Annotated in this window: 53 protein-coding genes and 1 tRNA gene (2 of these 54 running past the window's edge); 50 read left to right on the plus strand and 4 right to left on the minus strand. The window is 71.1% G+C overall.

Features of this window, described 5'->3' with window-relative positions:
* The 3 genes from J8G10_RS04450 to J8G10_RS04460 all read right to left on the minus strand — a co-directional run.
* Positions 1-487 carry the 5' portion of a type IV toxin-antitoxin system AbiEi family antitoxin gene (locus tag J8G10_RS04450; RefSeq protein WP_251439679.1) on the minus strand. The gene continues 68 nt to the left of window position 1, outside the view, so 487 of the gene's 555 nt are visible here — the first part of the coding sequence; its start codon is at positions 485-487; the stop codon falls past the left edge of the window.
* A gap of 83 nt (positions 488-570) precedes the next feature.
* On the minus strand, positions 571-2,190 hold the full coding sequence (locus tag J8G10_RS04455) for a DUF349 domain-containing protein (RefSeq protein ID WP_308220670.1): 1,620 nt from the start codon (positions 2,188-2,190) through the stop codon (positions 571-573).
* Positions 2,191-2,277: 87 nt separating this feature from the next.
* Complete coding sequence (locus J8G10_RS04460) at positions 2,278-2,589, minus strand: hypothetical protein (RefSeq protein WP_251439681.1); 312 nt, start codon at positions 2,587-2,589, stop codon at positions 2,278-2,280.
* A gap of 128 nt (positions 2,590-2,717) precedes the next feature.
* Between J8G10_RS04460 and J8G10_RS04465 the strand changes: the two genes are divergently transcribed.
* The 49 genes from J8G10_RS04465 (at position 2,718) to J8G10_RS04705 (ending at position 55,116) form a co-directional block, all read left to right on the plus strand.
* The gene (locus J8G10_RS04465) at positions 2,718-4,055 is read left to right on the plus strand and encodes a replication-associated recombination protein A (RefSeq protein WP_251439682.1); all 1,338 of its coding nucleotides are present in this window, start codon (positions 2,718-2,720) and stop codon (positions 4,053-4,055) included.
* A 5-nt stretch (positions 4,056-4,060) separates the two neighbouring features.
* Positions 4,061-5,392, plus strand: a complete 1,332-nt coding sequence (locus tag J8G10_RS04470; protein ID WP_251439684.1) for an acyltransferase — start codon at positions 4,061-4,063, stop codon at positions 5,390-5,392.
* Between the two features lie 153 nt (positions 5,393-5,545).
* Positions 5,546-6,175 (plus strand): 30S ribosomal protein S4, encoded by a 630-nt coding sequence (gene rpsD / locus J8G10_RS04475; protein ID WP_251439687.1) that lies wholly within the window; start codon positions 5,546-5,548, stop codon positions 6,173-6,175.
* A 140-nt stretch (positions 6,176-6,315) separates the two neighbouring features.
* Positions 6,316-6,507 (plus strand): hypothetical protein, encoded by a 192-nt coding sequence (locus J8G10_RS04480; protein WP_091734964.1) that lies wholly within the window; start codon positions 6,316-6,318, stop codon positions 6,505-6,507.
* A gap of 67 nt (positions 6,508-6,574) precedes the next feature.
* A complete protein-coding gene (gene alaS, locus J8G10_RS04485; RefSeq protein ID WP_251439689.1) occupies positions 6,575-9,235 on the plus strand; it encodes an alanine--tRNA ligase in 2,661 nt (886 codons plus the stop codon).
* Positions 9,232-9,705 (plus strand): Holliday junction resolvase RuvX, encoded by a 474-nt coding sequence (gene ruvX, locus J8G10_RS04490; protein WP_251439691.1) that lies wholly within the window; start codon positions 9,232-9,234, stop codon positions 9,703-9,705. The genes alaS and ruvX overlap by 4 nt, the downstream gene beginning before the upstream one ends.
* Position 9,706: 1 nt before the next feature.
* Positions 9,707-11,062 (plus strand): endolytic transglycosylase MltG, encoded by a 1,356-nt coding sequence (gene mltG, locus J8G10_RS04495; RefSeq protein WP_251439693.1) that lies wholly within the window; start codon positions 9,707-9,709, stop codon positions 11,060-11,062.
* Position 11,063: 1 nt separating this feature from the next.
* On the plus strand, positions 11,064-11,885 hold the full coding sequence (locus J8G10_RS04500; protein WP_251439694.1) for a shikimate dehydrogenase: 822 nt from the start codon (positions 11,064-11,066) through the stop codon (positions 11,883-11,885).
* Positions 11,886-11,930: 45 nt separating this feature from the next.
* Positions 11,931-13,160, plus strand: coding sequence for a chorismate synthase (gene aroC, locus J8G10_RS04505; protein ID WP_251439696.1), 1,230 nt, complete (start codon positions 11,931-11,933; stop codon positions 13,158-13,160).
* On the plus strand, positions 13,147-13,674 hold the full coding sequence (locus J8G10_RS04510) for a shikimate kinase (protein ID WP_251439698.1): 528 nt from the start codon (positions 13,147-13,149) through the stop codon (positions 13,672-13,674). Before aroC ends, J8G10_RS04510 begins: the two co-directional genes overlap by 14 nt.
* A complete protein-coding gene (gene aroB, locus J8G10_RS04515) occupies positions 13,671-14,789 on the plus strand; it encodes a 3-dehydroquinate synthase (protein WP_251439700.1) in 1,119 nt (372 codons plus the stop codon). Before J8G10_RS04510 ends, aroB begins: the two co-directional genes overlap by 4 nt.
* On the plus strand, positions 14,786-15,301 hold the full coding sequence (locus J8G10_RS04520) for a GNAT family N-acetyltransferase (protein ID WP_251439701.1): 516 nt from the start codon (positions 14,786-14,788) through the stop codon (positions 15,299-15,301). The genes aroB and J8G10_RS04520 overlap by 4 nt, the downstream gene beginning before the upstream one ends.
* Positions 15,302-15,313: 12 nt before the next feature.
* Positions 15,314-15,772, plus strand: coding sequence for a type II 3-dehydroquinate dehydratase (gene aroQ, locus J8G10_RS04525; RefSeq protein ID WP_251439703.1), 459 nt, complete (start codon positions 15,314-15,316; stop codon positions 15,770-15,772).
* 107 nt (positions 15,773-15,879) lie between these two features.
* Positions 15,880-16,443, plus strand: a complete 564-nt coding sequence (efp, locus tag J8G10_RS04530) for an elongation factor P (RefSeq protein ID WP_251439705.1) — start codon at positions 15,880-15,882, stop codon at positions 16,441-16,443.
* Between the two features lie 3 nt (positions 16,444-16,446).
* The gene (gene nusB, locus J8G10_RS04535) at positions 16,447-16,857 is read left to right on the plus strand and encodes a transcription antitermination factor NusB (protein ID WP_233309511.1); all 411 of its coding nucleotides are present in this window, start codon (positions 16,447-16,449) and stop codon (positions 16,855-16,857) included.
* 148 nt (positions 16,858-17,005) lie between these two features.
* Positions 17,006-19,963 carry a DEAD/DEAH box helicase gene (locus J8G10_RS04540; RefSeq protein ID WP_251439706.1) on the plus strand — a complete coding sequence of 986 codons (2,958 nt, stop codon included), beginning with the start codon at positions 17,006-17,008 and terminating at the stop codon, positions 19,961-19,963.
* A gap of 99 nt (positions 19,964-20,062) precedes the next feature.
* Positions 20,063-21,643: a Rieske 2Fe-2S domain-containing protein gene (locus tag J8G10_RS04545; protein WP_251439707.1), complete on the plus strand. Its 1,581-nt coding sequence runs from the start codon at positions 20,063-20,065 to the stop codon at positions 21,641-21,643.
* Between the two features lie 48 nt (positions 21,644-21,691).
* Positions 21,692-21,949, plus strand: a complete 258-nt coding sequence (locus J8G10_RS04550) for a hypothetical protein (RefSeq protein ID WP_251439708.1) — start codon at positions 21,692-21,694, stop codon at positions 21,947-21,949.
* Positions 21,946-22,326, plus strand: coding sequence for a PIN domain-containing protein (locus J8G10_RS04555; protein WP_251439709.1), 381 nt, complete (start codon positions 21,946-21,948; stop codon positions 22,324-22,326). The genes J8G10_RS04550 and J8G10_RS04555 overlap by 4 nt, the downstream gene beginning before the upstream one ends.
* A 78-nt stretch (positions 22,327-22,404) precedes the next feature.
* Positions 22,405-22,944, plus strand: coding sequence for a bifunctional pyr operon transcriptional regulator/uracil phosphoribosyltransferase PyrR (gene pyrR / locus J8G10_RS04560; protein WP_251439710.1), 540 nt, complete (start codon positions 22,405-22,407; stop codon positions 22,942-22,944).
* The gene (locus J8G10_RS04565) at positions 22,941-23,945 is read left to right on the plus strand and encodes an aspartate carbamoyltransferase catalytic subunit (protein WP_251439716.1); all 1,005 of its coding nucleotides are present in this window, start codon (positions 22,941-22,943) and stop codon (positions 23,943-23,945) included. The genes pyrR and J8G10_RS04565 overlap by 4 nt, the downstream gene beginning before the upstream one ends.
* Positions 23,942-25,243 (plus strand): dihydroorotase, encoded by a 1,302-nt coding sequence (locus tag J8G10_RS04570; RefSeq protein WP_251439718.1) that lies wholly within the window; start codon positions 23,942-23,944, stop codon positions 25,241-25,243. The genes J8G10_RS04565 and J8G10_RS04570 overlap by 4 nt, the downstream gene beginning before the upstream one ends.
* Positions 25,240-25,779: a hypothetical protein gene (locus tag J8G10_RS04575; protein WP_251439720.1), complete on the plus strand. Its 540-nt coding sequence runs from the start codon at positions 25,240-25,242 to the stop codon at positions 25,777-25,779. Before J8G10_RS04570 ends, J8G10_RS04575 begins: the two co-directional genes overlap by 4 nt.
* Positions 25,776-26,927 (plus strand): glutamine-hydrolyzing carbamoyl-phosphate synthase small subunit, encoded by a 1,152-nt coding sequence (carA, locus tag J8G10_RS04580; protein ID WP_251439722.1) that lies wholly within the window; start codon positions 25,776-25,778, stop codon positions 26,925-26,927. The genes J8G10_RS04575 and carA overlap by 4 nt, the downstream gene beginning before the upstream one ends.
* Entirely contained in the window at positions 26,927-30,214 is a 3,288-nt protein-coding gene (gene carB, locus J8G10_RS04585; protein WP_251439724.1) for a carbamoyl-phosphate synthase large subunit, read from the plus strand. The genes carA and carB overlap by 1 nt, the downstream gene beginning before the upstream one ends.
* Positions 30,211-31,053, plus strand: a complete 843-nt coding sequence (gene pyrF, locus J8G10_RS04590; RefSeq protein WP_251439728.1) for an orotidine-5'-phosphate decarboxylase — start codon at positions 30,211-30,213, stop codon at positions 31,051-31,053. Before carB ends, pyrF begins: the two co-directional genes overlap by 4 nt.
* The gene (gene gmk, locus J8G10_RS04595; RefSeq protein ID WP_251439733.1) at positions 31,046-31,960 is read left to right on the plus strand and encodes a guanylate kinase; all 915 of its coding nucleotides are present in this window, start codon (positions 31,046-31,048) and stop codon (positions 31,958-31,960) included. The genes pyrF and gmk overlap by 8 nt, the downstream gene beginning before the upstream one ends.
* Positions 31,961-32,054: 94 nt before the next feature.
* Positions 32,055-32,309 carry a DNA-directed RNA polymerase subunit omega gene (gene rpoZ / locus J8G10_RS04600; protein WP_251439735.1) on the plus strand — a complete coding sequence of 85 codons (255 nt, stop codon included), beginning with the start codon at positions 32,055-32,057 and terminating at the stop codon, positions 32,307-32,309.
* Positions 32,310-32,454: 145 nt separating this feature from the next.
* Positions 32,455-33,648, plus strand: a complete 1,194-nt coding sequence (gene metK, locus J8G10_RS04605) for a methionine adenosyltransferase (protein WP_251439737.1) — start codon at positions 32,455-32,457, stop codon at positions 33,646-33,648.
* Positions 33,649-33,677: 29 nt separating this feature from the next.
* Entirely contained in the window at positions 33,678-35,693 is a 2,016-nt protein-coding gene (locus tag J8G10_RS04610; RefSeq protein ID WP_251439739.1) for a primosomal protein N', read from the plus strand.
* 55 nt (positions 35,694-35,748) lie between these two features.
* Positions 35,749-36,699 (plus strand): methionyl-tRNA formyltransferase, encoded by a 951-nt coding sequence (gene fmt, locus J8G10_RS04615; RefSeq protein WP_251439742.1) that lies wholly within the window; start codon positions 35,749-35,751, stop codon positions 36,697-36,699.
* Positions 36,700-36,791: 92 nt separating this feature from the next.
* On the plus strand, positions 36,792-38,147 hold the full coding sequence (locus tag J8G10_RS04620) for a transcription antitermination factor NusB (RefSeq protein ID WP_251442336.1): 1,356 nt from the start codon (positions 36,792-36,794) through the stop codon (positions 38,145-38,147).
* A gap of 61 nt (positions 38,148-38,208) precedes the next feature.
* A complete protein-coding gene (gene rpe / locus J8G10_RS04625) occupies positions 38,209-38,904 on the plus strand; it encodes a ribulose-phosphate 3-epimerase (protein ID WP_251439743.1) in 696 nt (231 codons plus the stop codon).
* Positions 38,901-39,164 carry a phosphoribosyl-ATP diphosphatase gene (locus tag J8G10_RS04630; protein ID WP_045252002.1) on the plus strand — a complete coding sequence of 88 codons (264 nt, stop codon included), beginning with the start codon at positions 38,901-38,903 and terminating at the stop codon, positions 39,162-39,164. The genes rpe and J8G10_RS04630 overlap by 4 nt, the downstream gene beginning before the upstream one ends.
* Positions 39,165-39,204: 40 nt before the next feature.
* The gene (gene hisG, locus J8G10_RS04635) at positions 39,205-40,047 is read left to right on the plus strand and encodes an ATP phosphoribosyltransferase (protein ID WP_251439744.1); all 843 of its coding nucleotides are present in this window, start codon (positions 39,205-39,207) and stop codon (positions 40,045-40,047) included.
* Entirely contained in the window at positions 40,047-40,808 is a 762-nt protein-coding gene (gene hisF / locus J8G10_RS04640) for an imidazole glycerol phosphate synthase subunit HisF (protein WP_251439745.1), read from the plus strand. Before hisG ends, hisF begins: the two co-directional genes overlap by 1 nt.
* A complete protein-coding gene (gene hisI / locus J8G10_RS04645) occupies positions 40,805-41,179 on the plus strand; it encodes a phosphoribosyl-AMP cyclohydrolase (RefSeq protein ID WP_251439746.1) in 375 nt (124 codons plus the stop codon). The genes hisF and hisI overlap by 4 nt, the downstream gene beginning before the upstream one ends.
* A complete protein-coding gene (locus J8G10_RS04650; protein WP_251439747.1) occupies positions 41,179-41,757 on the plus strand; it encodes a Trp biosynthesis-associated membrane protein in 579 nt (192 codons plus the stop codon). Before hisI ends, J8G10_RS04650 begins: the two co-directional genes overlap by 1 nt.
* A 91-nt stretch (positions 41,758-41,848) precedes the next feature.
* Positions 41,849-42,079, plus strand: coding sequence for a DUF6704 family protein (locus J8G10_RS04655; RefSeq protein ID WP_251439750.1), 231 nt, complete (start codon positions 41,849-41,851; stop codon positions 42,077-42,079).
* A 2-nt stretch (positions 42,080-42,081) separates the two neighbouring features.
* Complete coding sequence (trpC, locus tag J8G10_RS04660) at positions 42,082-42,858, plus strand: indole-3-glycerol phosphate synthase TrpC (RefSeq protein ID WP_251442338.1); 777 nt, start codon at positions 42,082-42,084, stop codon at positions 42,856-42,858.
* Positions 42,855-44,105, plus strand: a complete 1,251-nt coding sequence (gene trpB, locus J8G10_RS04665; RefSeq protein ID WP_251439753.1) for a tryptophan synthase subunit beta — start codon at positions 42,855-42,857, stop codon at positions 44,103-44,105. Before trpC ends, trpB begins: the two co-directional genes overlap by 4 nt.
* A complete protein-coding gene (gene trpA, locus J8G10_RS04670; RefSeq protein WP_251439755.1) occupies positions 44,102-44,890 on the plus strand; it encodes a tryptophan synthase subunit alpha in 789 nt (262 codons plus the stop codon). Before trpB ends, trpA begins: the two co-directional genes overlap by 4 nt.
* A gap of 29 nt (positions 44,891-44,919) precedes the next feature.
* Entirely contained in the window at positions 44,920-45,933 is a 1,014-nt protein-coding gene (gene lgt, locus J8G10_RS04675; protein WP_251439757.1) for a prolipoprotein diacylglyceryl transferase, read from the plus strand.
* Between the two features lie 169 nt (positions 45,934-46,102).
* Positions 46,103-50,620 carry a glutamate synthase large subunit gene (gene gltB, locus J8G10_RS04680; RefSeq protein ID WP_251439761.1) on the plus strand — a complete coding sequence of 1,506 codons (4,518 nt, stop codon included), beginning with the start codon at positions 46,103-46,105 and terminating at the stop codon, positions 50,618-50,620.
* On the plus strand, positions 50,613-52,076 hold the full coding sequence (locus J8G10_RS04685) for a glutamate synthase subunit beta (RefSeq protein WP_251439765.1): 1,464 nt from the start codon (positions 50,613-50,615) through the stop codon (positions 52,074-52,076). The genes gltB and J8G10_RS04685 overlap by 8 nt, the downstream gene beginning before the upstream one ends.
* Positions 52,077-52,134: 58 nt before the next feature.
* Complete coding sequence (gene pyk / locus J8G10_RS04690; RefSeq protein ID WP_251439768.1) at positions 52,135-53,580, plus strand: pyruvate kinase; 1,446 nt, start codon at positions 52,135-52,137, stop codon at positions 53,578-53,580.
* A gap of 75 nt (positions 53,581-53,655) precedes the next feature.
* Positions 53,656-53,741, plus strand: a tRNA-Leu gene (locus J8G10_RS04695).
* Positions 53,742-53,942: 201 nt separating this feature from the next.
* Entirely contained in the window at positions 53,943-54,560 is a 618-nt protein-coding gene (locus J8G10_RS04700; RefSeq protein WP_045252013.1) for an ANTAR domain-containing response regulator, read from the plus strand.
* Positions 54,561-54,564: 4 nt separating this feature from the next.
* The gene (locus J8G10_RS04705) at positions 54,565-55,116 is read left to right on the plus strand and encodes a GNAT family N-acetyltransferase (RefSeq protein WP_251439771.1); all 552 of its coding nucleotides are present in this window, start codon (positions 54,565-54,567) and stop codon (positions 55,114-55,116) included.
* 4 nt (positions 55,117-55,120) lie between these two features.
* Here the strand turns inward: J8G10_RS04705 and J8G10_RS04710 are convergent, their stop codons facing one another.
* On the minus strand, positions 55,121-55,495 hold the full coding sequence (locus J8G10_RS04710) for a hotdog fold thioesterase (RefSeq protein ID WP_251442348.1): 375 nt from the start codon (positions 55,493-55,495) through the stop codon (positions 55,121-55,123).
* 117 nt (positions 55,496-55,612) lie between these two features.
* On the opposite strand from J8G10_RS04710, the gene polA reads away from it, so the two are divergent.
* A protein-coding gene (gene polA, locus J8G10_RS04715; RefSeq protein WP_251439774.1) for a DNA polymerase I crosses the window boundary here: on the plus strand, positions 55,613-57,671 show its 5' portion. 572 nt of this gene lie beyond the right edge of the window; only the first 2,059 of its 2,631 coding nucleotides appear in the window; its start codon is at positions 55,613-55,615; its stop codon lies beyond the right edge, outside the window.

Genomic DNA, 57,671 nt, shown 5'->3' on the forward strand with positions numbered 1-57,671 from the left:
CGGCCAGACGGCGTGCCGTGCGCTGCAGGACCGACGGCTCGGCTTCGGCGAGCAGCCGTGCCCACGCCCGTCGTCCCGGCTGCGTCGCCGGCCAGCGCAGCAGGTCGATGAGGGTGCGCTCCGGCGTCGTCACGGCGACACCGCCGAGATCCTGCAGGTCGACAGGCTCCAGCACCGGATCGTGCACGATGAGCCTGCGGTTCGCCGGGGCGCGGAGGCGGCGACCCGTGGCGCTCTGCACCTCGTGCACCTCGGGCGGCGCATTCCCGGCGCCGTGGATCCAGGCCGCACTCATCCCGGCGAAGGCGGCTCCGCGGATTGTCTCGATCAGGGGAGCGAGGGAGGCGGCCCGCAGGGCCGGGGTCTCCACGAGATCGGCAGGGGCGTACACCTCGCCGAGCTCCACGACGTCACCGTCGAGGCGTGCGGCGGACAGCTCCGTCAGGGAGAGCCGCCGGCCGGGGTGGTGCAGGAGAGCGCCGAGCATGCCTCCAGTGTGCGCCAGACGACACAGGGCGGGGATCCGAGGATCCCCGCCCTGTGGACAATGCGGACTCGTGCCCGTCGCGGTCAGCCGTCGAGCGCGCTGAGCCAGGCGCGACGCGCCTCGAGCGCCTCGGTCGCCTCCTTGAGCGCCCGTGCGTTCCCCGACTTCTCGGCCGCGTCGCGCTCGGCCTCGAGCTTGGCGATGGCCTGCAGGAGCTGCTCGCTCATCGCGCCGGCACGCGCCTTCGTCTCGGGGTTGTTGTGCTTCCAGTCGACGTCCTCGCGCGACTTGAGCTCCTGCTCGATCACGCGGAGGCGGTCGTCCAGAGCACGCTCCTTCTCCCGGGGGAAGATCCGCCCGACCTCGTCCCAGTCGCGCTGGATCCGGGTGAGCAGGGCGCGTGCCTTCGCGAGGTTCGCCTCGTCGCGCACGGCCTTGGCCTCCTCGAGCAGCGCGGTCCGCGCCTCGATACGGGGCGCGGACTCCGCCTCGGTCGCGGCCGCCTGCTCGGCGCGCGCGGAGTACAGCGCGTCCCCGGCGGCCTTGAAACGGGCCCAGAGCGCGTCGTCCGCCTTGCGGCCGGCACGCCCGGCCGCCTTCCACTCGTCGAGCAGGCCGCGATAGGCGGGGATGCCGTCGACGCCCTTCGGGGCGAGGGCCTCGGCACGCTCCACCAGGCGCGACTTGCGGTCGCGTGCGGCCTTGTGGGTCTCGTCGAGCTCGGCGTAGAAGGCGCGGCGCTGGCGGTCGACGGTCGCGCGCGCGTCGCGGAACCGCTTCCAGAGCTGGTTCGCGGTGCCCTTCGGCAGCCGCGGGCCGTTCTGCTGGTGGCTCTGCCACGCGTCGAAGAGCGCGCCCATCTCCTCCGTGACCTTCTTCCACTGCACGGAGGACAGGTCCTGCGCAGCGATGGCCTCGGAGCGCTCCACGAGCGCGGTGCGCTCGGCGATCGCGGCGTCGACGGCGGCCTTCGCCTCCTGCGCCTCGGCGGCCGAGGCGTCGGCGAGGGAGCCGGTGAGCGCGTCGAGGCGCGCGCGGAGCGCGGCGAGATCGCCGACCGCCGCGGCATCCGTCACCTCGACGACGAGGTGCTGGGCCTGCTTGGCGAGATCGCCGGCGCCGGAGCCGCCGGCCTGGACGCGCTGCTCGAGCGTGTTCACCTTGAACGCCAGATCCTCGAACTTGCGCACGAAATAGGCCAGCGCCTCGGCGGGAGTGCCGTCGGGGTACTGCCCGACCTCGCGCCAGGCGTCGTCCTCGCGGACCGAGACGGTGCCGTCCTCGGTGACCCGGCCCCACTCCGCGGCGTCGGCCGCCCCGCGCGGCACGGCCACGGCGGGAGCCGCGGGAGCCGCGGGACGGATCGACGATGCGGGCGGCCGCGGCATGGCCGGAGGCCGGGGCAGCGCCGTCGGGCGAGGCGCGGGGGCCGCAGCGGCGGGGGTCTCGACGGCATCGGTCGCAGGAGCCTCGGCGGCATCGGCTGCGGGACCCTCGGCGGGGGCTTCTGCGCCGTCGGCTGCGGAGTCGCCGGCGGGCGCTTCGGGGTCGTCGGCCTCGGGCGTCTCGGCGGCATCGGCCGCTGCGGTCTCGGCCGGGCCTTCGGCCGGCGCCTCGCCGGCGGCAGCCGGGCTTTCGACGGCGTTCGGCTCGGCCTGCTCGGCGGCGGCGGGGTCTTCGGGGATGTGCTCTTCGGTGGACACGGTGAACTCCTTGCGCGGCGGACCGCGGGAGGCGGAAAGGACAGCCTCAGCCTAGTACGCCGGAGGTCTCCGCGAGAGGGAGCGCGATCAGCCGGCGGGGTTCTCCGTGGGCGCCGGCGTGACACTCGGCACGGGCGAGACACTCGGCGCGGGCGTGGACGTCGGGGCGGCCGACGGGGACGGCTTCGGCGCGGGGGCGGTCGCCTCGGCGTGCACCACCTGGCTCACGACCGCGCCGACGACCACGAGAGCGCCGATGACGACGGCGATCGTGTTGTCGCGCACGCGGCGGCGCACGCTGCCCTCATGCAGGTCCTGCCGCGCCGCATGGAGGCGGGCACGCTCCTGCTGTACGCGCGCCTGCTGCGCACGGGCGTTCGTCGAGCGGCGAGCGGCCATGGATCCTCCCGGGATGTCGAGGACCGAGCCTATCGCGCGCGGCTCTGCCGAGCCGTGCGCTGCGGGTCCTGATCGGCGACGGCCGGCCGAGAAGCGGAGTGTCCCACGGCGCGGATAGCCTGGAGCGCATGACTCCTGCAGCCCCGCTAATGAGCGGCCAGACGCCGCTCGCCGTGCGGATGCGCCCGATCTCCCTCGACGAGGTGGCGGGTCAGCAGCATCTGCTGCGTCCCGGATCGCCCATCGTGACGCTCGCGGACCCCTCGGCGAAGACCGCGTCCAGCGTGTCGATGATCCTCTGGGGGCCGCCCGGGACCGGCAAGACCACGCTCGCCCAGGCGATCGCCCGGTCGTCCGGCCGGCGCTTCGTCGAGCTGTCCGCGATCACCGCCGGGGTGAAGGACGTACGAGAGGTGATGCAGGAGGCCCTGAACCAGCGCGACCTGTACGGACAGTCGACGATCCTCTTCCTGGACGAGATCCACCGCTTCACGAAGGCTCAGCAGGACGCGCTGCTGCCCGGCGTGGAGAACGGCTGGGTGATCCTCATCGCGGCGACCACGGAGAATCCGTCGTTCTCGGTGATCTCGCCGCTATTGTCCCGCTCGCTCCTGCTCACCCTGCAGCCGCTCACCGACGACGACATCGGAGTCCTGATCGACCGGGCCGTCGCGGATCCGCGCGGGCTGAACGGCGGGGTCTCGGTCGACGACACCGCGCGCGCCGCCCTCGTGCGTCTCGCCTCGGGCGACGCACGCCGGGCGCTCACGGGCCTGGAGGCGGCGGCCGCGGTCGCCGCCTCACCGGATCGCCTCACTGAGGACGAGACGCCCGTCGTGACCGACGACGACGTCGCGCAGGCCGTGGACCGTGCACTGCTGCGCTACGACCGGCAAGGCGACGAGCACTACGACGTGATCAGCGCCTTCATCAACTCGATCCGCGGGTCCGACGTCGATGCCGCGGTGCATTACCTCGCACGCATGATCGAGGCGGGGGAGGACCCGCGGTTCATCGCACGGCGCCTCGTGATCTCGGCGGCGGAGGACATCGGCATCGCCGATCCGCAGGCGCTCGTGATCGCCACGGCCGCGGCCGACGCCGTCGCCTTCATCGGCATGCCCGAGGGGCGCATCCCGCTCGCCGAGGCGACCGTCTATCTCGCGACCACGGCCAAGTCCAACGCCGCGTATCTGGCGATCGACGCGGCCATCGCCGACGTCCGCGCCGGCGGGTTCGGGCGAGTGCCCCTGCACCTCCGCGACGCCCACTATCCCGGAGCCAAGCGCCTCGGCCACGGCAAGGGCTACCGGTATCCGCATGACAACGACGCGGGCATCGTGCCGCAGCAGTACCTTCCCGACGAGCTGCGCGGGCGCCGCTACTATCAGCCCAAGGCGCTCGGCGCGGAACGCGAGGTGCAGGCGCGGCTGGAGCGGATCCGCCGCATCCTGGGGGAGGAGTAGGCCGCATGGCGCGTGTCGTTGCGCGGATCCCGCCGGACCGCGACCTCTCGATCGATTTCGTCCGGGCGATCTGCCTTCCCGTGGTCGTCCTCCTGCACGCGCTGCAGATGGGCATCGCCGGCGACCCGCTGCGCGCGTTCAACGCCCTGGCGGAATGGAAGCCGCTGACGGCGATCACCTGGGTCGGGATGATCATGCCGACCTTCTTCATCGCGGGCGGCTTCGCGGGGATCACGACCTGGCGGCGCGTGCACGGCGCGGGTGGCACGGCGGCCGAGTACATCCGCGGCAGGATGCTGCGCCTGGCCCGCCCGGTGCTGCTCGCGATGCTCGGCGTCCTGGCGGCGATCGGGATCCTCGCGATGTGCGGGGCGGATCCGGGATTCCTCCGGACGTTCGCCTTCCGGCTCGCGGAGCCGCTGTGGTTCATCGCGGTGTACGCGATCTGCACCTCGTTCGTGCCGCTCATGGCGGTCCTGCACCGTCGGGCCGCCTGGGCGACGTACTTCGGCCTGGCGGCGGCCGCCGTGGAGGTCGATCTCGTCGATCGCTATCTGCACGTGCCGATCGGAGCGCTGAACTGGCTCTTCGTCTGGCTGTTCGTGCAGCAGCTCGGTTTCGGCGTGCGGGACCAGTGGTACTCCCGGCGCCCGCGTTGGCTGCTCCTCCTCCTCGCGGTGATGGCGTACGCCCTCATGGCCGTCGCCGTCTTCGGTATGGACTACGACCCCGACATGATCGCGAACCTGAACCCGCCGACCGTGCTGCTGCTCCTGCTCGGCCTGGCCCAGGTTTACCTGTTCACGCTGCTGCAGCCCGCGATCCGCGCCGCCATGCGGAACCGCGGCGTGCTGCTGACGATCGGCGCCCTCGGCACCTTCGGGATGGTGATCTACCTCTGGCACACCGTGGCGATGGCGGTGGTCGTCGGCGTGCAGCTCGCCCTCGGTCTGCCGTTCCCTCCCGTGCTCACCCCGACCTGGTGGGTCACCCGGATCCCCTGGGTGCTGGCGATCGTCGCCGTGATCGCGGTGCTGTGCCTGATCGTGCCGCGTATCGAAGTCCTGTGGCCGCAGGAGCGCGCCCGCCGCATGCCGCTGACCGCGGCTCTGGCCTGCACCGCGGCGCTGGTCGTGTGCGTCGGTTGGGTGTTGACGCAGGGGTACCTGACTCCCGGGACGGGCGTCGCCGTCGGGCTGCTGGCCGCGGCGATCGTCTGGCTGACGCTGGGCGGCCCCGGCCCGGGATCGGCGCCGGCCCCCGGTGCGCCCGCGGCGGCGGGCGAGGGCGCTCCTCGCGCGCAGCCCGCGGCGAACGGCCGACGAGACCTGATCTGATAGCATGGATCGGCTCGAAACCGTGTTTTCGGGCATCTCTCCACTCCTGCACCACCCTCTCGTCCGCCCCGGCGTGCGCTCGTGAGGGGCGGAATCGAGACGATACGTCCGCGAGCCGTGACCGACACGGCCGCGTATCGAAAGGAACACTTCGTGGTTACGAAGTCCCAGGACCGCCGCAAGGTCCGTCTTTCCCGTGCACTCGGCATCCCGCTGACCCCGAAGGCTGCCAAGTACCTCGAGAAGCGTCCCTACGCTCCCGGTGAGCACGGCCGCACCAAGCGCAAGCAGGACAGCGACTACGCGGTCCGTCTGCGCGAGAAGCAGCGTCTTCGCGAGCAGTACGGCATCCGCGAGAAGCAGCTGGTCATCCAGTTCAACGAGGCCCGCCGCAAGGACGGGCTGACCGGTGAGAACCTCGTCGAGCAGCTCGAGATGCGTCTGGACGCGCTCGTCGTGCGCGCCGGTTTCGCGCGTACCACCGCGCAGGCGCGTCAGCTCGTCGTGCACCGTCACATCCTCGTCGACGGCCAGCTCGTCGACCGCCCGTCCTTCCGCGTGAAGCCGGGTCAGCTCATCCACGTCAAGCCCAAGAGCGAGGGCCTCGAGCCCTTCCAGGTGGCGGCTGCCGGCGGTCACGCCGACGTGCTGCCCCCCGTTCCGGGCTACCTCGAGGTCGAGCTTGACAAGCTGGAGGCCCGTCTGGTCCGTCGCCCGAAGCGCGCCGAGGTCCCCGTGACCTGCGACGTGCAGCTGGTCGTCGAGTACTACGCCGCGCGCTGAGTCCAGCGACACCGCTGTCGGAGTTCAGCGAACTCTGCACACACGCCGAGGAGGCGTCGGGGGAGTCCCCGGCGCCTCCTCGTCGTTTGCGCATACGATGGAGACCGTTGTGACAAGCGGCCCGACCCGGAGGTGGTGACATGAAGAGCCTGCTGTGGTTCCTCATCGGCGTGATCGGCGGCTTCGTCGCCGCGCACTTCCTGAACAAGGACCCCCGCGGACACGACGTGCTGGCGGCGGTCGACGACAGGATCAACGAGTTCACGGGGATCCTCGCCGACGCGTTCCACGCGCAGGAGGCGCGCCTCACCCAGGACAGCACCGCGGACTGACGCGGATCCCTCCCTCTCCCGAAACCGCGCTCCGGCGCGCCCTGACAGCAAGGACCCCTCGACGAGCATGAAGACCGCGGAGATCGCGCAGCGCTACCTGAGCTACTTCGAGAAGAACGACCACCTCATCGTGCCCTCGGCCTCTCTCGTCAGCGACGACCCCTCGCTCCTGTTCACGGTGGCGGGGATGGTCCCGATGATCCCGTACCTCACCGGAGTGGTCCCGGCGCCGCACCCCCGCATCGCCGATCTGCAGAAGTGCATCCGCACCAACGACATCGAAGAGGTCGGCCGCACCGCCCGCCACGGCACCTTCTTCCAGATGCTCGGGAACTGGTCGTTCGGGGACTACTTCAAGGAAGGCGCGATCCGCTACGCCTGGGAGCTGCTGACCAGCTCCGAGAGCGACGGCGGGCTCGGCTTCGACGAGAAGGACCTCTGGGTCACGGTGTTCGAGACCGATGACGAGGCGGAGGCCATCTGGCGCGACATCATCGGCCTCAAGCCGGAGCGCATCCAGCGGCTGGGCCGCGCGGACAACTACTGGAACACCGGCCAGCCGGGCCCCGGCGGGCCGGACAGCGAGATCTTCTTCGACCGCGGCCCGGCCTACGGCAAGGACGGGGGCCCCGCGGCCGACGACACCCGCTTCCTGGAGATCTGGAACCTCGTGTTCATGCAGGACTTCATCGAGAACATCCAGGGCAAGACCGAGTTCGACATCGTGGGCGAGCTCCCGATGAAGAACATCGACACCGGCATGGGGCTCGAGCGCGTCGCCTTCCTCAAGCAGGGCGTCGAGAACATGTACGAGACGGACCAGGTCCGCCCGGTCCTCGACCGCGCCGTCGAGCTGTCCGGACGCACCTATGGTGCCGAGCACGCCGACGACGTGCGCTTCCGCGTCGTGGCCGACCACGTGCGCTCCTCGCTGATGCTGCTCTCCGACGGCGTGCGCCCCTCCAACGAGGGCCGCGGGTACATCCTGCGCCGTCTCATGCGCCGCACGGTGCGCTCGATGCGCCTGCTGGGCGTGGACGAGCCGGTCTTCGGCGAGCTGTTCCTCACGTCGAAGGACGCCATGAAGTCGGCCTACCCGATCCTCGAGCAGGACTGGGCTCAGCTGTCGGCAGCCGCGACCGCGGAGGAGGAGACCTTCCGTCGCACGCTCGACGCGGGATCCACGATCCTCGACCTGGCTCTGGCCGACACCAAGAAGGCCGGGGCGACGACGCTCGACGGCTCCGAGGCGTTCCTGCTGCACGACACCTACGGCTTCCCGATCGACCTGACGCTGGAGATCGCCGAGGAAGCGGGACTGAACGTCGACCGCGCCGCCTTCGACACGCTCATGCAGGAGCAGCGCGCCAGGGCGAAGGCGGACGCCCGCAGCCGCAAGCGCCAGATCGCCGACGTCTCCGTGTACGGCGACCTGCGCGCCAAGGGCGAGACCGCCTTCCTCGGCTACGACGAGCTGGAGACCGCGACGACCGTGCTCGGGATCCTCGTCGACGGCGCATCGGTCACGAGCGCCGTCGAGGGCCAGGTGGCCGAGATCGTCCTGGCCGAGACCACGCTGTACGCCGAGTCCGGCGGGCAGGTCGCGGACAAGGGCACCATCACCGGCGCCGGGTACGCGCTCGAGGTGCTGGACGTGCAGCGTCCGGTGCCGGGGCTGATCAGCCACACCGTCGAGGTCACCAGCGGTGTGGTGTCGGTCGACGCTCCCGCGACCACCACGGTCGACGCGGCCAACCGCCGTGCCGCGCGTCAGGCGCACTCGGCCACGCACCTCGTGCACGCGGCGCTGCGCGACACCCTGGGCAAGACCGCCACGCAGGCCGGATCCCTGAACAGAGCGGGCTATCTGCGTTTCGACTTCTCCTGGGGCCAGGCGCTGTCGGGGGAGACGAAGTCCGAGATCGAGGAGATCGCGAACCGGGCCGTGCAGGACGGCCTCGAGGTCACCACGCGGATCATGTCGCTCGACGACGCGAAGGCGGCGGGCGCCATGGCGCTCTTCGGCGAGAAGTACGGATCCACCGTGCGCATGGTCGACATCGGCGGGCCGTGGTCGCGGGAGCTCTGCGCCGGCACGCACGTCTCCTCGAGCGCCGAGATCGGTCTCATCAACCTCGTGGGCGAGTCGTCGGTCGGTGCGTCCAACCGCCGTGTCGAAGCGCTGGTCGGTCAGGACGCCTTCCGCGAGTTCGCGGCCGAGCGCGCCCTCGTCTCGCAGCTCAGCACGGCGTTGAAGACTCCGCGGGATCAGCTCACCGAGCGCGTCGCCGACCTCGCGACACAGCTCAAGGCGGCCGAGAAGCGCATCTCCCAGTTCGAAGCGGCCGAGCGCGCCGGCCGGGTGCCCGCGATCGCGCAGACCGCGACGTCTCTCGGCGCCCTGCAGTTCGTCGCGCACGACCTCGGCTCCGTGGCCGGAGCGGACGATGTGCGCGAGATCGCGCTCGGCGTCCGCGACACCTTCGGGTCGACGGCGGCGGTCGTAGCGATCTCGGGCGTCGCCAACGGCCGCCCGATGGTGGTCATCGCGACCAACGACGCCGCGCGTTCCGCCGGCGCCAAGGCCGGCGTCCTCGCCAAGATCGCCGCCGGCGTGCTCGGCGGCGGCGGAGGCGGCCGCGACGACGTCGCCCAGGGGGGCGGGTCGGATGCGAGCGCGCTCCCCGACGCCTTCGCGGCGATCGAGCAGGAGCTGCGGCGCGCGTGACCGGTTTCCGACGGGGTGTGCGGCTCGGGATCGACGTCGGACGGGCCAGGATCGGGGTCGCCCGGAGCGATCCCGACGGCCTGCTGGCGGTGCCGGTGGAGACCGTGCCCCGCGACGACGCGTCCGTGACTCGGATCGCCCGGCTCGCCGCGGAGTACGAGCCGCTCGAGCTCGTCGTCGGGCTGCCGATCAACCTCCGCGGCGAGGACACGGCGTCCACCGCGGACGCGCGCGCCTTCGCCGCCGCCCTCGCGCAGGCGAGCGGGTGCGCCGTGCGGCTGATCGACGAGCGGCTGAGCACGGTCACCGCGCACCAGGCCCTGCGCGCCTCCGGACGGAGCCAGCGCGCGTCCCGCGGCGTGGTCGATCAGGCCGCCGCCGTCGTGCTGCTCCAGCACGCCATCGACACGGAGAAGGGCACGGGCGCGCCCGCCGGCGTCGCCCTGATTCTCGACGAGGAGAACCGCTGACATGTCCGACCGATCCGAATCGGCCGCCACGCCCGAGCACGAGCCCGCCCTGCACGACCTCTTCGGGGCTCTGCCCGATCCCCAGGTGCAGACGCCGGCTCCGGCCGACCCGCCAGCCGCCCCGGGATCCCGGCGCGCCGCGCGCGAGGCGGCCAGCACCGGCGCCTGGGCACCGGAGCGCTCTGAGGCGCCGGCTGCGCCGAACGCGGCGCCCGAGCACCACGAGACGCACGCGACGCTGGAAGCCCTCTTCCGTCACGAGGCGGAGCCGCCCGCGGTGCCGAAGCACAAGCGGCGACGCGGATGCCTGGTCGCCCTCATCATCGTCTTCGTCCTCGTCGGCGGCGCAGCCGCCGGCGGCCTGTGGGTATGGAACACCTACGGGGCCAAGATCAGCGAGACGATGGGCTGGGGCCCGTCCAAGGACTACGAGGCGGGACAGGCGACGGGGAACGCGCTCGTCACCATCAACAAGGGCGACAGCGGGCAGCAGGTCTCCGAGGCGCTCTACAAGGCGGGCGTGACCAAGACCTCCGACGTGTTCTACACCATGCTGGTGAAGGACGACGTCGCCAACACGTTCTACCCGGGCGTCTACAAGCTGCAGCTGAAGATGACCGCGGCCGCCGCTCTCAAGGCGCTCAACGACCCGCAGAACAAGATGCAGAACTCCGCGGTGATCCCGGAGGGCTACACGGTGGCCGAGACGATCGAGCGCATCTCCAAGAGCGTGGACGTACCGCTCGCGGATCTCCAGGCCGCGGTGCAGACACCCGCGGACTACGGCGTGAACGCCCCCTCGCTCGAGGGCTGGCTTTTCCCCGCCCTGTACGAGTTCGCACCGGGTGCGACCGCGAAGGACGTCGTCTCGACGATGGTCAAGCGCACGAGGGACTCCCTCGCCGCGGCTTCCATCCCCTCCGCCGATGAGCAGCGCGTGCTCACCATCGCCTCGATCATCCAACGCGAGGCGCGCGCCGAGGCCGACTTCTACAAGGTGTCCCGGGTGATCCAGAACCGCCTCGATCAGGGCATGAAGCTCCAGATGGACTCCACGGCGCAGTACGGCTACGGCGAGCTGCACAGCGGCTCGGCGAGCACCTCCGATGCCGCGCAGAACGACGACAATCCGTGGAACACGTACGTCATCGACGGCCTCCCGAAGACGCCCATCGCGAATCCGGGCGACAAGGCGATCGATGCGGCGATGCATCCCGCCGACGGCCCTTGGCTGTACTTCGTCACCGTGAACCTCGACACCGGCGAGACCGTGTTCTCGACGACCTACGCCGAGCACGAGGCCGCCGTGAAGCAATGGCAGGACTGGTGCAAGGCGAACCCGGATTCGGGCTGCTGACATGAGCAGCGGTCCGTCGCGGCTGGCCGTGTGGGGCGATCCGATCGATCACAGCCGATCGCCCGACCTGCACGGCGCCGCCTATCGCGTGCTGGGCCTGAACTGGGACTACGGGAGGCGTCGGGTCGACGCCGCCGGGTTCGATGCGGCACTGGACGGGCTGGACGGCACGTGGCGGGGTCTCTCCCTGACGATGCCGCTCAAGGAGCGCGCCTTCGCGCGCGCCGACGAGCGCGACGACGATGCCCTCCTCACCGGGGCGGTCAACACCCTGCTGCTCGGCGAGCGCGTCCGCGGGTTCAACACCGACGTCCGCGGGCTGACCGAGGCCCTGCGCGCCGGCGGGCTCGGCGGCAGCCGCACGGCGCGCGTGCTCGGGGGCGGCGCGACGGCACGCTCGGCCCTGGTCTCCCTGCTGCGGCTCGGAGTCGTCGAGGTCGAGGTGCGCACCCGACGCGCCGAGCAGGCCCAGGAGCTGGCGGCGTTCGGCGAGCGGATCGGGCTGCGCGCCGCAGTGCGCGCCCTGGACGGTCCCGCCACCGCGGTCGATCTCACGGTGTCGACGCTTCCCGGCGACGTGACGCTTCCCGCGGCGGCCGCGGCCGCGCTGGCGGCGGACGGAGGAGCGCTGTTCTCCGCCGCGTACGCCCCGTGGCCGACGGCCCTCGCGCAGGCCTGGACTGCCGCGCCGGTGCTGACCGGGCTGGAGATGCTCCTGCACCAGGCGGTCGCGCAGATCAGGATCTTCCTGCACGGCACCCCGGACGAGGCGCTTCCCGACGAGCCCGCGGTGCTCGAGGCGATGCGGGCGGCTCTGCGCTGAAGTCATCCGGGCGGTGCGGCTCCTCCGACATGGGAGACTAGGGGAATGCTCCGCGTGCTCACGGCCGGCGAATCGCACGGCCCCGAACTCATTGCCGTCATGGAGGGCCTGCCCGCGGGCGTGCCCCTGTCCCGCGAGGCGATCCAGGCCGATCTGCAGCGCCGCAAGCTCGGCTACGGGCGTGGATCCCGGATGAAGTTCGAGCAGGACGAGCTGACGATCTCCGGCGGAGTGCGTCACGGCTTCTCGCTCGGCAGCCCGATCGCGATGCGCATCGGCAACACCGAGTGGCCGAAGTGGGTCGAGGTGATGAGCGCCGATCCCGTCGAGCTGACGGACAAGTCCCGTGGGCGCAGCGCCGCACTGACCCGTCCGCGGCCCGGCCACGCCGACCTCGTCGGCATGCAGAAGTACGGCTTCGACGAGGCCCGGCCGATCCTCGAGCGGGCGAGCGCCCGGGAGACCGCGGCACGCGTGGCCCTCGGCGCGGTGGCCCGCGCATTCCTCGGCGAGCTCGGGATCCGCCTGGTCAGCCACACGCTGTCGATCGGCCCTGTGCAGGTTCCCGAGGGATCCGCCCTGCCGACCCCCGATGACGTCGATGCACTGGATGCGGATCCGCTACGCTGCTTCGATCGCGCGACGAGCGAGCTGATGGTGGCGGAGGTCGACGCCGCCCGCAAGGACGGCGACACCCTCGGCGGCATCGTCGAGGTGCTCGCCTACGGCCTGCCGCCGGGGCTCGGCTCACACGTGCACTGGGACCGCAGGCTCGATGCCCGCCTCGCTTACGCCCTCATGGGGATCCAGGCGATCAAGGGCGTCGAGGTGGGCGACGGCTTCGAGACCACCCGCCGGCGCGGCTCGGCCGCGCACGACGAGCTCTTCGCGACCGACGACGGCATCAGCCGCGGCTCCGACCGCGCCGGCGGCACGGAGGGCGGCATGTCCACGGGCACCGTGCTGCGCGTGCGCGCCGGCATGAAGCCGATCGCGACGATCCCGCACGCGCTGCGCACCGTCGACGTCGCCTCGGGGGAGCAGGCCACCGCGCACCACCAGCGCTCCGACGTCTGCGCCGTCCCGGCCGCGGGCGTGGTGGCCGAGGCCATGGTCGCGATCGAGCTCGCGAACTCCGTGCTGGAGAAGTTCGGCGGCGACAACGTGGCCGAGACCCGGCGCAACCTCGAGGCGTACCTCGCCGCCATCCCCGACGAGCTGCGCACCACGCCGGCGTCCCAGGCGGCGCTGATCCTGCACGATGAGCTCGGCTGAGTCCGCGGCGCCGGAGGTGCTCGTGCTCGTGGGCCCCATGGGCGCGGGCAAGACCAGTGTCGGCCGGAGGGTCGCGAGGACGGCGGGCTGGCGCTTCGTCGACACCGACAAGGCGATCGTCCGCGAGCACGGATCCATCCCGGCGATCTTCGCCGAGCACGGCGAGGATCGGTTCCGCGAGTGGGAGCGGGAACAGGTGGCCGAGGCGATCGCCGGCGGCGGCGTGATCTCCCTGGGCGGGGGAGCGGTGCTGTCCGAGGACACGCGCGACCTGCTGCGCACCGTCCCCGTCGTGATGCTCACGGTCTCCCCGGAGGCCGTGGCGGAGCGGATCTCGGGTACGGATCGGCCGTTGCTGCACGGCGAGGAGGACCCCGTGCAGCGGTGGACGAGGATCTTCGCGGAGCGCCGTGCGCTGTACGAGGAAGTCGCCGATGCGCGCTTCGACACGTCACGGGTGCCGATGTCGCGGGTGGCGGATCAGATCGTGGAATGGATGAGAGGACGGGCATGAGCGCCCAGCAGAACGAGACGGCGGACGACGGCACCACGACGATCACGGTGACGGGGAGCACCCCGTACGAGATCACGGTGGGTCGGGACATCCTCGATCGCGTCTCCGCGGAGCTGGCGCCCTCGGTGCGCAAGGTGCTGGTGGTGCACCCGCCGACGCTTGCGGATCGTGCCGCGGAACTGCGCGACCGCATCCTCGCGGACACCGCGAACGGTCCCCGTGAGGTGCTGCTCGCCGAGATCCCGGACGCCGAGCAGGGCAAGCGCATCGAGGTCGCCCAGTTCCTCTGGCAGATCATGGGCCAGGCCGACTTCACCCGCACGGATGCCGTCGTCGGCTACGGCGGGGGCGCGGTCACCGATCTCGCCGGCTTCGTCGCCGCCACCTGGCTGCGCGGGGTCCAGGTCGTGCAGGTGCCGACCACGGTCCTGGGCCTGGTCGACGCGGCGGTCGGCGGGAAGACCGGCATCAACACGAACGAGGGCAAGAACCTCGTCGGCGCCTTCTGGGCCCCCCGCGCCGTGATCGGCGATCTCGACCAGCTGTCCAGCCTCAGTCAGAACGAGGCCACGGCGGGCTTCGCCGAGGTGGTCAAGGCGGGCTTCATCTGGGCGCCTGAGATCCTCGACATCATCGAGGCGGATCCGTCGCGCGCCGTGGACCCGCTCACGCCGGAGTTCCGTCGCGCGGTCGAGCTCGCGATCGGGATGAAGGCGACGGTCGTCTCCGACGACTTCCGCGAGGACGGCCAGCGCGAGATCCTCAACTACGGCCACACGCTCGGGCACGCGATCGAGCACGCGGAGCGGTACCGCTGGCGTCACGGCGCGGCGATCTCGGTCGGCATGCTGTTCGCCGCCGAGCTGTCGCGGCTCGCGGGGCGTCTCTCCGACGACGACGCGAACCGGCACCGCACGGTGCTCGAGTCGCTCGGACTCCCCACCTCCTACCGCGGAGGCGCCTGGCCGACGCTCCTGTCGACGATGCAGCGCGACAAGAAGAGCCGCGGCGGCATGCTGCGCTTCATCGTGCTCGACGGCATCGCGAAGCCGACGGTGCTGCAGGCTCCGGATGAATCGCTCCTGTTCGCCGCCTATCAGGAGGTCGCCGAGTGAGCGTCACCGTGCGCCGCGTCGAGGCGGGCGAATGGCAGCAGGTGCGCGAACTGCGGCTCCGGGCGCTGCGGGATCCGATCGCGGAGCTCGCGTTCCTGGACACGTATGAGAACGCCTCGGCCCAGCCGGACGAGTTCTGGCAGCATCGCACCGCGCAGGCCGCCGAGGGCGGGCCGAACTGCCAGTTCGTCACGATCGCCGAGGACGACGCCTGGTCCGGCTCGGCGACGGTGATCGGCAGCCGGGACGCCGCGGAGTCGGCGCTCGTCGTCGGGGTGTACGTCGCGGACGGACATCGCGGCGCCGGAGCCATCGAGGCGCTGCTCGACGAGTGCGCCGCCTGGGCGGCGGAGGGCGGCTTCACCGGCCTCACCCTCGAGGTGCACGTCGACAATCATCGCGCCCAGGCCGCCTACGAACGCTGCGGCTTCACCCGCACCGGCGAGATCACCGAACTCGAGAACGGCCAGGAGTACGTGATGGTGCGCCCGGTCCTGCCCTCCTCGCGCTGATACCGTGACCCTGTGACCACGCCGCGCCGCCTCCTGCTCGTCAACGGGCCGAACCTCAACCTGCTGGGCCGGCGCGAGCCCGGGATCTACGGATCCGCGACGCTCGCCGACGTCGAGCGGATCGCCGCGGACGCGGCGGCCGCGTACGGCTATGAGATCCGGGCGGTGCAGAGCAACCACGAGGGCGTCCTGCTCGATGCGATCCACGCTGCGGCGGACGACTGCGCCGGCATCGTCATCAACGCGGGGGCCTATACGCACACCTCGGTCGCGCTGCGCGATGCGCTCACCGGCGTCGCGCTGCCGTTCGCCGAGGTGCACATCTCCGACGTCTACGCGCGCGAGGAGTTCCGGCACCACTCCTATCTCACCGACGTCGCCGCGGTGCACGTGGTGGGGGAGGGCGTGCAGGGCTACGCCACCGCGACGCGCCGGCTGATCCTGCTGATCGCGGGCCAGGCCGACGGCTGACACCACGGTGCCCTTCTGGCCTCCCATCGGCCCTTCGGTGGGCATCCCGTAAGATGGGACGTCGGCCGATCGGCCGCGCAGACTTCAGGAACGGACTTCTCAGACCCATGGCATCCACCGCAGACATCAAGAACGGCGTCGTCCTCTCCATCGACGGCCAGCTCTGGAACGTCATCGAGTTCCAGCACGTGAAGCCGGGCAAGGGCGGCGCGTTCGTGCGCACCAAGCTGAAGAACGTCGTCAGCGGCAAGGTGGTCGACCGCACCTACAACGCCGGCGCCAAGATCGACATCGAGAACGTCGACCGCCGCGACTTCACCTACCTGTACACCGATGGGGACAACTTCGTCTTCATGGACCAGGAGGACTACGACCAGATCAACGTCGCCGCCGCGACCGTGGGCGACGCCAAGAACTTCATGCTGGAGAACCAGTCGGTGCAGATCGCACTGAACAACGGCAACCCGCTCTACATCGAGCTGCCGGCCTCCGTCGTCCTCGAGGTCACCTACACCGAGCCCGGCCTGCAGGGCGACCGCTCCTCGGCGGGCACCAAGCCCGCGACCCTCGAGACCGGCTACGAGATCCAGGTGCCGCTGTTCCTGGAGACCGGCACCAAGGTCAAGGTCGACACTCGCACGGGCGGCTACCTCGGCCGCATCAACGACTGACGCGTGGGCGCTCGGACCAAGGCGCGCAAGCGCGCCCTCGACATCCTCTTCTCCGCGGACGTGCGCGGTGACGACCTCGCGGTGACCCTGGCGGCCGAGGCCAAGCGTGCGGCGGCCGAGCCCGCCCGCGAGGGATCCTGGCTGTACGGCCGCGAGATCGTGGACGGGATCATCGACCACCGCGACGAGATCGACGAGCAGATCACCACGCACAGCCGCGACTGGAAGCTCGAGCGGATGCCGGCCGTGGACCGTGCGCTGCTGCGCATCGGCGTGTGGGAGATCCTGCACAACGACGAGGTGCCCACCGCCGTCGCGATCGACGAGGCCGTGGAGCTCGCGAAGGAGTTCTCCACCGACGAGTCCGGCGCGTTCGTGCACGGCGTGCTCGCGCGCGTCGCCCGTTCCGCCTGACCGGTCGCGCGACGTCCTCCCTCTTCGGACGTGTCCTTTCTTCTTCGGGGCGCAGGAACCGGGTATTCCGGTCCTGCGCCCCGAAGCGTCTCCGGACGTTCCGAGGACGGGACTGCGGTGTCCGTAGCCCGCGCCAGGATGGGTCATCATGAGTTCCGCTGACGCCGACGACTGGCGCGTCCTGCTGCCCTCCGCCGCCGCACGCGGAGTTCCTCTGGCGCTCGGCGTCGAGTTGCGCCGCCGCGACAGGGCGGACTCCCGGCACTGGGGATCGCGCCCGCTGCGGACGGCGACCGCGCGCGATCTGGCGAGGGATCCGGGCGAGCTGTTCCTCGCCGTCCGCCCGCTGCGCCGCAATGACGCCGACGACGCCTGGGTGCAATCCGACGCCGACTGGGACGCGGTGCGCCGCCCCGGGACGCGGTACGCCCCCGCGCACTCGCGCTGGTTCGCCGACCTGCTCAGCATCTCCCGGGACTCCCTGCTCTCCGGCACAGCAGGCGACTGGCTGCTGCTGGATCCGGTGGCCTCTCCGCTGCTGTGGCCGCACCTGGGCTCGGCGGCGGACGTCGGCATCCCGATGGTGCCCACCGAGCGCGGCACCCGGCTGCGCTGGGCGGACGATGTCCGCATCGCGGTGGACCTGGCCGCGTCCCGGGGCGGTGGGCTGACCGTCGTCGCGTCGACGGTGGTCGACGGCGAAACGCTCGAGGGAGCGACGACCCGTCCCATCGGCTCCGGCGGCGTCTACGTCCACCGGGTGCTCGGCGCCGACATCGAGCTCGTGCTGGCACCGACGGCGCTCACGGACAGCACCCGCGCACTGCTCGCGTCCCCGGACGGCGTGAGCGTGGCGCCCGTCGACCGGGCGGTGTTCTTCCGGGAGGCGTACCCGCTGCTGCGACGCGGTGCGGACGTCCGCGCGGGCGCCGGAGTGAGCCTGCCGGAGCCGCCGCGCCCGGTGCCGATGCTCATGCTCGACTTCCGCCCCGCCGATGTCGTGGCCTACGAACTGTGCTGGGACTATCCCGGCTACCGGCGCTTCCCCCTGGACGAGAGGGCCGCGGAGTCCGCGGTCCGCGACGGCGCCGCGGAGGCGCAGCGCCGTCCGGCGGTGATCGCGGATTGGACGGCGATCACCGGCCTGCCGTTCGCGCTCAGCGGCACACTCGGCGATGCCGACGCCGCCGAGTTCGTCGCGGTGTTCGCCCCCGCGCTGGAGGAGTGCGGGATCGTCGTCGAGCGCTCGGGCGTTCCCCGCGCCTATCCCGAGCTCACCGGCGACCCCGCGATCACCGTCAACGTCGTGGAGAGCACCGACCCCGATTGGCTCGACCTCGGCTTCGTGGTGCGCATCGACGGGCGCAGCATCCCGTTCGAGCCGCTGTTCCGCGCTCTCGCGCTGCGCCAGGGCAAGCTCAAACTCGTCGACAACACCTGGTTCTCCCTGCGGCACCCGGCGTTCGACCGGCTCAAGGAGCTCCTCGACGAGGCCGCCGAGCTCACCGAATGGGAGGCGGGACCGCGGATCCCGCGCACCCGGCTCGCGCTGTGGGAGGACTTCGAGGATCTCGCGGACGAGACGGTGTCGGCCCAGGGCTGGCGGGCGGCGGTGCAGACGCTGCGCGCCGATCCCGGCAGCGACGCCGTCCCGCTCCCGGCCGGCATCAGCGCAGAGCTTCGGCCCTATCAGCACGAAGGCTTCACGCGCCTCGCCCGGCTCTGGCAGCACCGGCTGGGCGGGATCCTCGCCGACGACATGGGGCTCGGCAAGACGGTGCAGCTCCTGTCGCTCATCGCGCACGCCCGCGAGGAGGACGTCACGGGCGGCGGCCGGGATGCGCCGTGGCTGGTGGTCGCGCCGACCTCGGTGCTGCCGGTGTGGCGGCGCGAGGCGGAACGCTTCGCCCCGGGCCTGAAGGTCGTCGTCGCCGACCGCACCAGGGATGCCGCGGGCGTCGGCCTGGCGCCGCTCGTCGCCGGCGCAGACGTCGTGATCACGTCGTACACGCTGCTCCGCCTCGATGCGGAGGAGTTCGCGGGGCAGCGCTGGGCCGGGGTGGTGCTGGACGAGGCGCAGCATGTGAAGAACCCCGCCACGAAGCAGCACCAGGCGGTGGCGGCCCTCGACGCCCGGGCCGTGTACGCGGCCACCGGCACGCCGCTGGAGAACGGCCTGGCGGAGCTCTGGGCGATCCTGAGCCTCACGTCGCCGGGGCTGTTCCCCTCCGCCCGGAAGTTCCGCGAGGACTTCATCCAGCCGATCGAACAGGGCAAGGTGCCGGAGAACGCCGAGGGTGCGCCCTACCGGCGCGCACGCATCGCGTTGCTGCGCCGGCGGATCCGGCCGTTCCTCATCCGCCGCACCAAGGAGCTGGTGGCGCCCGAACTGCCCGCGCGCCAGGAGCAGGTGCTGCGCGTGGAGCTGAGCCCTGCGCACCGTCACCGCTACGACACCGTGCTGCAGCGCGAGCGGCAGAAGATCCTCGGCCTGCTGCCCGATCTCGATCGGCAGCGGTTCATCGTCTTCCGCTCGCTCACGATGCTGCGGATGCTGAGCCTCGCGCCGGTACTCATCGATCCGGACGACACCGGGGTCGCCTCGCGCAAGCTCGAGGAGCTCGCGGAGCGGCTCATCGAGCTGCGGGCGGAGGGCCATCGCGCCCTCGTCTTCAGCCAGTTCACCTCGTTCCTGGGGCTCGCCGCCGAGCGCCTGCGCCGTGCGGGGCTGCGGGTCTCCTACCTGGACGGATCCACGCGCGACCGCGACCGCGTGGTGCAGGAATTCCGCGACGGCGATCAGGATGCGTTCCTGCTCAGCCTCAAGGCCGGGGGCACCGGGCTCACCCTCACCGAGGCCGATTACGTGTTCCTGCTGGATCCCTGGTGGAACCCGGCGGCCGAGGCGCAGGCGGCCGATCGCGCGCATCGGATCGGCCAGATCCATCCGGTCTTCATCTACCGGATGATCGCAGCGGACACGATCGAGGAGAAGGTGCTCGCCCTGCAGCAGCGCAAGGCGCGGCTGTTCTCCGCCGTCCTCGACGACGAGGACCTGTTCGCGCAGCAGCTCACGGCCGACGACATCCGCGAGCTGCTGAGCTGAATCCGCTCCTTCATTGCGATCCCGGTTAAGCACGGTCCGTCTCCAGGTCGCTCGCGAGCCTCCCCGGTAGGATCGACAGGTCCACACAGGAGGAGAAGCATGCGGATCACGGGACTCGGACACGCCGGGATGTTCATCGAGACGGCCGGCGGGAACATCATCTGCGACCCCGTGCTCGGTCCGTCGTTCTACGGATCCTGGTTCCCGTTCCCGGACAACCGCGGTCTCGACTGGGAGCGGCTCGGGCGGGAGGCGGACTTCCTCTACGTGTCGCACCGGCACCGCGACCACTTCGATCCGCGCCTCCTGGAGCGCTACATCCGCAAGGACATCGAGGTGCTGCTGCCGGAGTACCCGACGGACGACCTCGAGCGGGATCTCCGCGCGCTCGGGTACGACAACATCACGTACGCGCCGGCGGGGGAGATCATCGAACGCGGCGAGCTGAAGATCATGATCACGCCGCTGCGCGCCCCCAGCGACGGACCGATCGGGGACTCCTCGCTGAGCGTCGACGACGGCTCCGGCTCGGTGCTGAACCAGAACGACTCCCACCCGCTCGACCTCGAGAGCCTGCTGAAGTTCGGCAAGCCGGACGCGTACTTCACCCAGGTCTCGGGCGCGATCTGGTGGCCCATGGTCTACGACCTGCCGCTGGACGCCAAGCAGAACTTCGCGCGCCTCAAGCGCGAGGCGCAGAACAAGCGCGCGATGTACTACATCGAGAAGGTCGACGCGCCCCACGTGTTCCCGATGGCGGGCCCGCCCATGTTCCTGCGCGACGAGCTGTTCGACTTCAACGGCACCGGCCGCAACGGCGAGTCGATCTTCACGGACCAGAAGCAGTTCCTCGCCCACATGCACGAGCTCGCGCCGCAGTACGACGGTCACCTGTTCGTGCCCGGGACGGTCGTGACCGTGGCGGATCGCACGGTCGCCTCCGTCGAGCAGACCCTGTACTCCGAGGAGGAGCTCCTCCACATCTTCGACGAGAAGTGGGACTACCTCGAGGAGCAGCGGGCGAGCCGTCAGCAGGAGCTACGCGACGAGGAGGCCCGGCGGGCTCCGGTCCTCCCGCCCGAGGAGATGCTCGCGGCGATCAAGGAGTGGTGGGAGCCGCTGCTCAAGAAGTCGCGCACCATCCGCCTCGGCGTCGGCGGCAACGTGCGCTTCCGGATCGGCGACCTCGACATGGTGGTCGACTTCCCCCGGGCCAAGGTGCGCGAGTACGCGGGGGAGGAGTGCATCTACTGGTACACGATCCCTGCCGACCTGGTCTCGACGAACATCGCCGACCACGAGATCGACTGGTCCAACTCGATCTTCCTGTCGATGCAGTTCTCGGTGGGACGCAGCGGGAAGTTCAACGAGTTCCTCACGACGTTCCTCAAGTGCCTCTCGGTCGACCGTATCGAGTATGTCGAGAACTGGTATCAGGAGCAGACCGACCAGACCGAGGACGCCGAGATCGGCGACTGGGTCGTGCAGCGGCGCTGCCCGCATCTGCGCGCGGACCTCACCCGCACCGGCTCGGTCGACGAGGACGGCGTGCTCACCTGCAGCATGCACGACTGGAAGTGGGATCTGAAGACCGGCCGATGCCTGTCGACGAGCGGTCACCCGATCCGGTCGGCGAAGCTCGATCCCGTCACGGAGGCGGCGCTGAGCGAAGCCCCCTGAACGCGCGGGGTTCTGTACCACTCACGCGCCGAGCGGTACACTGGACGCATGGCCACCACACTCCCGCGCATCCAGGTGACGCAGACGCCCGAACTCGCCGCGGGACTCGAACTGGCCGCGAAGGAATGGCCGGGGGCGTCCCGGTCGGAGCTCGTCGCACGACTGGCTGAGGCGGGAAGCGAGACCCTGGCGGCCAAGCGCGCGGCACGGAGGGCCGAACGGCGCAAGGTCCTGGAAGAGACCCGCGGCAAGTATGCCTATCCGCCGGGCTACCTCGAAGAGCTCCGCAAGGACTGGCCCGAATGATCGTCGTCGACGCGAACGTCATCATCGCGTTCTGGACGCCCGACGACGCGCACGCCGATGAGTCGATGGAGATCCTCGATACCGAGGAGGATCTGGTGCTGCACCCCGTCACGTTGGCGGAAACGCTGGTGTGGCCGGTGCGAGAGGGGCGCGAGGACGAGGCGGTGCAGGACATCGCCCGGTTGGGCGTGGAGCGCCACGCGCCTCTCCTGGACGAACCGGTTCGCGTGGCGAGGCTCTGTGCCGAGTCCCGGCTCAAGCTGCCGGATGCCTTTGTGCTCGCGACGACGGAAGAGCTGGGTGCCACACTGGCGACGTTCGACCAGCGTCTTGCCGACGTCGCTCGTGAGCGTGGTGTGCCCGTGCTCGGCGCCTGAGCAAACCAGGTAGACTCGGTTCATACTTCAGAAGCAACCTTTAACACCGTCCCGTGAGGCGGAGAAGGGAGCCGGTGGATGAGCGCACGCATCGTGCTGCAGGAAGCCGACATCAGGCGCGCCTTGACGCGCATCGCCCATGAGATCCTCGAGTCCAATCGAGGAGCGGAGGATCTGGTCCTCCTGGGCATCCCGACCCGCGGGGTCCCGCTCGCCGAGCGCCTCGCGCTGCTGATCACCGAGATCGCGCAGACCGCCGTCCCGGTCGGCTCGCTCGACGTGACGCTGTTCCGCGACGATCTCGCGAAGCATCCGACCCGGTCCCCGCACCGGACGGACATCCCCGCCGGCGGGATCGACGGCAAGACCGTCGTGCTCGTCGACGACGTGCTCTTCTCCGGACGCAGCATCCGCGCCGCGCTCGATGCGCTGCAGTCGATCGGGCGCCCGGCCGTGGTCCGGCTCGCGATCCTGGTCGACCGCGGGCACCGCGAGCTGCCGATCCGTCCCGACTTCGTCGGCAAGAACATCCCCTCGTCCCGCACCGAGCGGGTAAACGTGCGCCTGCGCGAGGACGACGGCGAGGAGTTCGTCTCGATCGAGGGAGGGGACGAATGAGGCACCTGCTCGACACGCGCACCCTGGCGCGCGAGGACGCCCTGCGGATCCTCGACATCGCCGAGGACATGGCGGACACGCAGTCGCGCGAGGTGAAGAAGCTGCCGACCTTGCGCGGCAAGACGGTCGTCAACCTCTTCTTCGAGGACTCGACCCGCACCCGCATCTCGTTCGAGGCCGCGGCCAAGCGCCTCTCGGCGGACGTCATCAACTTCGCCGCGAAGGGATCGAGCGTCTCCAAGGGCGAGAGCCTCAAGGACACCGCGCAGACCCTGCAGGCGATCGGCGCGGACGCGGTGGTCGTGCGCCACCCGGCATCCGGAGCACCGCGCACCCTGGCCACGAGCGGGTGGATCTCCGCGGGTGTCGTCAACGCCGGCGACGGGACCCACGAGCACCCCACCCAGGGCCTCCTCGACGCCTACACGATCCGAAAGCGCCGGTTCGGCGCGGACAGCCGCGGACGCGACCTCAGCGGCCTCCGGGTCGTCATCGTCGGCGACGTGCTGCATTCGCGCGTCGCCCGGTCGAACGTCTGGCTGCTCTCGACGCTCGGTGCGGAGGTGACCCTGGTGACGCCGCCCACGCTCATCCCGCAGGATGTGAGCTCCTGGCCCGTGCGCGTGCTGTACGACCTCGACACGGCGCTGGCCGAGGAGCCGGACGCGGTCATGATGCTGCGGATCCAGCTCGAGCGCATGCATGCCGCCTTCTTCCCCTCCGAGCGCGAGTACACGCGACGCTGGGGCCTGGACGCCGCCCGCCTGCGTCTCCTTCCCGACGATACGATCGTCATGCACCCCGGCCCGATGAACCGCGGTCTGGAGATCTCCTCCGAGGCCGCCGATTCCGCGCGCTCGACGGTGCTCGAACAGGTCGCCAACGGAGTCTCGGTGCGGATGGCCGCACTGTACATGCTGCTGGCCGGAGCCCCGGCGGGCCCTTCGACAGGCTCAGGGACCAGGACCGAGGACAACGAGATGAATCGAGGAGACCGATGACCGAGAGCCTGCTGTTCCGAGGCGCCAAGATCCTCGGCACCGATTCCGCGGACGTCCTCGTCCGGGACGGGCGCATCGCCGAGATCGGCTCCCGCGTCTCCTCCGCCGGAGCGCGCGTCATCGACGCCGACGGCCTGGTCGCCCTGCCCGGCCTCGTCGACCTGCACACGCACCTGCGCGAACCCGGCTACGAGGCCAGCGAGACCGTGCTCTCCGGCACCCGCGCCGCCGCGGCCGGCGGATTCACGGCCGTGTTCGCCATGCCGAACACGTCCCCGGTCGCCGACTCGGCCGGCGTCGTCGAGCAGGAGCTCGCCCTCGGCGAGGCCGCGGGCTACGCCACGGTTCAGCCGATCGGCGCCGTCACCGTCGGGCAGAAGGGGGAGCGGCTCGCCGAGCTCGGCGCCATGGCCTCTTCCCGCGCCCACGTGCGCGTCTTCAGCGACGACGGCTTCTGCGTGTGGGATCCGCTCATCATGCGCCGCGCACTCGAGTACGTGAAGGCGTTCGACGGAGTGATCGCCCAGCACGCCCAGGATCCGCGGCTCACCGAGGGGGCGCAGCTCAACGAGGGCGCCGTCTCCGCCGAGCTCGGCCTCGCCGGGTGGCCGGCGGTCGCCGAGGAGTCGATCATCGCCCGCGACATCCTGCTCGCGGAGCACGTCGGATCCCGGCTGCACGTGTGCCACCTGTCGACCGCGGGCTCGGTCGAGCTCATCCGCTGGGCGAAGAAGCGCGGAGTCGCGGTCACCGCCGAGGTCACCCCGCACCACCTGCTGCTGACCGATGAGCTCGCCCGCGGCTACGACGCGCGGTTCAAGGTCAATCCGCCGCTGCGCACCCAGGAGGACGTCCTCGCGGTGCGCGAAGGCCTCGCCGACGGCACCATCGACATCGTCGCCACCGACCATGCGCCGCACCCGAGCGAGGCGAAGGCCTGCGAGTGGCAGGCGGCCGCGAACGGGATGGTCGGTCTCGAGTCCGCGGTGCGGGTCGTGCACCAGGCCATGGTCCAGACGGGACTGCTGGACTGGTCCGACGTCGCCCGCGTCATGAGCTCCGCCCCGGCGCGGATCGGATCCCTCGCCGGCCACGGCACGCCGATCGAGGTCGGGCAGCCGGCGGAGCTCACGCTCTACGACGCGGACGCGCAGGGCGTGTTCGCGGAGACGGATCTGCACGGTCAGAGCACGAACTCCCCGTATCTGGGCCGCGAGCTGCCGGGCTCGGTGCGCTGGACGGTCCACCGCGGGTACACGACGGTGGAGGACGGCGTCCTGGTGGAGCTCGGCTCGTGAACCAGCAGATCGCCGGCGCGGTGGTCCTCGGGGTCGCCGTGCTGCTCATCCTCGCCGGGGTCTGGGCGTGGCGCGCACGGCTGCGCCGCGACTCGGGACTCACGGCGCCGCTCGGCGTTCCCGAGCACGCCGAGGTGCAGGCGCGGTACGAGACGCTCTACGTGGCGACGACCAGGCACGACCAGTCCCTCGAACGGCTCGCCGTCCGGCCGCTCGTCTACCGCGCCCGCGGCGAGCTCACGATCACCGACCGCGGCGCCGCGCTGAGCCTGGACGGATCGCCCACGGTGTTCCTCGCCTCCGCGCGCATGATCGGCGCGGACCGGGCGACGGTCACGATCGATCGCGTGGTCGAGCCGGGCGGCCTCATCCGTCTCGCCTGGCGCACGGACGACGGCACCGTCGTCGACAGCTACCTCCGCATCACCGGGGACATCGGCAACACGGACGTCTCCGGCGCCGCCCTCGCCGACCTCCAGCGACTCATCAGCTCGCAGCGCCCCGACGCTGCCTCCGAGACAGGAGAATCCGCATGACCCTTTCCCACGATTCCGCCGTGCTCGTCCTCGAGGACGGCACGCGTCACGTCGGGCGCGCCTACGGCGCCCGCGGCACCACCCTGGGCGAGGTCGTCTTCGCGACCGGCATGTCCGGGTACCAGGAGACCCTCACCGACCCGTCCTACGCCGGCCAGATCGTGCTCCAGACGGCCCCGCACATCGGCAACACCGGCATGAACGACGAGGACCCCGAGTCCCGACGCATCTGGGTCGCCGGGTACATCGTGCGCGACCCCTCGCGCGTCGTGTCGAACTGGCGGGCGAACGCCTCGCTCGACGACACCCTGGTGCGCGACGGCATCGTCGGCATCAGCGGCATCGACACCCGCGCGGTGACCCGCCACATCCGCTCCGCCGGATCCATGCGCGGCGGCATCTTCTCCGGGGCGGACGCCGCGCTGGAGGCCGACGAGCAGCTGCGCCGCGTGACCGAGGCGCCGGAGATGGCCGGGCAGAACCTGTCCGCCCAGGTCTCCGTCGACGTGGCCGAGGTGACCCCCGCGACGGGGGAGCGGATCGGCAACCTCGCCGTGCTCGACCTCGGCGTCAAGCAGTCCACGCTCGACAACCTCGCCGCCCGCGGGTTCGACGTGCACGTGCTGCCGCAGTCCTCCACGTTCGCCGACATCGCCGCGATCGAGCCGGTCGCGGTGTTCTACTCGAACGGGCCGGGAGACCCGTCCGCATCCGACGCGCAGGTCGCGGTGCTCCGCGAGGTCCTCGATGCGGGCCTGCCGTACTTCGGGATCTGCTTCGGCAACCAGCTGTTCGGCCGCGCCCTGGGGCTCGGCACCTACAAGCTCACGTTCGGCCACCGCGGCATCAACCAGCCGGTGCTCGACAAGACCACGGGCCGGGTCGAGATCACCGCGCACAACCACGGCTTCGCGGTAGAGGCGCCCATCGAGGGATCCTTCGACAGCCCGCACGGCTACGGCAAGGTCGAGGTCAGCCACGTCGGCCTCAACGACCAGGTCGTCGAAGGGCTCCGCGCCCTGGACATCCCGGCCTTCTCGGTGCAGTACCACCCGGAGGCCGCGGCCGGCCCGCACGACGCCAACTACCTCTTCGACCGTTTCCGCGACGTCGTCGTCGCCCACCTCGCAAAGAAGGACAGCAAGTAATGCCCAAGCGCGACGACATCCACTCCGTCCTCGTCATCGGATCCGGCCCGATCGTCATCGGTCAGGCCTGCGAGTTCGACTACTCCGGCACCCAGGCGTGCCGCGTCCTCCGCGAGGAGGGCGTCCGCGTCATCCTCGTGAACTCCAACCCGGCCACGATCATGACCGACCCGGACTTCGCGGACGCGACCTACATCGAGCCGATCACCCCCGAGGTCATCGAGACCATCATCGCCAAGGAGAAGCCGGACGCGATCCTGCCGACCCTCGGCGGCCAGACCGCCCTCAACGCCGCCATGGCGCTGCACGAGCAGGGGATCCTGGAGAAGTACGACGTCGAGCTCATCGGCGCGAAGGTCGACGCCATCCAGAAGGGCGAGGACCGCCAGATCTTCAAGCAGCTCGTGCTGGACGCCGGCGCCGACGTCGCCGCGTCCTTGATCTGCCACACGATGGACGAGCTCCTGGCCGGCGCCGAGAAGCTCGGCTATCCGCTGGTCGTGCGCCCGTCCTTCACGATGGGCGGTCTCGGATCCGGCTTCGCCTACGACGAGCAGGATCTGCGCCGCATCGGCGGCGCCGGCCTGCACGACTCGCCCACCACCGAGGTGCTCCTGGAGGAGTCGATCCTCGGCTGGAAGGAGTACGAGCTCGAGCTCATGCGGGACACCGCCGACAACACGGTCGTCGTCTGCTCGATCGAGAACGTGGACCCCGTCGGCGTGCACACCGGCGACTCGATCACGGTCGCCCCGGCGCTCACGCTCACCGACCGCGAGTACCAGAACCTCCGCGACATCGGCATCGACATCATCCGCGCGGTCGGCGTCGACACCGGCGGCTGCAACATCCAGTTCGCCGTGAACCCGGAGAACGGCCGTGTCATCGTCATCGAGATGAATCCCCGCGTGTCCCGCTCCTCGGCGCTGGCCTCGAAGGCGACCGGCTTCCCGATCGCCAAGCTCGCCGCGAAGCTCGCCCTCGGCTACCGTCTCGACGAGATCCCGAACGACATCACGGGTGTCACCCCGGCGAGCTTCGAGCCCACGCTCGACTACGTCGTGGTCAAGGCGCCGCGGTTCGCGTTCGAGAAGTTCCCGGCGGCGGACGCCACCCTCACCACGACCATGAAGTCGGTCGGCGAGGCCATGGCCATCGGGCGCAACTACACGACCGCGCTGCAGAAGGCGCTCCGGTCGCTGGAGAAGCGCGGATCCTCGTTCCACTGGGGTCAGGAGGACCGCAGCGTCGAGGAGCTCCTCGAGATCTCGAAGACGCCGACCGACGGACGGATCGTCGTGCTGCAGCAGGCGCTGCGCAAGGGCGCCACGATCGAGCAGGCCTTCGACGCGACCGCGATCGACCCCTGGTTCATCGACCAGATGGTGCTCATCAACGAGGTCGCCGAGCAGATCCGCACCGCACCCGAGCTCGACGCCGACACGATCCGGCTCGGCAAGGACCACGGCTTCTCCGATGCGCAGTTCGCCGAGCTCCGCGGCCTCACCGAGGCCGAGGTCCGGGGAGTGCGGCACGGACTGGGGATCCGCCCGGTCTACAAGACGGTCGACACGTGCGCGGGCGAGTTCCCGGCACTCACGCCGTACCACTACTCGAGCTACGACAGCGAGACCGAGGTCACGCCCTCCGACCGCACCAAGGTCGTCATCATCGGGTCGGGTCCGAACCGCATCGGACAGGGCGTGGAGTTCGACTACTCCTGCGTGCACGCGTCCTTCGCGCTGTCCGAGGCCGGGTTCGAGACGGTCATGGTCAACTGCAACCCGGAGACGGTCTCGACCGACTACGACACCTCCGACCGCCTCTACTTCGAGCCGCTCACGCTCGAGGACGTGCTCGAGGTGCTGCACGCCGAGGCGCAGTCGGGACAGATCCTCGGGGTCGTCTGCCAGCTCGGCGGACAGACGCCGCTGGGCCTCGCGAAGGGGATCGAGGCCGCGGGCTACACCGTGCTCGGCACGAGCCCCGAGGCGATCGACCTGGCCGAGGAGCGCGAGCTGTTCTCCCGTCTGCTCGACGACGCCGGTCTCGTGGCCCCGCGCAACGGCACCGCGATCGACGTGGAGGGCGCTGTCGCGGTCGCCGAGGAGATCGGCTACCCGGTGCTCGTGCGCCCCAGCTTCGTGCTCGGCGGCCGCGGCATGGAGATCGTCTACGACACCCCGGCGCTGCGCGACTACTTCGTGCGCACCGCGGGCGAGGTCATCATCGAGGAGGGCAAGCCGCTGCTCGTGGACCGCTTCCTCGACGACGCGATCGAGATCGACGTGGACGCGCTGTACGACGGGATCGAGCTCTACATCGGCGGTGTCATGGAGCACCTCGAGGAGGCCGGCATCCACTCCGGCGACTCGAGCTGCACCCTGCCTCCGGTCTCGCTCGGTCGCACCGACATCGACCGCGTGCGCGAGGCCACCCTCGCGATCGCGGAGGGCGTCGGCGTGCGGGGACTGCTGAACGTGCAGTTCGCCATCAGCGCCGGAGTCCTCTACGTCATCGAGGCCAACCCGCGGGCGAGCCGCACGGTGCCCTTCGTCTCGAAGGCGCTGGGCATCCCGCTCGCGAAGGCGGCGAGCCGCATCCTGTCCGGCTCCACGATCGCCCAGCTCAAGGGCGAGGGCCTGCTGCCCGAGGACGACGGATCCCGCGTGCCGCTGGGATCGCCCGTGTCGGTCAAGGAGGCCGTGCTGCCGTTCAAGCGGTTCCGCACCGCCGACGGTCGTATCGTCGACTCCGTGCTCGGCCCGGAGATGCGCTCCACCGGGGAGGTCATGGGCATCGACCGCGACTTCCCGACCGCCTTCGCGAAGAGCCAGGCGGCGGCCTACGGCGGCACGCCGACGTCGGGCACCGTGTTCATCTCGGTCGCGGACGCCGACAAGCGCGCCGTCATCCTGCCCGCGCACCGGCTGCACCAGCTCGGCTTCACCATCGTGGCGACCACGGGCACCGCGGAGATCCTCTCGCGAAACGGCATCCCGGTGACGGTCGTGGAGAAGTACAGCGAGACCCAGACGAACGGGGAGACGAACATCGTCGACCTGATCGATCAGGGAGCGATCGACATCATCGTGAACACGCCGTCCGGCGGCGCGGCGCGCGCCGACGGGTACGAGATCCGCGCGGCCGCGGTCGCCGCGGACAAGGCCCTGTTCACGACCATCGCGACGCTCGGCGCCGCGGTGAGCGGGATGGACGCCGCCGACAAGGGCTTCGAGGTGCGCAGCCTCCAGGAGTACGCCCAGGATCGTCTGGCCCGCGCGTGAACGAGGGCTTCGGTTCCCGGCTGCGCTCCGCGCTCGACCGCCACGGCCCCCTGTGCGTCGGGATCGACCCGCACGCGGCGCTCCTGGACTCCTGGGGGCTGCCGCAGAGCGCAGAGGGCGTCCGCGCCTTCGGACTCGCGGTCGTCGACGCCGCCGCCGGTCGGGTCGCGGCGATCAAGCCGCAGGTCGCCTTCTTCGAGAGGTTCGGCTCTGCCGGGTTCGCCGCGCTGGAGGACGTCCTCGCGGCGGCCCGCTCCGCGAAACTCCTGACGATCGCGGACGCCAAGCGGGGCGACATCGGCACCACGATGGCCGGGTATGCGCAGGCGTGGCTGGAGCCGGGAGCGCCGCTGGAAGCGGATGCGCTGACGATCAGCCCGTACCTCGGCGGCGGCTCCCTGGCCGAGGCGATCACGCAGGCGCTGCCTGTCGGCAAGGGCGTGTTCGTCCTGGCCGCGACCAGCAACCCTGACGGCGCCTCGGTGCAGCAGGCGCGCACCGACGTGCCGGGGGAGACGGTGGCGCTGCGCGTCACCCGCGACGTGACGGCACTGGACGTGGCGGGGACGGCGCTCGGATCGGTCGGGCTGGTCGTCGGAGCGACGATCGACCGGTCGGCGTTCGCGCTCGACGACGACACACTGCGGACGGTGCCGCTGCTGGCCCCGGGATTCGGCGCGCAGGGCGCGACACCCGCGGATCTGCGTGCGAGATTCGGTACGCTGGCAGGTAACGTCCTGGCTTCCGAAAGCCGGAGCATCCTGTCCGCTGGTCCGGACGGGATCGCAGCGACGATCGAAGAGCGCGCCGCGCGCTACCAGGAGGTCATGGGTGGTTGAACCGGCAGGGCGCGTCGTGCCCGAGGTCGATCGCGTCGCCGCTGCTCGCCGAGCGGTCGAGCGCCGGCGCGCGCGGGCGTCGCTGAAGCGCGACCTGACCATGCGCGTGGTCGCCCCGCAGGACGTGATCGCGGCCGCCGCGGCGGATCCGCATTCCACCGCCGGATCGCTGCGCGTTCCGGACTTCCTCACCGCCCTGCCGGCGATCGGCGCAGGAAAGCGCGACCGCATCCTCGCCGACCTGCAGATCTCGCCGGTCAAGCGCCTCGGCGGCCTCGGCACCCGGCAGCAGCAGGCGCTGCGCACCTGGGTCGACGGACGGTTCCCGCTCCCCGCCCCGCGCGAGGGCCGCAGCAGACTGCTCGTGCTCGCGGGACCGACCGCCGTCGGCAAGGGCACCGTGGCGGCGCACATCCGGGAGAACCATCCCGAGATCCACCTCTCCGTGTCGGCGACGACCCGTGCGCCGCGCCCGGGGGAGCAGGAAGGCGTGCACTACTTCTTCGTCGACGACGCCGAGTTCGACCGGATGATCGCCGAGGGCGAGCTGCTCGAGCACGCGACCGTCCACAACAAATTCCGCTACGGCACCCCGCGCAAGCCGATCGAGGCGGCGCTGGCCGAAGGCAAGACCGTGCTGCTCGAGATCGATCTCCAGGGCGCGCGTCAGGTCCGGGCCGCCGACCCCTCTGCCAATCTCGTCTTCCTGCTGCCGCCCTCCTGGGACGAACTGGTCCAGCGGCTCGTCGGCCGCGGCACGGAGGATGCCGAGGAGAGGACCCGCCGGCTGCGCACGGCGAAGGTCGAACTGGCCTCGCAGAGCGAGTTCGACCACCGGGTCGTGAACGAGGACGTCGCCACGGCCGCCCGCGAGGTCGTAGAATTGACCTCAGACTCTGTGCGCTGACGGGTCGCCGGGCTCCGAAGGGCACGGCAACCGGCCGAGCAGCACCCCGCAATCCTCTCCGCGACGCCACGTCGCCAGACTCAGGAGGTCCACCATGGCCGGAAACAACCAGGGCATCATCGACCCGCCGATCGACAACCTGCTCGACCGCGTCGAGTCGAAGTACGAGCTCGTGATCTACGCGTCCAAGCGCGCCCGTCAGATCAACGACTACTACTCCGACCTGCACGAGGGCAACCTCTTCGACAACGTGGGACCGCTGGTCGACTCCTCGGTCGAGGACAAGCCGCTGACGATCGCCCTGCACGAGATCAACGAGGACAAGCTCCGCATCCGCCACGCGGAGTGAGCTGAGCCCGCGCGGTTTCAGACTGGGAGCCGCCGTCATCCCGTCCGTGGATGTCGGCGGCTCCGTCCATACTGAGGTCGGGTCCGGCCCCTCACCCGGGGCCCACCCGCCTCGCACACCCGCCCTGCACACCATGGGAGCACCGATGAGCGCGCTGCGTCTGTTCACCTCCGAGTCCGTCACCGAAGGACACCCGGACAAGATCTGCGACCAGATCTCCGACTCGATCCTCGACGGACTGCTCGCGGTGGACACCGGAGCGCGCGTCGCCGTCGAGACGCTCGTCACCACGGGTCTCGTGCACGTCGCGGGGGAGATCCGCACCTCGGGATACGTCGACATCCCGACGATCGTGCGCGACGTGGTGAACGGCATCGGCTACACGTCGAGCGACACGGGCTTCGACGGCTCGTCGTGCGGCGTGAGCGTCTCGGTGGGCGAGCAGTCCGCCGACATCGCGAGCGGCGTGGACCAGGCGCAGGAGCACCGTGAGGGCGGGTCCCGCGATCCGCGCGACCTGCTCGGCGCCGGCGATCAGGGCATCATGTTCGGGTTCGCGACGACCGAGACGCCTCAGCTCATGCCGATGGCCGCGTGGACCGCGCACCGGCTCGCGGAGCGTCTCACCCAGGTGCGCCGCGACGGCACGCTGCCGTTCCTGCGCCCCGACGGCAAGACCCAGGTCACCCTCGGCTACGACGGCTTCACGCCGAAGACGGTGGATGCGGTGGTGCTGTCGACCCAGCACAACCCCGAGGTCTCGCAGGAGGAGCTCAAGGCGCTCGTCCGCGAGCACGTGATCGATCCGGTGCTCGCCACGACCGGGCTCGACCTCGACGGCGTCACGCACTACATCAACCCGGCGGGACCGTTCGTCACGGGCGGCCCGAAGGGCGATGCCGGACTCACCGGCCGCAAGATCATCATCGACACCTACGGCGGCGCGTCCCGCCACGGCGGTGGGGCCTTCAGCGGGAAGGACCCGTCCAAGGTCGACCGCTCGGGTGCGTACGCCATGCGCTGGGTCGCGAAGAACGCCGTCGCGGCAGGACTCGCGGAGCGCCTGGAGGTGCAGGTCGCGTACGCGATCGGCGTCGCGCAGCCCGTCGGCCTGTACGTCGAGACGTTCGGCACGGGCAAGGTCGACGACGAGACGATCACCCGCGCGATCCGCTCGGTGTTCGACCTGCGCCCGCAGGCCATCATCGAGGAGCTCGACCTGCTGCGTCCGATCTACGCCGCCACGGCCGCGTACGGGCACTTCGGCCGCGAGCTGCCGGACTTCACCTGGGAGCAGACGACCCGCGCGGAGGATCTGCGCCGCGCCGCCGGTCTCTGATCGATCCCGTCCTCCCGCAGAGCCCGCCCGTGCCCCGGCCGATCGCCCGCGTCCTGCTGGACTCGCCGGTCCCGCAGCTCGACCGGCTGTTCGACTACGCCATCCCGGACGAGCTCCTCGCGGACGCCCTGCCCGGGGTCCGCGTGCGGGTGCCGCTGCGCTCCGCGGGCCGGGTCATCGACGCCTATCTGGTCGAACTCGCCACGGAGGACGACGACGCCCGAGCCCTCGCCGAGCTCGACGCGGTGGTGTCACGCGCCAGGGTGCTGCCGGAGCGGCTGCATGCCCTCGCCCGCCGGGTCGCGGATCGTGCGGCCGGCGGCGCCTCGGACGTGCTCCGGCTGATCGTGCCCAAGCGTCAGGTCCGGGTCGAGAAGGCGTGGCTCGCGGCCGGCGGGGAGGAGCAGGGGGGACGCGATGAGGATCCGGGCGCCGCGGAAGCCGGATCCGACGACGCGGCCGACGCACAGGACGCGCAGGGGAGCGCAATCGGAGCGGCCGACGAGGTGATCGCGCAGTACTCCGGGCTCGCCGAGGCGCTCGCGGATTCCGCGCGGCTCGCGGTCGAGGCGATCCCGCAGCCGGGCTCCGACGGCTTGCCCGAGTGGACCCGACTGCTCGCTGCCGCCGCCGCGCGCACGCTGGCCGGCGGTGCCTCCGCGATCCTCGTCGTACCCGACTATCGCGACCTCGATCAGCTCCTCGCCGCGCTCGAGGTGCTGGCGCCCGGCGCTCCGGTCGCACGGCTGGACTCCCGTCAGGCCAATCCCGACCGCTACCGGGCCTATCTGCGCACGCTCGAGGACACTCCCTGCATCGTCGTGGGCAACCGCTCCGCCGCCTACGCGCCCGTCCGGGCGGGGCTCGTGGCGCTCTGGGACGACGGTGACAGCCTGCTCGCCGAGCCGCTCGCGCCCGGGGTCCACGCCCGCGATGTCGCGCTGCTCCGGCAGGAGCAGGAGGGCTCCGCTCTGCTGTTCGCCGGTCACACCCGCACCACGGATGTGGAGCGCCTGGTGGAGACGGGTTGGATCCGCTCGATCACGGCCGCCCGACGGCGGCTTCCGCGCGTGGTGCTGGATTCCCCCGAGGATCTGGACCGGCGCGGGCAGCGCTTGCCGTCCCGGGCCTTCCTCACCGCGCGGGAGGCCGCCGCGATGGGGCCCGTGCTGCTGCAGGTCGCCCGGCCCGGGTTCTCGCCGACGCTCGTGTGCGCCTCGTGCCGCACGCCCGCGCGCTGCCGAGCCTGCGGGGGACCGCTCGGCGCCGCGCACCGCGGGGCGACCCCGGTGTGCGGCTGGTGCGGACGTGCAGCACGCCTCTGGGCCTGCGGTTCGTGCGGAGGCGACACCGTGCGCCTCGCCGCCTCGGGGAGCGAGCGCACCGCCGAGGAGCTCGGACGGGCGTTCCCCGGCATCCGGGTGATCGTGGCGGACGGCAGCCATCCGGTCGAGCGCGTCGATGCGAAGCCGGCTCTGGTCGTCGCCACGCGCGGGGCCGAGCCGCGCGCCGACGGGGGATACCGCGCGGTGGTGCTGCTCGACGGATCCCGCATGCTGCAGGCGCCGGAACTGCGCATCGGCGAGTCCTGCCTGCGCTGGTGGTCCAACGCGGCCGCTCTCGGCGCGCCCGGCGCGCCGATCCACCTCGTCGGCGTCGACGGCGCAGTCGCGCGCGCCCTCGCCACATGGACCCAGCCCGCCTACGCGCGCGCCGAGCTCGCCGAGCGCGCGCCGCTGCGCATGCCGCCCTCGGTGCGCGTCGCTCAGATCGAGGGGACCGGCACGGGCGTCCGGCGCGCCCTCGACGACCTCGCAGCGCTGCAACTCCCGCCGGACGCGGTGCTCGGCCCCGTGCCCATCGACGGCGACGAGGACGGCAGGGAGCGCGCGCTCGTGCGCTTCCCCTACGCGGAGGGCGCTCGTGTGGCCGCCGCGCTCCGGGCCGCCGTGGTCGCGGAGGCGATGGGGCGACGGCGGGGGCGCGGCAGAACCGCACGGACTACGCTCTCGGTGAGGCTCGACGTCACCGAACCCGACCTCTGAACCACCCGGACGACCCGGTCGTCCCGCACATCCGAAGCACCTTCGAAGGACCCCCATGCGTCTCGTCTTCGCCGGAACCCCGGCGGCCGCCGTGCCCACCCTCCGTCGCCTCGCGGCCGAGCACGAGATCGTCGCGGTGGTGACCCGCCCCGACGCGCCCCTGGGACGCAAACGGATCCTCACGCCGTCGCCGGTCGCCCAGGAGGCGGACGCGCTCGGGATCCCGGTGATCAGGGCCGCCCGACTGGACGAGGAGGCGACCGGGAGGATCGCCGCGCTGCGACCGGAGCTCGGCGTCATCGTCGCCTACGGCGGACTCGTGCGCGAGCCGCTGCTGAGCGCACCGGAGCACGGCTGGATCAACCTGCACTTCTCCCTCCTCCCGGCGTGGCGGGGGGCAGCGCCCGTCCAGCGGGCGCTCATCGCGGGCGACTCCGAGCTGGGGGCGACCGTGTTCCAGCTCGTGCCGGCGCTGGACGCCGGCGACGTGCACGCGATGCGGGTCTACCCGGTCGCCGACGATGCCACGGCGGACGACGCGCTCGCTTCGCTCGCCGCCGACGGCGCCGCGCTCATGGCCGACGCCGTCGCGGCCATCGCCGACGGCACCGCCCGCCCGACGGCCCAGCAGGGCGAGTCCACGCACGCTGCGAAGCTCACCCTCGAGGACGGCCTGCTGGACTGGGCCGCGTCGGCGGACGCGGTGTACGCGCGCTACCGCGGCGTCACCAGCGAGCCGGGCGCGCACACCACGTTCGAGGGCACGCCGCTCAAGGTGCGCGAGCTCGCGAGGACGGGCGAGACGGATCCACTGGCCCCGGGCGAGCTGCGCGGTGTCCGCGACGGGGTGCTCGTCGGCACGGGCACCCACCCGCTGCTGCTCACGCGCGTGCAGCCCGCGGGCAAGGCCGCGATGGCCGCCGCCGACTGGTTCCGGGGGCTGCGCACCGCCGAGGGCGCCGCGGTGCGACTCGGCGCCGGCGATGCACAGGGCGTGCAGCGGTGAGTGCGCAGGGGCGGCAGGACCGCCGGGGACCGCAGCGGCGGGACGGCGGCAGCGGGCATCGCCCTTCGCCGCGGGACGCCCGCGCCCGTGAGGTGCAGCCCGCGCGCCGCGTCGCCTACGACGTGATCCGCGCCGTCAGCACGTCCGACGCGTACGCCAACCTGCTCTTGCCCGGGGCGATCCGGGAAGCCGGGTTGAGCGGTGCGGATGCGGCTCTCGCCACCGAGCTCGCGTACGGGACGCTGCGCCGGATCGGCACCTATGACGCGATCATCGCCCAGGCCGCGGGCCGGGCCACCGCCAGCATCGACCCGCCCGTCCTCGACGCGCTCCGGCTCGGCGTGCATCAGATCCTGGCCACGCGCGTGGCGGCGCACGCCGCCGTCAACGAGTCGGTCAATCTCGTCGCGCGGGAGGCGGGTCGCGGCGCGTCGGGCTTCGCGAACGCCGTGCTCCGCGCCGTCGCCGCACGCACGGAGGACGAATGGCTCGACGTCGTCACGGCCGCCGCGCGCTCCGACGACGAGCGCCTGGGGCTGCGCTTCGCCCACCCGGTGTGGATCATCCGCGCCCTGCGCCGAGCCCTCGCCGCCGAGGGACGCGAGGACGAGCTCGAGGCGCTCCTCGCGGCCGACAACGCCGCACCCGAGGTCACCCTGGTCGCCCTGCCCGGGCTGGCGGAGCCGCAGGAGCCGAGGCGGCCTTATGCGCCAACCGCGTTCGGCTCCGCGGGCGGAGACCCCGGCGCCGTCGTGTCCGCGAACAAAGGCCGGGTGCGCGTCCAGGACGAGGGCTCCCAGCTCGTGGCGCTCGCGCTCGTCGGCGCCCGTCCCGTCGCCCCGGGGGAGCGCTGGCTCGACCTCTGCGCCGGTCCCGGAGGCAAGACCGCGCTGCTCGCCGCGGAGGCGCTGCGGACGGGGGCGACGCTGGATGCGAACGAGGTCGTGCCGGCGCGGGCGGGCCTGGTCCGCAAGGCGGTCGCCCCGGTGCCGCTGCACGTCGACGTCGCGGAGGAGGACGGCAGGATCCTCGCCGCCGAGCGCCCCGGCGCCTATGACCGCATCCTGCTCGATGCGCCCTGCACGGGGCTCGGGGCGCTCCGCCGACGTCCGGAGGCGCGCTGGCGCAAGACCGCCGCCGACGTCCCCGAGCTCGCGGCGCTGCAGGAGGAGCTGCTGGCCAGCGCTCTCGGTGCCCTGAGGCCCGGGGGAGTGCTCGCCTACGTGACCTGCTCGCCGCATCTCGCCGAGACCGCGGCGGTCGTGCGGACCGTGCTGCGCGACCGCGACGACATCGAAGAGCTCGACGCCCGCGAGGTCGTCCGGTCGGTCTCGGAGGCTCCGATCGACCTGCCGGCCCCCGCGAGCGGGGCAGGGCACGCGCAGCTCTGGCCGCACCGGCACGGGACCGATGCGATGTTCCTCTCGCTCCTGCGCAAGCGGGCCTAGCCGGCCGACACGAACGCCATACGTCATCCCGGGGCCGGGTCGGCACCGGGATAATGGGCGCATGCCCGCCTCTTCCGCCGCCCTGCCCCCCGCTCCGCGGATCAACCCGTCGATCCTCGCCGCCGACTTCGTCAACATGCAGGCCGAGCTCGCCCGCATCGCGACGGCCGACTTCGCACATGTCGACGTCATGGACAACCATTTCGTGCCGAACCTCACTTTCGGCCCGCAGATGGTGGAGCGCATCCAGGCGACGAGTCCGATCCCGCTCGACGTGCACCTCATGATCACGGACCCGGAGCGATGGGCGCCGGGGTATGCCGAGCTGGGTGCCGCGAGCGTCACCTTCCACCTGGAGGCCGCGACCGACCCCGTCGGGCTGGCGCGCAGGTTGCGCGACATCGGGGCGAGGGCGGGTGTCGCGGTCAAGCCGGGCACGGCCGCGGAGCCGCTCTACGACATCCTCGACGAGTTCGATCAGATCCTGGTGATGACCGTGGAGCCGGGCTTCGGCGGCCAGGGGTTCATGCCGGAGACGATGCCCAAGCTGCGCGCCCTCGCGGACGAGGCGAAGCGCCGGGGTTCCGACGTATGGCTGCAGGTGGACGGGGGGATCTCGGACGCGACGATCGCCCAGGCCGCATCCGCCGGTGCCGACACCTTCGTGGCCGGATCCGCCGTCTACGGCGCCCACGACGTCGAGGCCGCCGTCACGCGGCTCCGGGGCCTCGCGCGAGCCGGTAGCCTGGGAGGGTGAAGACCTTCGACGAACTGTTCGCCGAGCTGAGCCGCAAGGCGGCCGAGCGCCCGGAGGGATCCGGGACGGTGCGCGAGCTCGACGCCGGAGTGCACACGATCGGCAAGAAGATCGTGGAGGAGGCGGCCGAGGTCTGGATGGCCGCCGAGTACGAGAGCGACGAGGCCGCGGCCGAGGAGATCTCCCAGCTGCTGTACCACCTGCAGGTGCTCATGCTGGCCAAGGGACTGACCCTGGAGAACGTCTACCGACATCTGTGAAGCGTCCCGACCAGGATCGCTTCGAACGAAAGACCCTTCCATGCTGCGCATTGCCGTCCCGAACAAGGGATCGCTGTCCGAGACCGCCGCCGAGATGCTCGCCGAAGCCGGATACGCCGGCCGCCGCGACACCAAGACCCTGCACGTGATCGACGCCGACAACGACGTCGAGTTCTTCTTCCTCCGTCCCCGTGACATCGCCACCTACGTCGCCTCCGGCGCGCTGGACGTCGGCATCACCGGCCGCGACCTGCTGCGCGACGTGCGCCGCCCGGACGCCCGGGAGATCGAGCAGCTCGGCTTCGCGCGGTCGACCTTCCGCTTCGCCGCGCCTCCCGGCCGGTTCTCGACCCTCGAGGACCTGAACGGGGTGCGCGTCGCATCGGCCTATCCCGGCCTCGTCGACGACTACCTGCGCGAGCACGGCGTCACCGCGGAACTCGTCCCGCTCGACGGCGCGGTGGAGTCCGCGGTGCGCCTGGGGGTCGCCGACGCGATCGCCGACGTCGTGGAGACCGGCACCACGCTGCGCCAGGCCGGGCTGGAGATCTTCGGTCCGGTGATCATCGAGTCCGAGGCGGTGCTCATCAGTCGTCCCGGCGATGCCGAGGGCACCGAGAAGCTGCTGCGGCGCCTGCGGGGCGTCATGGTCGCGCACCGCTTCGTCCTGCTCGACTACGACCTGCCCGCCGATCTCGTCGAAGAGGCTGCGGCGATCGCCCCCGGCCGCGAATCGCCGACCGTGTCGCCGCTGCGCGATCCCGCCTGGGTCGCGGTGCGCGTCATGATCCCGCGTCGGGGCATGAACCAGGTGATGGATCAGCTCTACGCCCTCGGCGCACGGGCGATCCTGGTCACCGCGATCCACGCCGCGAGGCTCTGATGTCGCTCACTGCGCGCGTCATCCCGTGTCTCGACGTGGCCGCGGGCCGCGTCGTCAAGGGCGTGAACTTCGAGAACCTGCGGGACATGGGGGATCCGGTCGAGCTCGCACGGCACTACGCCGCGCAGGGCGCCGATGAGATCACCTTCCTCGATGTGACCGCCACCGTCGACGAGCGCGCCACGACCTACGACGTGGTGCGCCGCACCGCCGAGGAGGTGTTCGTGCCGCTCACCGTCGGCGGCGGCGTGCGCTCGGTCGACGACGTCGCACGACTGCAGGGGGTGGGCGCCGACAAGGTCGGGGTGAACTCCGCAGCGATCGCGCGGCCCGACCTCATCGGCGAGATCGCCGACCGCTTCGGCGCCCAGGTGCTCGTGCTCTCGCTCGACATCAAGCGCAGCCCGCGCACGGCGTCCGGCTTCGCCGTGACGACGCACGGCGGACGCACGGAGACGTCGCTGGACGCCCTGGACTGGGCCCGCGAGGCCATCGAGCGCGGCGCGGGGGAGCTGCTGGTCAACTCCATCGACGCCGACGGCACCAAGGACGGTTTCGACCTGGAGCTGGTCGCCCTCATGAGGGAGATCTCCAGCGTGCCGGTGATCGCGTCGGGCGGCGCCGGCACGGCGGAGGACTTCGCCCCGGCGATCGCGGCCGGTGCCGACGCCGTGCTCGCCGCGAGCGTGTTCCACTCCGGTCAGCTGACCGTGGGGGACGTCAAGGCCGCCCTGAGCGCGGCGGGGGTGCTGGTGCGATGAGCGAGGACACCATCGAGGTCGAGCTGGCCCGGGTCAGCTGGAACGATCAGGGACTCGTCCCGGTGATCGTCCAGCAGTGGGACACGCTCGAGGTGCTCATGATGGCCTGGGCCGACGAGGAGGCGCTCCGGCGCACCCTCACCACGGGACGGGCCACCTACTGGTCGCGCTCCCGTCAGGAGTACTGGCGCAAGGGAGACACCTCGGGTCACGTGCAGCACGTGCACGGCGCTCGACTGGACTGCGACGGCGACACCGTGCTGCTGTTCGTGGACCAGATCGGCGTCGCCTGCCACACCGGCACCCGCACCTGCTTCGACGGGCGGGACCTGAGCGCCGTCGTCTCCGAGGACGGCGAGGCGAGCCGCTGATGCTCACCCGGCGCGCGAAGTCCACGAGCCTGCTGCTGATCCTGGTCGCAGGCGCGCTCGGCGTGCTGTCGTCGACCCAGACCTGGCTGATCGTCGCGCGCGCCGACGGCGGGGAGGCGCTCGACGTCGCCGGAAACGCCGCGCTCCCGGTGCTCGCGCCGCTCAGCCTCACCGCTCTCGCACTCGGAGCGGCCCTCGCCCTCGTCGGCCCGGTGATGCGCCGGATCTTCGCGGGGATCGCCGTGATGGTCGGAGGCCTGCTGCTGGTGCTCACCGCACGGGTGCTCCTGCTGCAGCCGCTCGATGCGGTCGGCCCCGCGCTCACCAAGGTCACGGGGCTGGCGGGCGACGCTGCACTGAAGGGCCTCGTCGACGGCATCACGGTGACGGCCTGGCCCTGGGTCGCGCTCGCGAGCTGGCTCCTGCTGCTGGCCGGAGGGGCGCTCGCCCTGTTCACCGCCGGACGGTGGCGCAGCGGCGGACGCCGCTACCGCACGACGCCGGTGCCGCACGAGGGGCCGGTGGATGCGGTGGAGAGCTGGGACGAGCTCAGCCGGGGCACCGACCCCACCCGCTGACGCGGACCTCCCTCGGCTCCGGGCGCCGTCCGCGGCGAGAAGCCCGATCCCGATAGACTTCAACCACACCACCCGACGCTCGGAGGAGAACATGAGCAACCCCATCGCAGATCCCGGCCACGGACACTCGCCTGCGGCTTGGACCGCCGTGGTGATCATGCTGCTCGGTTTCACCGTGGGCACCACCGCCTTCTTCCTCGACATCCCGGTCGTGGTCTGGGTGGGCGTCGCGCTGATCGTGATCGGAGCGATCTCCGGCTGGGTGCTCTCCAAGGCCGGCTACGGCGCGAAGGGCCCGAAGTACCAGCCGAAGGCGCACTAATGGTGCTCGCCGACCTCACGGCCGGCGCAGTCGAGGACGCCGCCCGTCGCGAGCGGGAGCGCCCCTTCGCGATCGTGGAGCGTGCCGCCCTCGATCGCGCCCCCGCGCTGGACGTGCGCGCCGCGCTGGCCCCCGCCGACCGGGTGAAGATCATCGCCGAGGTGAAGCGGGCGAGCCCGTCCCGCGGGGCCCTGGCCGAGATCCCGGATCCGGCGCTGCAGGCGTCCCTGTACCAGCAGGGCGGGGCCTCCGCGATCAGCGTCCTCACCGAGGAGCGCCGCTTCGGCGGAAGCCTCGGCGATCTCGAGGCCGTGACCGCCGCCGTGCAGATCCCCGTGCTCCGCAAAGACTTCATCGCCACGCCGTATCAGGTGTTCGAGGCCCGCGCCGCCGGGGCTTCCCTTGCGCTGCTGATCGTCGCGGGCCTGGAGCGCGCGAACCTGGAGCGCCTGTACGCCCTCATCCTCGAGCTGGGGATGACGCCGCTGGTCGAAACGCACTCGGCCGAGGAGCTCGAGGTCGCGATCGACCTGGGGGCCCACCTCATCGGCGTCAACGCCCGTGACCTCACCACGCTGGAGCTCGACCGCGACCTGTTCGGACGTCTCGTGGACCGGATCCCCTCGACGTCCGTGAAGATCGCGGAGTCCGCGGTGCTGACCCCCGCCGACGTCGCGCACTACCGCGCCGCCGGCGCCGATGCGGTGCTGATCGGCGAGGCCCTCGTCACCGGCGACCCCGTCGCCACCCTGCATTCCTTCCTGGAGGCCGGATCATGACAAGCACGGAGCGGGCAGCGACCCAGAGCCTGCGCGATCAGCCGGGGCCGTTCTTCGGCGACTTCGGCGGACGGTTCATGCCCGAATCGCTCATCGCGGCGATCGATGAGCTCACCGTCGCGTACCACGAGGCGATCGAGGATCCGGAGTTCCGATCCGAGCTCGCGACCCTCCTGCACTCCTATGCCGGCCGTCCGTCGCCGATCACCGAGGTGCCCCGGTTCGCCGAGCACGCCGGCGGCGCGCGGGTCTTCCTCAAGCGCGAGGATCTCAACCACACCGGCTCGCACAAGATCAACAACGTGCTCGGCCAGGCGCTGCTGACCAAGCGTCTGGGCAAGACGCGCGTCATCGCGGAGACCGGGGCGGGCCAGCACGGCGTCGCCACGGCGACCGCTGCCGCGCTGTTCGGCCTGGAGTGCACGATCTACATGGGCGAGGTCGACACCGAGCGCCAGGCGCTCAACGTCGCCCGCATGCGCCTCCTCGGCGCGGAGGTGGTGCCCGTCACCACCGGCTCGCGCACGCTCAAGGACGCGATCAACGACGCGTATCGCGACTGGGTCGCCACCGTCGAGACCACCAACTACATCTTCGGCACGGCGGCGGGCCCGCACCCGTTCCCGGCGATGGTGCGCGACTTCCAGAAGATCATCGGCGAAGAGGCGCGTCAGCAGCTGCTCGACGAGGCGGGGCGGCTGCCCGACGCGGTGCTGGCCTGCGTCGGAGGCGGATCCAACGCGATCGGCATGTTCGACGCGTTCCTGGACGACGCGGCCGTGCGCCTCTACGGCGTGGAGGCGGCCGGAGACGGCGTCGACACCCCGAAGCACGCCGCTTCGATCGAGCGCGGCCGACCAGGCGTGCTGCACGGCGCCCGCACCTACGTCCTGCAGGACGAGGACGGGCAGACGATCGAGTCGCACTCGATCTCGGCCGGCCTGGACTACCCGGGCGTCGGTCCCGAGCACTCCTGGCTCAGTGCGATCGGGCGCGCCGAGTACATCCCGGCGACCGACGACGAGGCGATGCAGGCGCTGCGCCTGCTCAGCCGCACCGAGGGCATCATCCCGGCGATCGAGTCGGCGCACGCCCTCGCGGGCGCGATCCGGATCGGCAAGGACCTCGGACCCGATGCGATCCTCGCGGTGTGCCTCTCCGGACGGGGCGACAAGGACATGGACACCGCGGCGCGGTACTTCGGACTGTACGACGAGGGCGCCGCAGAGAACGGAGCCGGCGCATGAGCCGCGTCGAAGAGGCCATCCGTCGCGCGCACGACGCCGGGCGGGGCGCCTTCATCGGCTACCTCCCGGTCGGCTACCCGGACCTGCAGACCAGCATCGACGCCGCGATCGCGCTCGCGCGCAACGGCGTCGACATCATCGAGCTGGGCCCGCCCTACAGCGACCCCGTCATGGACGGCGCGATCATCCAGGAGGCCACGCAGGCGGCGCTCGCGAACGGCTTCCGGATGCGCGACCTGTTCACCGCGGTCAAGGCGATCACGGACGCCGTCGAGGCGCCCGTCGTCGTCATGACGTACTGGAACCCGGTGCTGCAGTACGGCGTAGACCGCTACGCCGACGATCTCCTCGCCGCGGGCGGGGCGGGGCTCATCACGCCGGACATCACGCCCGAGGCCGCACCCGAGTGGATCGCCGCGAGCGAGCGCACCGGGCTGGACCGCGTCTTCCTGGCCGCGCCGACCTCGACCGACGAGCGGCTCGACCTGGTCGCGTCGAGCTCGACCGGCTTCGTGTACACGGTCTCGACCATGGGGATCACCGGTGAGCGCGCCGAACTGGACAAGGCGGCCCGCACCCTCGTCGGGCGGCTCCGCGCGCACGGGGCAGGACGCGCCTGCGTCGGCATCGGCATCTCCACGGCCGACCAGATCGCCGGGGTGCTGGAGTACGCCGACGGCGCGATCGTCGGCACCGCCCTCGTGCGTGCCCTCCGGGACGGGGGAGTGGAACGCCTCGCCGAGGTGACCCGCGAGCTCGCCACGGGCACGCCGCGCGCACGGTGACGGCGCCCTGACGTCGTAGACTCGTGATCATGCCCTTCGCGCTCCAGAACGCCCTCATCGGCGTGCACGCCAGCATCCCGAGCCCGCCGGTCAGCTACTTCACGCTGAACGTCTTCGGGTGGACGCTGCAGATCCACTTCTACGCGCTGTGCATCATCGCCGGCATCATCGTGGCCACGCTGATGACGAACCACCGCCTCACGAAGCGCGGGGCGGAGCGCTGGGTCGTCGTCGACATCTGCATCATCGCGGTGCCGCTGGCGATCATCGGCGCGCGCATCTTCCACGTGCTGACCCACCCCGGCTTCTACTTCGGTCCGGGCAAGAACACCTGGAACCCGTTCGAGCCCGGCTCGGTCTGGGCCATCTGGGAGGGCGGCATCGCCATCTTCGGCGCGCTCATCGGCGGCGCGATCGGCGCCTGGCTCGGCTGCAAGTGGACCGGCGTGCGCTTCTCGGCCTTCGCCGACGCTCTGGCCCCGGGGCTCATCCTCGCGCAGGCGTTCGGCCGGTTCGGCAACTACTTCAACCACGAGCTCTTCGGTCTGCCCACCGACCTGCCGTGGGGCCTGGAGATCGAGTCCACGAACTCGGCCTTCCCGGCGGGACTCGCCCCGGGAACCCTGTTCCACCCCACGTTCCTATACGAGGTCATCTGGAACACGCTCGGCTGCCTGTTCCTGCTGTGGCTGGGCCGCAGGCTGCGTCTGCAGTGGGGCAAGCTGTTCGCCGTCTACCTCATCTGGTACGGCGCCGGACGCATGGTCTGGGAGTCGATCCGCATCGACCCGAGCGAGATCTACTTCGGCCTCCGCACGAACGTCTGGGCCGCGCTGTTCGGCGTGGTGCTGGGCATCGTGATCCTCTTCGTCCAGACGCGTCGTCACCCGGGCTTCGAGCCCTCCGCCTACCAGCCCGGTCGGGAGCCGAGCGACGCTGCTGTAGAATCGCACAACCCCGATGATTTCGTCGACCTGAGTGAGCCTCAGTCCGACGACGATCGCGTGGAGGCGGACGCCACGAGCGCCGCTTCCCGCCCCTGAGAACGGCGCCGACAGGAGCCTCGCTGCGGTGGACGCACGTCCACCGCGAACCACGCACTGAACGAGCGGGCCGATGATGTCCCCGGGTTCATCTGAAATCTGAGGACGGTGACTGGTGTACTTCCAGCCTCCCTACGGCGCTTCCGGCGCTTACCCCCCGAAGCAGGGGATGTACAACCCTGCGTTCGAGAAGGACGCCTGCGGCCTGGCCATGGTCGCGACGTTGCGCGGGGAGCCGGGCCACGACATCATCGCGCTCGCGCTCGAGGCGCTGCGCAACCTGGAGCACCGCGGCGCCATCGGCTCCGATGCGGGCACCGGCGACGGCGCCGGGATCCTGACGCAGATGCCGGATGCGTTCCTGCGGGAGGTCGTCTCCTTCGAGCTTCCCCCGGTCGGCGAGTACGCCGCCGGACTCGCCTTCCTGCCGCTCGACTCCCGCACCCGCCGCACGCAGAAGGCCGGCATCGAGAAGATCGCCGCGGAGGAGGGCCTCACCGTCCTCGGCTGGCGCGAGGTGCCCACGGCCAACCAGCATCTCGGCAAGCTCGCCGACGAGGCGCGTCCCGCGTTCGAGCAGCTCTTCGTCTCGCGTCCCGCGTCGGCTTCCGCCGAGGCGCTCTCCGGCATCGCGCTCGATCGCGTCGCCTACCGGCTGCGCAAGCGCGCGGGTCACGAGCTCGACGCCTACTTCGTCTCGCTGTCGGCGCGCACCCTCGGCTACAAGGGCATGGTCACGACCCTCCAGCTGGAGCCGTTCTACCCCGACCTGCAGGACGAGCGCTTCGCCTCGGAGCTCGCGGTCGTGCACTCGCGCTACTCGACCAACACGTTCCCGTCGTGGCCGCTCGCGCAGCCGCTGCGCATGCTCGCCCACAACGGCGAGATCAACACCGTCGGCGGCAACCGCAACTGGATGCGCGCCCGGCAGTCGCAGCTCGAGTCCGAACTGCTCGGCGACATCCGCCCGCTCCTGCCGATCTGCACCGACGGCGCCAGCGACTCGGCATCGTTCGACGAGGTGCTCGAGCTGCTCACCCTCACGGGACGCAGCCTCCCGCACGCGATCATGATGATGGTGCCCGCAGCCTGGGAGCGCCAGACGGATCTGGATCCGGATCTGCGTGCGTTCTACGAGTACCACGCGAACCAGATGGAGCCGTGGGACGGTCCGGCCGCCCTCATCTTCACCGACGGCACGCTCGTCGGCGCCACCCTCGACCGCAACGGGCTGCGCCCGGGCCGGTGGACCGAGACGACCGACGGTCTCGTCGTCATCGGCAGCGAGACCGGAGTGCTCGAGTTCGAGCCCGAGCGCATCAAGCGCCGCGGGCGCCTGCAGCCCGGCACGATGTTCGTCGTCGACACGGCGCAGCGCCGCATCGTCGAGGACGACGAGGTCAAGCGCGACCTCGCGAACCTGCACCCGTGGCAGGAATGGCTGGAGGAGGGGCGCGTGCGCCTCGCCGACCTCCCGGAGCGCGAGCACATCGTGCACCCGGTCGCCTCCATCACCCGGCGCCAGCGCACCTTCGGCTACACCGAGGAGGAGGTGCGGATCCTGCTCACGCCGATGGGGCAGACCGGCGCCGAGCCGCTCGGCGCCATGGGCAGCGACACGCCGATCGCGGTGCTCTCCGAGCGTCCCCGCCTGCTCTTCGACTACTTCGTGCAGCAGTTCGCCCAGGTGACCAACCCGCCGCTGGACGCCATCCGCGAGGAGGTCGTCACCAACCTGTCCCTGGGCCTCGGCCCGGAGCGCAACCTGCTCGACTGGGGCCCGGACCACGCCCGCACGATCGTGCTGGACTTCCCGGTCATCGACAACGACGAGCTCGCCAAGATCCGCCACATCGACAAGTCCCGGCCGGAGCGCTCCAGCGCGACGATCAAGGGCCTGTACCACTTCGACGCCGGCCCCGACTCGCTGGCTCGCCGCCTCGAGGAGATGTGCGCCGAGGTCGACGAGGCCATCGAGCGCGGCGCGGAGCTCATCATCCTCAGCGACCGCGACTCCAACAAGGACCTCGCGCCGATCCCGTCGCTGCTGATGCTGTCGGCCGTGCATCACCACCTCATCCGCCGCGAGGACCGCATGAAGGTCGGTCTCGTGGTGGAGGCCGGTGATGTCCGCGAGGTGCACCACGTGGCCACGCTCATCGGCTACGGCGCGTCCGCGGTGAACCCGTACCTCGCGATGGAGACGGTCGAGCACCTCGTGCGCACCGGCTACATCACCGGCATCACGCCGGAGAAGGCGGTCCGCAACCTCATCTACGCGCTCGGCAAGGGCGTGCTGAAGATCATGTCCAAGATGGGCATCTCCACCGTCGGCTCCTACGCCGGGGCGCAGGTCTTCGAGGCCGTGGGCCTCAGCCAGGAGCTCATCGACGCCTACTTCACCGGCACCGAGACCAAGCTCGGCGGCATCGGCATCGAGGACCTCTTCGCAGAGAACCAGGCGCGGCACGACTTCGCCTACCCGGAGGACGCGGCGGCGCGTGCGCACGAGCGTCTCTGGACCGGCGGCGAGTACCAGTGGCGCCGCGACGGCTCGCCGCACCTGTTCAACCCGGACACCGTGTTCCGCCTGCAGCACTCGACGCGCACCCGGCGGTACGACATCTTCCGCGAGTACACCAAGCTCGTGGACGACCAGGCCAGGGAGCTGAAGACCCTGCGCGGGCTGTTCGAGCTGCGCACCGGGGAGCGTCCGGCAGTGCCGATCGACGAGGTCGAGCCCGTCTCCGCCATCGTCAAGCGCTTCTCCACCGGGGCGATGAGCTACGGCTCGATCTCCCAGGAGGCGCACGAGACTCTCGCGATCGCGATGAACCGCCTCGGCGCGAAGTCGAACACGGGCGAGGGCGGCGAGGATCCGGAGCGCCTGGTCGACCCGGAGCGCCGCAGCGCGATCAAGCAGGTCGCCTCCGGCCGGTTCGGCGTCACGAGCCAGTACCTCACCGCGGCCGACGACATCCAGATCAAGCTCGCCCAGGGCGCGAAGCCCGGTGAAGGCGGTCAGTTGCCTCCGCAGAAGGTCTACCCGTGGATCGCGCGCACCCGCCACGCGACGCCGGGCGTCGGGCTCATCTCCCCGCCGCCGCACCACGACATCTACTCGATCGAGGACCTCAAGCAGCTCATCTTCGATCTGAAGCGGGCCAACCCGAACGCGCGGATCCACACCAAGCTGGTGAGTCAGTCCGGCATCGGCGCGGTCGCGGCGGGCGTCGCGAAGGCGCTCAGCGACGTCGTGCTCGTCTCCGGCCATGACGGAGGCACGGGCGCGAGCCCGCTGAACTCCCTCAAGCACGCCGGCACCCCCTGGGAGCTCGGTCTGGCCGAGACCCAGCAGACGCTGATGCTCAACGGCATGCGCGACCGCGTGGTCGTGCAGGTCGACGGCCAGCTGAAGACCGGCCGCGACGTGATCATCGGGGCGCTCCTGGGCGCCGAGGAGTTCGGTTTCGCCACCGCTCCGCTCGTCGTCTCGGGCTGCATCATGATGCGCGTGTGTCACCTGGACACCTGCCCGGTCGGCGTCGCCACGCAGAACCCGGTGCTCCGCGAGCGGTTCACCGGCAAGCCGGAGTTCGTCGTGAACTTCATGGAGTTCATCGCGGAGGAGGTGCGGGAGCTCCTGGCCGCCCTCGGCTTCCGCAGTCTCGACGAGATCATCGGCCGCGCCGATCTGCTCCGCACCGATGCCGCCATCCGGCACTGGAAGGCGGACGGCCTCGACCTCGCCCCGATGCTCGAGGGCCCGGCGTTCCCTGCGCACGAACCGCGCCGCAGCGCGCGCACGCAGGACCACGAGCTCGAGAAGCACTTCGACACTCCGCTGCTCGAAGCGGCGCGCGAGGCGATCGAGAACGGCACGCCGGTCTCTTTCGATCTGCCGATCCGCAACACGGAGCGCGCCGTCGGGACGATGCTCGGCCATGCCGTGACCGTGCGCCACGGGGGAGAGGGCCTGCCGTCGGGGACGATCGGGATCTCGCTGCGCGGAACCGCCGGCCAGTCGCTCGGAGCGTTCCTGCCACGGGGCATCTCGATCTCCCTCGAGGGAGATGCCAACGACTACGTCGGCAAGGGCCTCTCCGGCGGCGAGATCGCGATCCGTCCGCACCGCGGCGCGGACTTCGAGCCGCACCGCAACGTCATCGCGGGCAACGTGATCGGCTACGGCGCGACGAGCGGGACCATCCACATCTCCGGCGTCGTCGGCGAGCGGTTCCTGGTCCGCAACTCGGGCGCGACCGCGGTCGCCGAGGGCGTGGGCGACCACGCGCTGGAGTACATGACCGGCGGCGTCGCCGTGATCCTCGGCAGCACCGGTCGTAACCTCGGAGCCGGCATGTCCGGCGGCATCGCCTACGTGCGCGACCTGCACACCGAGCGCGTGAACCCGCTGTCGCTGGACGCGGGGGAGCTGGAGCTGCTCCCGCTCGACGAGGTGGATGCGCAGGAGCTCCGCGAGCTGCTCGCCCAGCACGTGGAGCGCACCGGATCCCCGCTCGCCGCGGAGATCCTGGGGGACGACGACTTCGCCGCCTCCTTCACGAAGATCCTGCCCCGGGACTACGCGGCCGTGCTGCGGACCAGGGCAGAGGCAGAGGCCGAGGGGATCGACCCCGACGGCTCCATTGTCTGGACCCGCATCCTGGAGGTGACCGGTGGCTGATCCCAAGGGCTTCCTGAACGTCACGGAGCGCGAGCTCCCCGCCCGCCGGCCCGTTCCGGTCCGCATCATGGACTGGAAGGAGGTGTACGAGCCGGGCGATTCGGCCGTGCTCCGCCGCCAGGCCAGCCGATGCATGGACTGCGGTGTGCCGTTCTGCCATCAGGGGTGCCCGCTCGGCAACCTCATCCCGGAGTGGAACGACCTCACCTGGCGCGGCGAGGGCCGGGCCGCGATCGAGCGTCTGCACGCGACGAACAACTTCCCGGAGTTCACCGGGCGGCTGTGCCCGGCGCCCTGCGAGAGCGCCTGCGTGCTGGGGATCAACCAGCCCGCCGTCACGATCAAGCAGATCGAGGTGTCGATCATCGACCAGGCGTTCGCCTCGGGCTGGGTCGAGGCCCAGCCCCCGGAGCGCCTGACGGGCAAGACCGTCGCGGTCGTCGGATCCGGTCCCGCGGGGCTCGCCGCGGCGCAGCAGCTCACCCGGGCGGGCCACACGGTGGCCGTCTTCGAGCGCGACGATCGCATCGGCGGACTGCTGCGCTACGGGATCCCGGACTTCAAGATGGAGAAGTCGCACCTGGACGCGCGCCTGCGGCAGATGTCGGAGGAAGGCACCCGGTTCCGTGCCGGCGTGAACATCGGCGTCGACATCACGTGGGACGACCTGCGCACCCGCTACGACGCCGTGGTCATCGCGACGGGGGCCACGCTGCCCCGAGAGCTCGCGATCCCCGGGCGGGACCTCGACGGGGTGCACTTCGCCATGGAGTACCTGGTCGAGTCGAACAAGGCCGTCGCCGGCGACCCGGTCTCGAACCAGATCTCGGCCGAGGGCAAGCACGTCATCGTGATCGGCGGCGGCGACACCGGAGCGGACTGCATCGGCACGGCGCACCGCCAGGGCGCGCTGAGCGTCACCAACCTCGCGATCGGGCGCCAGCCGTCCGCGCATCGGCCGGACCACCAGCCGTGGCCGATGATGCCGACCGTGTTCGAGGTCTCCTCCGCCCACGAGGAGGGCGGCGCGCGCGAGTACCTCGCGTCGACCGTCGAGTTCCTCGGCAACGAGGCCGGCGAGGTGCGCGCCCTGCGCGTGGCCGAGACCGAGTTCGTGGACGGCCGTCGTGTGCCCCGCAGCGGCACCGAGCGCGAGATCCCGGCCGATCTCGTCCTCATCGCGATGGGCTTCACCGGTCCCGAGCACGACACGTTCGGCGAAGAGGCGCCGCAGCGCACCGACCGCGGCGCCTTCCGCCGCGACGAGGACTACGCCTCGACGCTCCCCGGCGTGTTCGTCGCGGGAGACGCGGGGCGCGGTCAGTCGCTCATCGTGTGGGCCATCGCCGAGGGTCGCGCCGCGGCCGCCGCCGTCGACCGTCATCTCATGGGGGAGACGGTGCTGCCCGCGCCGGTCCGTCCGTCGGATGTCGCGATCGGGGTCCAGCCCGCGTAGGCTGGCCCCGGCAGCGTGGCCCTTTATTCCATCCCCCTGACACTTATCGGAGAACGCATTGAGACGTGCCAAGATCGTGGCCACACTCGGCCCCGCAACCTCGACGTATGAGACGGTGCGGGCCCTCATCGATGCCGGAGTCGACGTCGCCCGACTGAACCTCAGCCACGGGGACTACTCCGTGCACGAGAACAACTATGCGAACGTCCGCCGCGCCGCGGAGGACTCCGGGCGCGCGGTCGCCGTCCTCGTCGACCTGCAGGGCCCGAAGATCCGCCTCGGCAAGTTCGAGGCCGGACCCTACGAGCTCGCCGTCGGCGACATCTTCAAGATCACGACCGAGGACATCCTCGGCAACAAGGACATCTGCGGCACGACCTTCAAGGGCCTTCCGCAGGACGTCAAGCCGGGCGACTTCCTCCTCATCGACGACGGCAAGGTCCGCGTCGAGGTGGTGGACACCGACGGCACCGTCGTCACCACGCGAGTGGTCGTCGCCGGCGCCGTGTCCAACAACAAGGGCATCAACCTGCCCGGGGTCGCGGTCAGCGTCCCCGCCCTGAGCGAGAAGGACGAGGACGACCTGCGCTGGGGTCTGCGCACCGGCGCCGACCTCATCGCGCTGTCGTTCGTGCGCGATGCGGCGGACGTGTCCCGCGTGCACGAGATCATGGCCGAAGAGGGCGTGAAGATCCCGGTCATCGCGAAGATCGAGAAGCCCCAGGCCGTCGACAACCTCGAGGAGATCGTCGACGCGTTCGACGGGATCATGGTCGCCCGCGGCGATCTCGGCGTGGAGCTGCCGCTGGAGGCGGTGCCGATCGTGCAGAAGCGGGCCGTCGAGCTCGCGCGTCGCATGGCGAAGCCGGTCATCGTCGCGACGCAGATGCTCGAGTCGATGATCTCGAGCCCGGTGCCGACGCGCGCCGAGACGTCCGACGTCGCCAACGCCGTCCTCGACGGCGCCGACGCGGTCATGCTCTCGGGCGAGACCAGCGTGGGCGAGTATCCCGTCATCGTCGTGGAGACCATGGCGCGGATCATCGAGTCCACCGAGGATCACGGGCTGGAGCGCATCCACCCGCTCACGACCAAGCCGCGCACGCAGGGCGGCGCGATCACGCTCGCGGCCCTCGAGGTCGCCGAGTTCGTCGAGGCCAAGTTCCTGTGCGTGTTCACCCAGTCCGGCGACTCGGCGCGGCGCCTTTCGCGGCTGCGCTCGCGGATCCCGATGCTCGCGTACACGCCCGACCCGGCCATCCGCCGTCGTCTGGCCGTCACGTGGGGCGTCCGCACGAGTCTCGTGAACTTCGTGCCGCACACCGACATGATGTTCCACCAGGTCGACGAGCACCTGCTCGGATCCGGCCTCGCAGAGGTGGGCGACAAGGTCGTGGTCATCTCCGGTTCCCCTCCCGGGATCGTCGGTTCCACGAACGACCTGCGCATCCACCGGGTGGGCGACACCGTGCACGGTGCCGCTCCGGCCTACCAGGCCAAGTAGGACGCGCCGACGAGGGCCGGTTCCCCTGGGGGACCGGCCCTCGTCGTGTCTCCGGGTGCGCTACAGTCGATCCGGGCCGGCGTGGCGGAATGGCAGACGCGGAGCACTCAAAATGCTTTGTCCGAGAGGACGTGTGGGTTCGAGTCCCACCGCCGGCACCAGGAGCGTCTCGGAGCGGCCGCCAGGTCGCTCCGGGACGCTCTTCTGTTTCGGTGTGGGGCGCCTCGAGCCCCAGGGCCCCGCCGGCCAGAGGCTCCGTGCGTCGCGAATGCCACGTGCGGAGAAGGCCCGGTGGGACTCGAGTCCCACCGCCGGCACCAGGGTTCACGAGATCCGAAACTCCTGTCCAGTAGGATGGATCCGTGACTGAAGAGCAGCAGCCTGAGCAGCCCGCCTCGTCCGCCCCGCGACGCGTCGTCGTCGCCGAGGACGAGTCGCTGATCCGCCTCGACATCGTCGAGATCCTCCGCGACAACGGCTTCGACGTGGTCGGCGAGGCCGGCGACGGCGAGACCGCGGTGCAGCTGGCCACCGAACTGCGCCCCGATCTCGTCATCATGGACGTGAAGATGCCGCAGCTGGACGGCATCAGCGCCGCGGAGAAGCTGCACAAGGGCAACATCGCCCCGGTCGTGCTGCTCACGGCGTTCAGCCAGAAGGAGCTCGTCGAGCGCGCGAGCGAGGCCGGTGCGCTGGCCTACGTCGTGAAGCCCTTCACCCCGAACGACCTCCTGCCCGCGATCGAGATCGCCCTGGCCCGCCACGAGCAGATCATCACGCTCGAGGCCGAGGTCGCCGACATGGTCGAGCGCTTCGAGACCCGCAAGCTCGTCGACCGGGCCAAGGGCCTGCTCAACGAGAAGATGGGCCTCAGCGAGCCCGAGGCCTTCCGCTGGATCCAGAAGGCGTCGATGGACCGTCGCCTCACCATGCAGGACGTGGCGAAGGCGATCATCGAGCAGCTCGCCCCCAAGAAGTAAGGGCGTGGATCTCGGAGACGGGATCCGCCTCCGTCCGCTTCTGGCGGGCGACGGCGAGGACCTCGCCGCCGCGTACGCCCGCAACCGCGAGCACCTGGCGCCCTGGGAGCCGCTGCGCTCCGAGGAGTTCTTCACGGTGCGCTGGCAGCAGGGCCACGTCGACGAGACGCTGCGCGCCGTCGATGCCGGTCGCAGCTGCGCCTTCGTGCTGACGGATGCCGGCGAGCGCATCGTGGGCCGACTGAACCTCAGCGACATCGTCCGCGGTGCGTTCTGGAGCGCCCATCTGGGGTACTGGATCGACGGCGCGGTGACCGGACGGGGCACCATGCGCCGGGCGGTCCGAGCCGTCTGCGACCAGGCGCGCGACGACCTCGGCCTGCATCGCGTGCAGGCCGCCACCCTCCTGCACAACGCGGCCTCGCAGCGCGTCCTCCAGGCGAACGGCTTCCGCGAGATCGGCCGTGCGGAACGCTATCTGAGGATCGCGGGGGAGTGGCAGGACCATCTGCTCTTCGAGCGCATCCTGGAGGATGGTCCGGATCACCGTCCCTGAGCGCTCACGCGCCGGGAAGATCCTTGATCATGTTCGTGATGCGGATGGTCGAGCAGCGCCGGCCCTGATCGTCGTTCACGACGATCTCGTGAACCGTGAGGCTGCGGCCGAGGTGCACCGGCGTGCAGACGCCGGTCACCACGCCGCTGGTCGCCGAGCGGGTGTGCGTGGCGTTGATGTCGACGCCCACGGCGAGCTTCCCGGGACCGGCGTGCAGGTTCGCCGCCATCGAGCCGAGCGACTCGCCCAGCACCACATAGGCGCCGCCGTGCATGAGGCCCACCGGCTGCGTGTTCCCCTCGACCGGCATCGTCGCGACGCAGCGGTCGACGGAGAACTCGACCCAGCGGAGCCCCATCCTCTCGGCGAGGGCGCCCATGCCGCGCTCCGCCGCCCAATCGAGTCCGGGGCTGGCCGGCACTGCATCGATGTCGGCCGGGTCGCTCACGCGGATCCTCCTCGATTCGATGTCCGTCGGTGTCGTTAGGCTGAAGTGGTGACGGACTCCGCAAAGCCTACCCTCATGGTCGTCGACGGCCATTCGCTCGCGTATCGGGCGTTCTTCGCCCTTCCGGTGGAGAACTTCACCACCAAGGACAACCAGCACACGAACGCCATCTATGGCTTCCTGTCCATGCTGGTGAACCTCATCAAGGCCGAGCGGCCGACCCACATGGCGATCGCCTTCGACACGTCGCGGCACTCCTTCCGCACCGATGAGTATCCGGAGTACAAGGCGACGCGCTCGGAGACGCCGTCGGAGTTCCGCGGGCAGATCCCGCTGCTGCAGGACTGCCTCGCAGCGATGTCGATCCCGGTGCTCACCAAGGAGGGGATCGAGGCCGACGACATCCTCGCCACGCTCGCCGCACAGGGCTCCGCCCAGGGGTACGACGTGCTCGTGGTGTCGGGCGACCGCGACACGATCCAGCTCGTGAACGACGAGGTCACCCTTCTCTACCCGAACGTGCAGGGCGTGTCCCAGCTCAAGCGCTACGACCCGGTCGCCGTGCAGGAGCGCTACGGGGTGCGCCCGGAGCAGTATCCCGACATCGCCGCGCTCGTCGGCGAGACCAGCGACAACCTACCGGGCGTGCCGAAGGTGGGCGAGAAGACCGCGGTGAAGTGGCTGACCCAGTTCGGGTCGCTGGACGAGCTGCTCGATCGCGCCGGCGAGATCAAGGGCGTCGTGGGCGGAAACCTGCGCGAGCACATCGACGACGTGCGTCGCAACCGCAAGCTGAACCGTCTCCTGCAGGACGTCGAGCTGCCGGTCGGTCCTGCCGACCTGGCCGTGATGCCGATGGATGCGCAGGCCGTGCGCGACATCTTCGCGCGCCTCGAGTTCCGCACGCTGCTGCCGCGCGTCTTCGAGGCGGTCGGCGAAGAGGCTCCGGAGGAGGAGTCCACGGCCGTCGCCGTGCCCGCCGCGGCCGAGCTCGCCGCCGAGGGCCTCGCCGCCTGGCTGGCCGCAGCGACCGGCGAAGTCGCCGTGGAAGTGACGGTCTCGGGCGGTCTGCCGCGTCGTGTCGGACTCGCCCACGGCGACGACCTGGCCGAGCTGTCCTGGGATCCGGCGGTGCAGGCCGCCCTGGGCGACTGGCTGGAGTCCGACGCCCCGAAGGTCTTCCACGACGCGAAGCCGCAGATCAAGGCGCTGAGCACCGCGGGGGTCCGCATCGCCGGCGTCTCCTACGACACGAACCTCGCGGGTTGGCTGCTCCGTCCGAGCTACCCGGACAAGACGCTCGCCGACCTCGTCGACCGCTATCTCGGGGAGAAGCTGCCGGAGTCTGATCCGAGCCAGCTGGTGCCCGAGACCGAGGGGGCGTCGCCCGCACAGCTCGCCTGGTTCGCCGCCCGCGTGGCCACCGCGCTGCGTGCCGATGTGCCGGAGAGCGTGGATCGCGTGCTGCGCGAGATCGAGCTGCCCACCCTCCTCACGCTCGCGGACATGGAGCTCGCGGGTGTCGCCGTCTCCCACGAGATCCTCTCCGGCTTCTCCCAGGAGCTGGGGGAGCGCGCGGCCCGCATCGCCGAGGAGTCCTTCGCGATCATCGACCGCGAGGTGAACCTCGGTTCGCCGAAGCAGCTGCAGGAGGTGCTCTTCGAGCAGCTCGAGCTGCCGAAGACGCGCAAGACGAAGACCGGGTACTCGACCGACGCGGCCGTCCTCGCAGACCTCCAGGAGAGCAACCCGCACCCGTTCCTCGATCTGCTGCTGCAGCACCGCGAGGCGACGAAGCTCCGGCAGATCATCGAGTCCCTCGACACGGCGATCCGCTCCGACCATCGCATCCACACGACGTACGTGCAGACGGGCAGCCAGACCGGGCGGCTGAGCAGCACCGACCCGAACCTGCAGAACATCCCGGTGCGCACCGAGGAGTCGCGGCGGATCCGCAGCGCGTTCCGGGTCGGCGACGGCTACGAGACGCTGCTCACCGCGGACTACTCGCAGATCGAGATGCGCATCATGGCGCACCTCTCCGGCGATGAGGGTCTCATCGAAGCCTTCAACTCCGGGGAGGACCTGCACCGCTTCGTGGGCGCAC

The sequence above is a fragment of the Microbacterium sp. USTB-Y genome (assembly GCF_023703415.1).
In the GTDB taxonomy this organism is placed as follows: Bacteria; Actinomycetota; Actinomycetes; order Actinomycetales; family Microbacteriaceae; genus Microbacterium.

Coding starts and splice junctions, on each gene's coding strand:
- rpe (WP_251439743.1), top strand. CDS start 38,209: ATGCCCGCCTCTTCCGCCGCCCTGCCCCCCGCTCCGCGGATCAACCCG.
- pyrR (WP_251439710.1), top strand. CDS start 22,405: ATGAGCGCACGCATCGTGCTGCAGGAAGCCGACATCAGGCGCGCCTTG.
- J8G10_RS04465 (WP_251439682.1), top strand. CDS start 2,718: ATGACTCCTGCAGCCCCGCTAATGAGCGGCCAGACGCCGCTCGCCGTG.
- alaS (WP_251439689.1), top strand. CDS start 6,575: ATGAAGACCGCGGAGATCGCGCAGCGCTACCTGAGCTACTTCGAGAAG.
- trpB (WP_251439753.1), top strand. CDS start 42,855: ATGACAAGCACGGAGCGGGCAGCGACCCAGAGCCTGCGCGATCAGCCG.
- J8G10_RS04570 (WP_251439718.1), top strand. CDS start 23,942: ATGACCGAGAGCCTGCTGTTCCGAGGCGCCAAGATCCTCGGCACCGAT.
- J8G10_RS04470 (WP_251439684.1), top strand. CDS start 4,061: ATGGCGCGTGTCGTTGCGCGGATCCCGCCGGACCGCGACCTCTCGATC.
- rpoZ (WP_251439735.1), top strand. CDS start 32,055: ATGGCCGGAAACAACCAGGGCATCATCGACCCGCCGATCGACAACCTG.
- gltB (WP_251439761.1), top strand. CDS start 46,103: ATGTACAACCCTGCGTTCGAGAAGGACGCCTGCGGCCTGGCCATGGTC.
- metK (WP_251439737.1), top strand. CDS start 32,455: ATGAGCGCGCTGCGTCTGTTCACCTCCGAGTCCGTCACCGAAGGACAC.
- J8G10_RS04565 (WP_251439716.1), top strand. CDS start 22,941: ATGAGGCACCTGCTCGACACGCGCACCCTGGCGCGCGAGGACGCCCTG.
- J8G10_RS04650 (WP_251439747.1), top strand. CDS start 41,179: ATGCTCACCCGGCGCGCGAAGTCCACGAGCCTGCTGCTGATCCTGGTC.
- fmt (WP_251439742.1), top strand. CDS start 35,749: ATGCGTCTCGTCTTCGCCGGAACCCCGGCGGCCGCCGTGCCCACCCTC.
- hisF (WP_251439745.1), top strand. CDS start 40,047: ATGTCGCTCACTGCGCGCGTCATCCCGTGTCTCGACGTGGCCGCGGGC.
- J8G10_RS04655 (WP_251439750.1), top strand. CDS start 41,849: ATGAGCAACCCCATCGCAGATCCCGGCCACGGACACTCGCCTGCGGCT.
- aroC (WP_251439696.1), top strand. CDS start 11,931: ATGCTCCGCGTGCTCACGGCCGGCGAATCGCACGGCCCCGAACTCATT.
- hisI (WP_251439746.1), top strand. CDS start 40,805: ATGAGCGAGGACACCATCGAGGTCGAGCTGGCCCGGGTCAGCTGGAAC.
- efp (WP_251439705.1), top strand. CDS start 15,880: ATGGCATCCACCGCAGACATCAAGAACGGCGTCGTCCTCTCCATCGAC.
- J8G10_RS04480 (WP_091734964.1), top strand. CDS start 6,316: ATGAAGAGCCTGCTGTGGTTCCTCATCGGCGTGATCGGCGGCTTCGTC.
- J8G10_RS04540 (WP_251439706.1), top strand. CDS start 17,006: ATGAGTTCCGCTGACGCCGACGACTGGCGCGTCCTGCTGCCCTCCGCC.
- lgt (WP_251439757.1), top strand. CDS start 44,920: ATGCCCTTCGCGCTCCAGAACGCCCTCATCGGCGTGCACGCCAGCATC.
- mltG (WP_251439693.1), top strand. CDS start 9,707: ATGTCCGACCGATCCGAATCGGCCGCCACGCCCGAGCACGAGCCCGCC.
- hisG (WP_251439744.1), top strand. CDS start 39,205: ATGCTGCGCATTGCCGTCCCGAACAAGGGATCGCTGTCCGAGACCGCC.
- aroB (WP_251439700.1), top strand. CDS start 13,671: ATGAGCGCCCAGCAGAACGAGACGGCGGACGACGGCACCACGACGATC.
- carB (WP_251439724.1), top strand. CDS start 26,927: ATGCCCAAGCGCGACGACATCCACTCCGTCCTCGTCATCGGATCCGGC.
- J8G10_RS04550 (WP_251439708.1), top strand. CDS start 21,692: ATGGCCACCACACTCCCGCGCATCCAGGTGACGCAGACGCCCGAACTC.
- trpA (WP_251439755.1), top strand. CDS start 44,102: ATGAGCCGCGTCGAAGAGGCCATCCGTCGCGCGCACGACGCCGGGCGG.
- J8G10_RS04460 (WP_251439681.1), bottom strand. CDS start 2,589: ATGGCCGCTCGCCGCTCGACGAACGCCCGTGCGCAGCAGGCGCGCGTA.
- J8G10_RS04555 (WP_251439709.1), top strand. CDS start 21,946: ATGATCGTCGTCGACGCGAACGTCATCATCGCGTTCTGGACGCCCGAC.
- J8G10_RS04710 (WP_251442348.1), bottom strand. CDS start 55,495: ATGGGCGCCCTCGCCGAGAGGATGGGGCTCCGCTGGGTCGAGTTCTCC.
- J8G10_RS04545 (WP_251439707.1), top strand. CDS start 20,063: ATGCGGATCACGGGACTCGGACACGCCGGGATGTTCATCGAGACGGCC.
- carA (WP_251439722.1), top strand. CDS start 25,776: ATGACCCTTTCCCACGATTCCGCCGTGCTCGTCCTCGAGGACGGCACG.
- J8G10_RS04500 (WP_251439694.1), top strand. CDS start 11,064: ATGAGCAGCGGTCCGTCGCGGCTGGCCGTGTGGGGCGATCCGATCGAT.
- J8G10_RS04510 (WP_251439698.1), top strand. CDS start 13,147: ATGAGCTCGGCTGAGTCCGCGGCGCCGGAGGTGCTCGTGCTCGTGGGC.